Source organism: Aquimarina agarilytica ZC1 (assembly GCF_000255455.1).
In the GTDB taxonomy this organism is placed as follows: domain Bacteria; phylum Bacteroidota; class Bacteroidia; order Flavobacteriales; family Flavobacteriaceae; genus Aquimarina; species Aquimarina agarilytica.
The window spans coordinates 69498-127168 of sequence record NZ_JH621253.1; the positions used below are offsets into that span (position 1 = coordinate 69498).

At 32.0% G+C, this 57671-nt stretch carries 38 protein-coding genes and 1 pseudogene (1 of these 39 only partly in view); 32 read left to right on the forward strand and 7 right to left on the reverse strand.

Annotation, left to right across the window (positions count from 1 at the left end; translation table 11 throughout):
- The 30 genes and pseudogenes from KQA_RS20690 to KQA_RS0206325 all read left to right on the forward strand — a co-directional run.
- Positions 1–131, forward strand: a pseudogene (locus tag KQA_RS20690) (glutamate-5-semialdehyde dehydrogenase); the annotation flags it as partial.
- Positions 109–894 (forward strand): glutamate 5-kinase, encoded by a 786-nt coding sequence (gene proB, locus KQA_RS0206180; RefSeq protein WP_010179169.1) that lies wholly within the window; start codon positions 109–111, stop codon positions 892–894. The pseudogene KQA_RS20690 and the gene proB, both read left to right, overlap by 23 nt.
- A gap of 282 nt (positions 895–1176) precedes the next feature.
- Positions 1177–2571 (forward strand): UDP-glucose 6-dehydrogenase, encoded by a 1395-nt coding sequence (locus KQA_RS0206185; RefSeq protein ID WP_010179172.1) that lies wholly within the window; start codon positions 1177–1179, stop codon positions 2569–2571.
- Positions 2572–2581: 10 nt separating this feature from the next.
- A complete protein-coding gene (locus tag KQA_RS0206190; protein ID WP_010179174.1) occupies positions 2582–3589 on the forward strand; it encodes a mannose-1-phosphate guanylyltransferase in 1008 nt (335 codons plus the stop codon).
- 6 nt (positions 3590–3595) lie between these two features.
- Complete coding sequence (locus tag KQA_RS0206195; protein WP_029209484.1) at positions 3596–4546, forward strand: GDP-L-fucose synthase family protein; 951 nt, start codon at positions 3596–3598, stop codon at positions 4544–4546.
- A 47-nt stretch (positions 4547–4593) separates the two neighbouring features.
- Positions 4594–5706, forward strand: coding sequence for a GDP-mannose 4,6-dehydratase (gene gmd / locus KQA_RS0206200; protein ID WP_010179178.1), 1113 nt, complete (start codon positions 4594–4596; stop codon positions 5704–5706).
- A 53-nt stretch (positions 5707–5759) separates the two neighbouring features.
- Complete coding sequence (locus KQA_RS0206205; protein WP_010179180.1) at positions 5760–7232, forward strand: MATE family efflux transporter; 1473 nt, start codon at positions 5760–5762, stop codon at positions 7230–7232.
- Complete coding sequence (locus tag KQA_RS20960; RefSeq protein WP_010179182.1) at positions 7183–7734, forward strand: acyltransferase; 552 nt, start codon at positions 7183–7185, stop codon at positions 7732–7734. The genes KQA_RS0206205 and KQA_RS20960 overlap by 50 nt, the downstream gene beginning before the upstream one ends.
- 357 nt (positions 7735–8091) lie before the next feature.
- On the forward strand, positions 8092–9081 hold the full coding sequence (locus tag KQA_RS0206215) for a hypothetical protein (RefSeq protein WP_157366608.1): 990 nt from the start codon (positions 8092–8094) through the stop codon (positions 9079–9081).
- Positions 9071–10219 carry a glycosyltransferase gene (locus tag KQA_RS0206220; protein WP_010179186.1) on the forward strand — a complete coding sequence of 383 codons (1149 nt, stop codon included), beginning with the start codon at positions 9071–9073 and terminating at the stop codon, positions 10217–10219. The genes KQA_RS0206215 and KQA_RS0206220 overlap by 11 nt, the downstream gene beginning before the upstream one ends.
- The gene (locus KQA_RS0206225; protein ID WP_010179190.1) at positions 10220–10771 is read left to right on the forward strand and encodes an LbetaH domain-containing protein; all 552 of its coding nucleotides are present in this window, start codon (positions 10220–10222) and stop codon (positions 10769–10771) included.
- Entirely contained in the window at positions 10764–11678 is a 915-nt protein-coding gene (locus KQA_RS0206230) for a glycosyltransferase family 2 protein (protein ID WP_010179192.1), read from the forward strand. The genes KQA_RS0206225 and KQA_RS0206230 overlap by 8 nt, the downstream gene beginning before the upstream one ends.
- 56 nt (positions 11679–11734) lie before the next feature.
- A complete protein-coding gene (locus KQA_RS0206235; protein WP_010179194.1) occupies positions 11735–12493 on the forward strand; it encodes a glycosyltransferase family 2 protein in 759 nt (252 codons plus the stop codon).
- A gap of 68 nt (positions 12494–12561) precedes the next feature.
- Positions 12562–13695, forward strand: coding sequence for a glycosyltransferase family 4 protein (locus KQA_RS0206240; RefSeq protein WP_010179195.1), 1134 nt, complete (start codon positions 12562–12564; stop codon positions 13693–13695).
- A complete protein-coding gene (locus KQA_RS0206245) occupies positions 13696–14463 on the forward strand; it encodes a polysaccharide biosynthesis/export family protein (protein WP_010179197.1) in 768 nt (255 codons plus the stop codon).
- A gap of 1 nt (position 14464) precedes the next feature.
- Positions 14465–16819, forward strand: a complete 2355-nt coding sequence (locus KQA_RS0206250) for a GumC family protein (protein ID WP_010179199.1) — start codon at positions 14465–14467, stop codon at positions 16817–16819.
- 95 nt (positions 16820–16914) lie between these two features.
- Positions 16915–17871: an N-acetylornithine carbamoyltransferase gene (locus KQA_RS0206260; protein WP_010179201.1), complete on the forward strand. Its 957-nt coding sequence runs from the start codon at positions 16915–16917 to the stop codon at positions 17869–17871.
- Positions 17872–17953: 82 nt separating this feature from the next.
- Complete coding sequence (gene argB, locus KQA_RS0206265; RefSeq protein ID WP_029209487.1) at positions 17954–18733, forward strand: acetylglutamate kinase; 780 nt, start codon at positions 17954–17956, stop codon at positions 18731–18733.
- Between the two features lie 25 nt (positions 18734–18758).
- Complete coding sequence (locus tag KQA_RS0206270) at positions 18759–19829, forward strand: M20 family metallo-hydrolase (RefSeq protein WP_010179206.1); 1071 nt, start codon at positions 18759–18761, stop codon at positions 19827–19829.
- 99 nt (positions 19830–19928) lie between these two features.
- Positions 19929–21209 carry an argininosuccinate lyase gene (gene argH, locus KQA_RS0206275; protein WP_010179208.1) on the forward strand — a complete coding sequence of 427 codons (1281 nt, stop codon included), beginning with the start codon at positions 19929–19931 and terminating at the stop codon, positions 21207–21209.
- A gap of 72 nt (positions 21210–21281) precedes the next feature.
- Positions 21282–22460, forward strand: coding sequence for a tetratricopeptide repeat protein (locus KQA_RS0206280; RefSeq protein WP_010179210.1), 1179 nt, complete (start codon positions 21282–21284; stop codon positions 22458–22460).
- A 728-nt stretch (positions 22461–23188) separates the two neighbouring features.
- Positions 23189–26440, forward strand: coding sequence for a SusC/RagA family TonB-linked outer membrane protein (locus KQA_RS0206285; protein WP_010179212.1), 3252 nt, complete (start codon positions 23189–23191; stop codon positions 26438–26440).
- A gap of 9 nt (positions 26441–26449) precedes the next feature.
- A complete protein-coding gene (locus KQA_RS0206290; protein ID WP_010179214.1) occupies positions 26450–28234 on the forward strand; it encodes a RagB/SusD family nutrient uptake outer membrane protein in 1785 nt (594 codons plus the stop codon).
- Positions 28235–28383: 149 nt separating this feature from the next.
- A complete protein-coding gene (locus tag KQA_RS0206295) occupies positions 28384–31632 on the forward strand; it encodes an FG-GAP-like repeat-containing protein (protein WP_010179217.1) in 3249 nt (1082 codons plus the stop codon).
- Positions 31633–31724: 92 nt separating this feature from the next.
- On the forward strand, positions 31725–32741 hold the full coding sequence (locus tag KQA_RS0206300) for a GntR family transcriptional regulator (RefSeq protein ID WP_010179219.1): 1017 nt from the start codon (positions 31725–31727) through the stop codon (positions 32739–32741).
- Between the two features lie 318 nt (positions 32742–33059).
- Positions 33060–36107, forward strand: coding sequence for a SusC/RagA family TonB-linked outer membrane protein (locus KQA_RS0206305; protein ID WP_029209488.1), 3048 nt, complete (start codon positions 33060–33062; stop codon positions 36105–36107).
- Positions 36108–36118: 11 nt separating this feature from the next.
- Positions 36119–37711, forward strand: a complete 1593-nt coding sequence (locus KQA_RS0206310) for a RagB/SusD family nutrient uptake outer membrane protein (RefSeq protein ID WP_040396145.1) — start codon at positions 36119–36121, stop codon at positions 37709–37711.
- A gap of 417 nt (positions 37712–38128) precedes the next feature.
- Positions 38129–39892, forward strand: coding sequence for a glycoside hydrolase family 36 protein (locus tag KQA_RS0206315; protein WP_010179227.1), 1764 nt, complete (start codon positions 38129–38131; stop codon positions 39890–39892).
- A 6-nt stretch (positions 39893–39898) separates the two neighbouring features.
- Positions 39899–43078 carry a glycerol kinase GlpK gene (glpK, locus tag KQA_RS0206320; RefSeq protein WP_010179228.1) on the forward strand — a complete coding sequence of 1060 codons (3180 nt, stop codon included), beginning with the start codon at positions 39899–39901 and terminating at the stop codon, positions 43076–43078.
- Positions 43079–43107: 29 nt separating this feature from the next.
- Positions 43108–44754 carry a solute:sodium symporter family transporter gene (locus tag KQA_RS0206325; RefSeq protein WP_010179230.1) on the forward strand — a complete coding sequence of 549 codons (1647 nt, stop codon included), beginning with the start codon at positions 43108–43110 and terminating at the stop codon, positions 44752–44754.
- Between the two features lie 90 nt (positions 44755–44844).
- Here the strand turns inward: KQA_RS0206325 and KQA_RS0206330 are convergent, their stop codons facing one another.
- Positions 44845–47001, reverse strand: coding sequence for a M14 family zinc carboxypeptidase (locus KQA_RS0206330; protein ID WP_010179232.1), 2157 nt, complete (start codon positions 46999–47001; stop codon positions 44845–44847).
- Positions 47002–47425: 424 nt separating this feature from the next.
- On the opposite strand from KQA_RS0206330, the gene KQA_RS0206335 reads away from it, so the two are divergent.
- Complete coding sequence (locus KQA_RS0206335; protein WP_010179234.1) at positions 47426–48466, forward strand: trypsin-like serine protease; 1041 nt, start codon at positions 47426–47428, stop codon at positions 48464–48466.
- An 81-nt stretch (positions 48467–48547) separates the two neighbouring features.
- Here the strand turns inward: KQA_RS0206335 and KQA_RS0206340 are convergent, their stop codons facing one another.
- From KQA_RS0206340 to KQA_RS0206365, 6 genes are all read right to left on the reverse strand, one after another.
- The gene (locus tag KQA_RS0206340; RefSeq protein WP_010179236.1) at positions 48548–50350 is read right to left on the reverse strand and encodes an acyl-CoA dehydrogenase family protein; all 1803 of its coding nucleotides are present in this window, start codon (positions 50348–50350) and stop codon (positions 48548–48550) included.
- Between the two features lie 53 nt (positions 50351–50403).
- The gene (locus tag KQA_RS0206345) at positions 50404–50757 is read right to left on the reverse strand and encodes a four helix bundle protein (protein ID WP_010179239.1); all 354 of its coding nucleotides are present in this window, start codon (positions 50755–50757) and stop codon (positions 50404–50406) included.
- Between the two features lie 48 nt (positions 50758–50805).
- Positions 50806–51996: an acetyl-CoA C-acyltransferase gene (locus KQA_RS0206350; protein WP_010179241.1), complete on the reverse strand. Its 1191-nt coding sequence runs from the start codon at positions 51994–51996 to the stop codon at positions 50806–50808.
- A 105-nt stretch (positions 51997–52101) separates the two neighbouring features.
- Positions 52102–54507 (reverse strand): 3-hydroxyacyl-CoA dehydrogenase/enoyl-CoA hydratase family protein, encoded by a 2406-nt coding sequence (locus KQA_RS0206355; RefSeq protein WP_010179243.1) that lies wholly within the window; start codon positions 54505–54507, stop codon positions 52102–52104.
- Between the two features lie 116 nt (positions 54508–54623).
- Positions 54624–55064 (reverse strand): MarR family winged helix-turn-helix transcriptional regulator, encoded by a 441-nt coding sequence (locus KQA_RS0206360; protein ID WP_010179245.1) that lies wholly within the window; start codon positions 55062–55064, stop codon positions 54624–54626.
- Between the two features lie 280 nt (positions 55065–55344).
- Positions 55345–57117 carry an AMP-dependent synthetase/ligase gene (locus KQA_RS0206365; RefSeq protein WP_010179247.1) on the reverse strand — a complete coding sequence of 591 codons (1773 nt, stop codon included), beginning with the start codon at positions 57115–57117 and terminating at the stop codon, positions 55345–55347.
- Positions 57118–57536: 419 nt separating this feature from the next.
- Between KQA_RS0206365 and KQA_RS0206370 the strand changes: the two genes are divergently transcribed.
- Positions 57537–57671 carry the start of a BspA family leucine-rich repeat surface protein gene (locus tag KQA_RS0206370; RefSeq protein WP_010179249.1) on the forward strand. The gene runs 1527 nt beyond the window's last position, so only the first 135 of its 1662 coding nucleotides appear in the window; it begins with the start codon at positions 57537–57539; its stop codon lies off the right edge, out of view.

Here is a 57671-nt window from a genome sequence, read left to right on the forward strand (position 1 = left end):
ACGGTTTTGAGTTTGGTTTAGGTGGTGAATTAGCTATTGGAACAGATAAATTACATCAGCGTGGCCCAATAGGATTGCAGCATTTAGTAACCAATAAATGGTATGTACATGGCGAAGGACAAATCCGTTAAAAAGCGTTTATTGCTTAAAATAGGGAGTAATACGCTTACGCAGGAAACTGATGCCATTTCCAGAGAGAAGTTAGCTGATATAGCTAGTCAGGTAAAACAATTACAAGATGAATATGATTTTATTATTGTAAGTTCTGGGGCAATAGCAGCAGCAAAAGAGTTTGTAAAATTACAAACAAAAGATACCGATATTCAAGTAAAACAGGCCTTAGCTAGTATTGGTCAACCTTATTTGATGCGGTTATTTCAAGATGCTTTTGCTAAAGAAGCTTTGTTGACATCACAGTGTTTACTCTCTTATGCCGATTTTGAAAATGAAGCGACACAGAAAAATATATCGAATACCATATCCGTATTACTAGCCAATGGTTATATCCCTATTATAAATGAAAATGACACCGTTTCAACTGAAGAAATTAAGTTTGGAGATAATGATAAGTTAGCCGCCTTAACAGCCTCATTATTACAAGTTGATTTGTGTGTAATTGCGACAAATACCAATGGGATTTATACTAAAGCTTCAATGAAATCGGGTGTTCCTGAAACGATTCAAGAAGTAACAGATTTAGAAGCCTTAAAAACTGAAGTCTCTGAAAGTAAATCCTCACACGGAACAGGAGGAATGACCTCAAAAATCCAAGCAGCCGAAATTTTACAAAAAAATAAGATTGAATTGTGGATTGTGAATGGGTTGGTTGACGGGTTTTTAGTAGATTCGCATCAAGGTAAGAATACGTTTACAAAAATTGATGTAAAAAGATAAAGGAGTAAGATTTTAATATTTAGTGATTTAAAATTAAAATATTTGAGAAAATTAGAAGCTAAATTATAATCATTTAAAATGTGTTTTCTAAATTAAATAAAAAGGGCTTGATTTAAATCGAGTCCTTTTGTGTTTTGTAGGGGTAATTAGTTGAGTAAAACGATGTAGTGAACTTTGTTGTTCTTTTTTTTGTAAGTAAATTATTTCAAATGCTTACAAGGATTAGGTAAAATATTTGAAAACTACTACATTCGTGCGTATTAAATTTTGCTAAAATAAATTATGATAAAAAATATTTGTTGTATTGGAGCTGGTTATGTTGGAGGCCCAACAATGGCAGTAATAGCGAATAAATGTCCAGATATAAAGGTTCATGTAGTTGATTTAAATGAGCAGCGAATTGCAGATTGGAACGCTGATGATTTTTCAAAATTACCTGTATATGAACCGGGATTGGATGAGGTAGTAAAAGAAGCAAGAGGAAGAAATTTGTTTTTCTCGACAAAAGTAGATGAAGCCATACAGGAAGCTGATGCTATTTTTATTTCAGTGAATACTCCAACCAAAACTTACGGAGTAGGCAAGGGAATGGCGGCCGATTTGAAGTATATAGAATTATGTGCTCGCCAAATAGCTTCGGTAGCTACGACCGATAAAATAGTTATCGAAAAATCAACCTTACCTGTACGTACAGCAGAAGCCATTCAAAATATTCTTAAAAATACTGGTAATGGCGTTAATTTTGAAGTATTATCAAACCCAGAGTTTTTAGCCGAAGGTACTGCAGTTAATGATTTAATGAAACCAGATAGAGTATTAATTGGAGGAAGTGAAACGCCGGAAGGTCAAAAAGCCATTGAAGCTTTAGTAGCTGTATATGCTAATTGGGTGCCTAAGGAAAATATATTAACGACCAATGTGTGGTCTTCAGAATTATCAAAATTAACTGCTAATGCATTTTTAGCACAGCGTGTATCATCAGTAAATGCGTTGTCAGAATTGTGTGAACATACAGGAGCAGATATTAATGAGGTGTCTAGAGCTATAGGAACAGATTCTAGAATAGGACCGAAGTTCTTAAAAGCCTCGGTAGGTTTTGGGGGGTCCTGTTTTCAGAAGGATATATTGAATTTAGTGTATATTTCTAAGTCATATGGGCTTACAGAAGTAGCAGATTATTGGGAGCAAGTGATTATAATGAATGATCATCAAAAGCGTCGTTTTGCAGCTAATATTGTAAAGACACTTTATAATACGGTATCGGGTAAAGAGATTAGTTTATTAGGATGGGCGTTTAAAAAGGATACCAATGATACTCGTGAGTCAGCAGCTATTTATGTATGTGATGAATTATTGAATGAAAGAGCAAACATTAGAGTATACGATCCAAAAGTATCGGCATCAAAAGTGTATACAGATTTAGATTATTTAGACACACGATCCTCAGAAGAAAATGAATCATTGGTAAGTGTAGTTAATGATCCGTATGAATCCTGCAAAGGAGCCCATGCGATAGCTATAATGACAGAATGGGATGAATTTAAAACTTATGATTGGCAAAAAATATATGAACAAATGCAAAAACCAGCCTTTATATTTGATGGTAGGAATTTGTTAGATGTTCCCAAATTAGAGGCTATAGGTTTTAAGGTATACAGTATAGGAATCGGTAAATAATCATAATCAAGTGAGTTCAAGCAAAACAGTAAAACACGTAATTCTTACCGGAGGAGTAGGAAGTAGACTTTGGCCTTTATCAAGGAAAAGTACTCCAAAACAATATATTAAGTTATTTAAAGGGAAGTCACTTTTTGAAATGACTATTAAACGAAATTTGCAAATAGCTAATGATGTAGTCGTAGTAGGTAATATAGATAATTATCATTTGAGTAATGAGGTGGTTAATTCTTTGGGAGTTAGTCCGTTAAATATAATAGAGGCGACTCCACGTAATACAGCAGCAGCTATTGCTTTTGCTGCTTTTGCGACATCAAAAGATGCGGTATTAGTGGTGACACCTTCGGATCATATTATTCAGAATGATGAATTGTATGAATTAGCTATGAAAAATGCGATTCAATTAGCTGAACAAGGGAACATAGTTACCTTTGGGATTAATCCAACAAAACCAGAAACAGGTTATGGGTACATAGAGTTTGAGGGTAATGATGTGCTTTCATTTCGAGAAAAACCAAACAAAGAAACAGCAGAATATTTTATAGAACAAGGTAATTTTTTATGGAATAGTGGGATGTTTTGTTTTAAAGCTTCTGTATTATTAGAAGAGTTAAAGAAATTTGAGCCAGAAGTATATGAAGCTTCAAAAAAAGCATGGGAGCATTCAATAGATGGGAAGCTAAGTATAGAAGATTCAAAAAAGATTCCTTCCATTAGTATTGATTATGCTGTGATGGAGCGTAGTAAAAAGATAAAAGTAGTACCTGGAGCTTTTGAATGGTCAGATTTAGGTTCCTTTGAGTCGATTTATGATTATTTAAAATCGATAGGACATTCTATAGATGAAAATGGGAATATGGTCATAGGGAGTGATGTATATACTGCTTTTTTAGGCTTAGAAGATACTATTTTTGTGCATACTAAGGATGCGAATTTAATTTTACAAAAAGAAAAGGCGCAGCAGGTTAAAAAATTATATAATGCATTGGATCGTGTAGATTCAAGATTATTGGATTAATATATGATATCAAAGGATTCAAAAATATATATAGCAGGTCATCGCGGTATGGTTGGGAGTGCCATATGGCGTCAATTAAAAGCCATTGGTTATACTAATCTTGTAGGTAAAACGAGTAAAGAACTTGATTTGCGAAGCCAAGCAGAAGTTATCTCTTTTTTTAAAGAAGAAAAACCAGAGGTAGTCATTGATGCAGCAGCTAGGGTAGGAGGTATATTGGCTAATAATGATTTTCCATACCAGTTTTTAATGGAAAATATGCAAATACAGAATAATTTAATAGACACCGCATTACAAGCTGGAGTCGAAAAATTTATTTTTTTAGGAAGTTCCTGTATTTATCCCAAGTTAGCCCCACAGCCATTAAAAGAGGATTGTTTGTTAACAGATTCATTAGAGCCAACCAATGAGTGGTATGCTATAGCAAAAATATCAGGAGTGAAATCATGTGAAGCTATCCGTAAGCAGTTTGATAAAGATTATGTTAGTTTAATGCCTACAAATTTATATGGTACCCATGATAATTTTGATCTAAAAACTTCACATGTATTACCGGCTATGATACGTAAGTTTCATGAGGCTAAATTAAACAACCATGCGCCTGTTAATTTATGGGGCAGTGGTACACCAATGCGTGAGTTTTTATTTGTAGATGATATGGCCGCAGCAGTGGTATTTGCCTTGGAAAATAAATTGCCAGAGCATTTATATAATATTGGTACAGGCGAAGATTTGACCATAAAGGCATTAGCAGAAACGATCCAAGAAGTGGTTGGTCATACAGGAGCTATAGTTTGGGATAGTTCAAAACCGGATGGTACTCCACGGAAATTGATGGATATATCAAAAATGCATGAATTAGGTTGGAAGCACCAAGTAGACTTAACTACAGGAATAAGAAAAACCTACAATTGGTTTTTAGAGAATATAGAAGAGATAAAAGAAGTTAAAATGTAGATTTTATTTAGAATATAAAATAAAAATACAACGAAACAAAAAAGTAAATGAAAGTAGCATTAATAACGGGAGTAACTGGCCAAGATGGCGCTTATTTAAGTGAGTTTTTATTAAAAAAAGGGTATCAAGTACATGGGATGAAGCGTAGGACTTCATTATTTAATACAGACCGTATCGATCATTTGTATCAAGACCCTCATGTAGATAATCAAAATTTCTTTTTGCATTATGGTGATATGACCGATAGTACGAATATTACGCGTTTAATTAAAGAAATTCAGCCAGATGAGATTTACAATTTGGCAGCGATGAGCCATGTACATGTGTCGTTTGAAACACCAGAATATACAGGTAACGCAGATGGATTAGGAACGCTTCGTATTTTAGATGCGGTTCGTTTATTAGGATTAGAAAAAAAGACACGTATTTATCAAGCATCCACTTCTGAGTTGTATGGAAAAGTACAAGAGGTGCCTCAGTCTGAAACCACACCATTTTACCCACGTTCACCATACGCAGTAGCAAAAATGTATGCGTATTGGATTACAGTAAATTACAGAGAGGCTTATGGAATGTATACCTGTAATGGTATTTTATTTAATCATGAGTCACCATTACGAGGAGAAACCTTTGTAACTCGAAAAATAACCAGAGCAACCTCACGCATAGCTTTAGGATTGCAGGATAAGTTCTATTTAGGGAACTTAGATGCCAAACGCGATTGGGGACATGCCAAGGATTATGTGCGCATGATGTGGATGATCTTACAAGCAGAAGAGGCCGAAGATTGGGTAATTGCAACAGGAAAAACGACTACAGTCCGTGATTTTGTAAAAATGAGCTTTGCAGAAGTTGGAATTGAATTAGAATTCAAAGGAGAAGGAGTAGATGAAAAGGCTTATGTAAAAGCATGTACTAATCCTGAATACCAATTAGAAATAGGAAAAGAAGTATTAGCTGTAGATCCAAAATATTTTAGACCAACCGAGGTTGATTTGTTAATAGGCGATCCTACAAAGGCTAATAAAAAATTAGGATGGATTCCAGAGCATGATTTACCATCTTTAGTAAAGGATATGATGCAGAGTGACCTAAAGTTGATGAAAAAAGATCAGTATTTGAAAGATGGAGGGTATGTTACTTTGAATTATTTTGAGTAGTAAATTAAAATTAAAAAAAAAATGAATATAATAAAAGAATAATACTGTTAGCTATGCTAAAAAAAATTGAATCTAAAATAAGACATTTTGATTCATTTAAATGGGGTTTTGTTCTAGTGTTTGTTAATATCATCAAACAAATAGTTTTGGTTCCTTTTTTTTTAAGTGGAGTAGGAAAAGAACAATATTCGCTTTGGTTAATATTTGCTTCTGTAATTTTTTTAATTAGAGCTATAAATTTAGGGCAACTTAATTATAGTTCTAATGTTATAAATATAAATTATCATTCAAAATCAGATTTACGGGATGAGATTGGTGCGTCATTAGGGTCTAATTTTATTTTAATAGGATTACAGCTTTTAGTAGGATGTGTAATTAGTATGCCCTTTTTTTTGACAAAAATAACGGGTTTTAATTTAGATAAAATTTTAGAGCTTAATAGTTCTTTAGTTTTTATGTTATTATTATTTACTAGAATAGCTCATCAATTTTTTTCGTTGTTTTATTTGAGGCTTTTAGAACCTCTGGGTAAAATCTCTAAAAAAATTAAATATGATGCTATAGGTGAATTTATAGATATATTAGCAACAATGATTTTGATTTTTTTAACTAAAAACCTATTATTTGTATCTTTAGGTATTTTAGTTTTTAATTTCATATATTTTTTAATTTCATATAATATTTTGAAAAATCAATTAAAATTATTTTTTGTAGGAGTGAAAATTAATTTTAATAAGTCAATTGAGGTTATAGTAAATTCAACATCTTTATTAATTAGTTTTATAATAGAAAAGCTATATGAAAATGGCTTAAATATTTTTATAACATCGTTTTATTCCCCTTTGAAAGTTCCATTATTTTCAACAACTAGAACTGTTTCAAATTTATCGATAAGATGTTCTTTGGTTATTTCTGAACCTTTAATGCCTAATCTTCAAAAGAATTTTTCAAATAAAGATTTTGAAGGAATATTTGAAAATTTTATTTATTATTGGAAAATTACTTTTTTCCCTATACTTGTTGTCTTTTCGTTATTGTTACCCTTTATTGAAGATTTATATGTTTTTTGGACACTTGGTGAAATAAATTTTAATTATGAGCTATTTGTATGGGTTTTCTTATCAGTTTTTTTTCTTAATTACTCATCAGTAATTTCCCAATTCTTTAGAAGAACAAATTATGCTAAGCAATTAATCTTTTTTAATTTGGTAAAAACGGTTGTCACTTTAGCTGTATTATATTTTTATGGAATAACAGATAATATTACAGGAGCAGGAATTGCTGTTTTTATTGGAGAGTTTTTAAGTTCATGTATTATTATTTCTTTAATTTATCGAATTTATGGAAGAATATTTTTTCTTAAGATTTTCAAGTATTTTTTAATGTGTATAGCATTTTCAATTAATTCTATTTTATTTTTAGAATTAAAGAATTATGTTTTGTTTATTGCTTTAAATTTCTTAATAATATTATATAATGTTAAAGGTTATTTTTTTAATACAAAAAATAGTTCCAGCAATAGTTAGAAGAATTCGTAATATAATAAGTTTATTTTGGTGGAAATTATACTTAAAATCGGTTGGAAAAAAGAGTAAAATTTATAGAAATGTAAAATTTTTAATTCCTAGTAATGTTAGTATTGGTAGGAATTGTTTAATTGATACAGGAGTTAATTTTTCAAGTGAAATTGAAACAGGGACTTTGGAGATAAAGAACAACGTAAAGATTAATATAAATGTATTTCTTGATTACTCGGGAGGTGTAATTGTCTCTGATAATGTAGTGATATCAAGAGATACTTATATTGTTTCTCATTCACATGGTTATGATCCTTTATCTATACCTAAACCTAAACCACTAATAATAGAGGAAGGTGTATGGATTGGGGCTAAGGTTACAATTTGTGAAAATGTAACAATAATTGGGAAAAATTCTTTGATTGCAGCTGGCGCAGTTGTGACAAAAGATGTAAAGCCTAATACAATAGTGGGGGGGAATCCTGCAAAACTTATAAAAGTGAAGAGTTAAGTGAGTCTAACAATATTTTTTATTGGTATTTGGTTTTTGGTTTTATATTTGAGCGTGAACCGTTTGAATAAGAATATTGATATTTTTTCTCCAGTGAAATTATTGTCATTTTTATACCTAATTAGAAATGTCCCATACATTTTTTTTACTGCATTAGATATAAATTTTTTTAATGAAAGGGTTTTAAGATATTTTAATCTATATAATGAAATAACTTTAGATGAAGCTTTTGTAAACTACAGTATTATTCAAACGATTGCTTTTGTTTTTTTGATTTTGGGTATAAAAAGTGTTTATGTTAAATCAAATGAAGTTACATTAGAGCCATTAATATTTTTTAATAAAAAAGTAATAACTATGACAATTTATATAGCTTTTTTTATTGGTTTTGGTGGTTTCTTGATTTTTTTAAAAAATGTTGGAGGAATTAATTTTTTATTATCAAACTTAGATGATAGGGTAAATCTACAAAGTGGTAAGCACACGCTTAAGCTTGCGCCTTTAATGGGTATTTCTACGATATTTTCTATATTACTTATAAAATTGAATGGTTTTAAAAGAATTGACTACGTACGTTTTTTTATTTTTTTAATCATTTCTATTATTTGTTTTTCTTCTACAGGAGGAAGAAAGTCTACTTTATATTTGTTAGTGTTATCATTTGCCTGTTATTCTTACTACATAAAAAGATTTTCTTTGAAAAAGATAAAGAAGAGTAGATTAGTATTTATTTCATCATTGATGTTTTTTTATGTTTTTTTAATGCCAGTTCTACGTTCCAAAGGAGGTTTTAATAATTTATTAAATGGAGAAGTTAGTTTGGTTGAAACAATAGGCTTAGATAAGTTCTTTTCTACATTATCGTACACATATATTGATGTTTTTGCGGTTAATCATTTTAATAAAACAAATCTTTGGAATTTTAGTTCATTATTAACTATTCCATCAAATTTGCTAGATAGAAAAGCAGCTCAAGATAGACCGCCAATGGATGAAGGTACATATTTTGTTACATCAATAGTAAGGGGTGGAGATTATAAACCCTTAATTGCAAGAAAAGAATTGAGAGAATTTTCTTTTCCTATTGAAAATATGGGGTTTGCGTATGCAAATGCTTTATTGGTTGGAGTAATTATTTTTTTCTTTCTACAAGGCAAAATATTAGCATTACTATACAGGAAGTTCATTCATTCACATTTGAATCCATTTTGGTTTTACATCTATGTATTCTGTGTTTTTAATTTTAATTTTAGCAGTCTTAGGATAATGAATTTGTTAACAACGTCATTTTTGTTAATGGTATTTTTTATTTTGTATAAATATATGGAATCAGTTTATGAAAATTAGTCAAGTAGTTACTTCGATAGATATTTCAACAGGTGGACCAGCACGAAGTGTAACCCATTTAATAAGTAATCTATGTGAGAATTTTAACGATAAAACTGTAACTCTAGATACTTTAAAGTCAGATAATCCTATTATTGAAGACTTTAGATTATCAAATGCAAAAGTTAGGTTTAATGATCAAATACGTTTAGGCTATTCTAAAGAATTAAAAAATAATTTAAAAAATTCTGATCAAGATTTATTTCATGGTCAAGGAATATGGCAAATGCCTGTGCATCAAATGGCTAAAACAGCCAGAAAAAAAGGAGTTCCCTACATCATTACTCCTAGGGGAATGCTTGAACCATGGTCATTGGAACAAAGTAAATTGAAAAAAAAGCTAGCATTTTTTTTATTTCAACATAAAGATTTGAAAAAAGCAGCTTGTTTGCACGCCACAGCGGAATCAGAAGCTATAAGTATTAGAAAATTAGGATATGAAAACCCCATAGCTGTAATACCTAATGGAATTAATTTAGATGAATTTCCTTTATATAATAAAATTAATAAGGAGAAAAAAAAGATTTTATTTTTATCAAGAATCCACCCTAAAAAAGGTATAGAGTTACTTTTTGAAGCATGGGAGCAATTATCAAAAGATCAAAAAAATAATTGGATCGTAGAAATTATTGGTAATGGAGAAAAAACATACATAAATGAATTAAAAGAATTAGTAAAAGCTAAAAATTTAGATAATGAAATAAGCATTAAAAATCCTGTATTTGGAAAAGATAAAGTTACCGCCTATCAAAGTGCTGATTTATTTGTATTACCTACCTACAGTGAAAATTTTGGAATTGTAATAGCCGAAGCATTAGCTTGTAATATTCCTGTGATTACAACAAAGGGAACACCCTGGGAAGATTTACAAACCAACAATTGTGGTAAGTGGATTGACATTGGTACGGAACCTTTACGTTTATCTATGATTGAAATGATGAGTAAACCTGCCGAAGAATTAAGAATAATGGGTAAAAACGGAAGGGAACTGATTGAAAAGAAATACAGTATGTTAAGTGTAGCTAAACAAATGGAAGAACTGTATACTTGGATTGTAAAAAGTGATGTTTCTAAACCTAATTTTGTAAAATTAGATTAAATGCCAGAAGTAGATTTATCAAATTATAATAATGTAATCACCAAAAAACAACAAATAGGACGTTTATTGTTTAAGTTGGTATGGTTTTGTTTAGCTAGACCAATCCCTAGGCGAATGTTAAATCCATGGAAATTATTTTTATTACGTTTATTTGGAGCAAAATTACACAGAAAAGCTGTGGTCTATTCCTCTGCTAAAATATATATGCCATGGAATTTAGAAATGGATGAATATGCTTGTTTAGCACCAGAAGTAGATTGTTATAATGTGGCAAAAATAAGTATTGGTGCACATACTACAGTATCTCAAAAAACGTATTTATGTTCAGCATCTCATGATATTACAAAATCAAATAATCCCTTAATTATAGCTCCCATACTAATTAAAGATCAAGTATGGATAGGTGCTTCAGTTTTTATAGGTATGGGTGTAGAAATTGGACAGGGAGCTGTTGTTGGTGCAACAGCATCTGTTTATAAAAATGTAGAAGATTGGGTAATAGTAGGAGGAAACCCAGCTAAATTTATTAAAAAGAGAGAAATAAATGCATAATTTATCTTTAACAGCAATCATTTTAACCTATAATGAAGAATTGCATTTGGGGAGGTGTTTAAATTCACTTTCAAAATTGTGTGAGGAGATAATTATTGTAGATTCTTATTCTAATGATAAAACAGAAGAAATTGCAAGAAAATTTGAAACACGTTTTTATCAACATGAATTTAAAAGTCAGGCAAATCAATTGAATTGGGCAAATGAAAATATTCCCATTAATACAGAATGGGTGATTCGCGTAGATGCAGATGAGTATGTGACAAAGACTTTGCAGAATAAACTTACTAAGTTAAGTGAAGTATCAAATGATGTTAATGGAATTCGAGTTAATAGACTGATGTATTTTATGGATAAACCTCTAAGGAAAGGAGGGATGTATCCCATAAAACACCTTAGAATATGGAGAAATGGGAAAGCTTTTTGTGAACAACGTTGGATGGATGAGCGTATGGTGTTAACTGAAGGGGAAACAATTGAATTAGAAGGAGATTTAATAGACCATAATTTAAATGGGCTAACTTGGTGGACTCAAAAGCATAATAAGTATGCAACTCGTGAGGCAATTGATATTTTAGATAAGTTGTACAATTTTACAAATTCAAAAGTGTTAAAATCTAATTTTTTCGGAACATCAGAAGAAAGAAGAAGGTGGTTGAAAGAACGTTATTTGAAGTTACCTTTATTTGTTAGACCTTTTGTTTTTTGGAATATCCGTTATTTTATACAAGGAGGTTTTTTAGAAGGAAAAAGAGGTTTTATTTGGAATATATTGCAATGTTTTTGGTATCGCTATTTGGTGGATGCAAAAATATATGAGGCCTATTTTAAAGCAGGAAGAGAAAAAGAGGCATTGATAAAATATTTTAAAGATGAGTTTGGTTATGATGTAACTAAAATTAGTTAATATATAATGACAAAATTAAAAGTCAATTACTTAATATTGTATTAAAATAAATTTATATGAGGCTAAAATTAACAATAATAACAGCAACTTATAACAGTAGTCGTTTTATTGAAGATTGTATGAATTCTGTATTGTCGCAAGATTATGAGAATATCGAATACCTTATTATTGATGGTGCATCTACAGATGACACTTTATCTAAAGTGAAACTAGCTGCAGCATTTAATCCTAAAATAAAAATTATTTCTGAAAAGGATAACGGAATTTATGATGCTCTAAATAAAGGAGTTCGTCATGCAACTGGAGATATCGTAGGTTTTGTACATTCTGACGATTTTTTAGCATCAAAAAATATTTTTTCAAATATTATTGATGTATTTGAAAAGAAAGATGTTGATGGCGTTTATGGTGATTTAGACTATGTAGATAAGGATAATGTTGATTCTGTAGTTAGGGTTTGGAAAAGTTGTGATTTTTACCCTTCATTACTTAAAAAAGGTTGGATGCCTGCGCACCCTACATTATTTTTAAAAAAGCAAGTATATCGTAAACATGGTTCTTTTAATTTAAAATACAAAATAGCAGCAGATTATGATTTTATGGTACGTATTTTTAAAGATGAAACTTTAAAGTTTAAGTATGTGAATAAAGTGTTCACTAAAATGAGAATTGGTGGGGCATCAAATAGGAGCATAAAAAATATTATACACAAGACTAAAGAAGATTACTCTGTTATAAAAAGTAACAAAGCTGGAGGTTTGGATGGGATATTAAATAAAAATGTCTCTAAAATCAAACAATTTTTTATTAGATAGTCTACTTTGTTTTATTTTATTATATGTATTCTTTAAATCAGTTTATATTTGTCCAAAAATTATTTATTTTGAGTGACCATTACCTCTCGTTATTATTGCTTTTAATTGCTTCGTTTTTTGGGGTGATCTTTGTTATACCTGAAATTATAAGAGTTGTTTTAGGAAAAAAAATTTTTGATTCCCCAGGAGGGAGGAAAATACATGTAAATCAAACCCCTAGTATGGGGGGTATAGGTGTTTTTTTTAGCTTTATATTATTAGCATTGTTTTGTGTAGATACCTCTGAAATAGAAGGTGTCAATTATTTTTATGTTTCAATTACCTTACTTTTTTTTACAGGTTTAAGGGACGATTTATTACCTATAGATTCTCTCAAAAAATTAGTATTGCAAATAGCAGCAGTTTTATTAGTGGTTAGTTTATGCGATATCAAAATTGAATCTATGTATTCATTAGATTTTTTTGCATTGGGAAAGTTTTCTGAATGGTTTTCATATCCTTTAACAGTATTTGTTATTGTAATTTTGATAAATGCATTTAATTTGATTGATGGTATTGATGGTCTTGCAGGTTCCATCGCTACATTATTGTCTTTAGTTTTGGGAATATGGTTTAGTATAAATGGTTTTTGGAGTTATGCTTCCTTATGCTTTATTATGTTAGGAGCACTTTTAGGTTTTTTATATTACAATTGGTCCCCTGCAAAAATATTTATGGGAGATACAGGTTCACTTATTATTGGTTTTTTCTGTACGGTAATGCTTATTGTTTTTTTGCAGTTAAATGCTGAAGCTCAATACCAAATAAATAACTCAATTTCATTTACTACACTTTTGTTCATATACCCTATTTTTGATACAATTCGAGTAATAATTTTAAGAATGCGAAGAAAAAAATCACCTTTTTCTCCCGATAAAAGACATATTCACCTTTCGTTAAAACGTTTAGGTTTATCTCATAGACAAATTACACAATCAATTGTTTTAACTAGTCTTTTTTTATTGATAGGGCATTATATGTTAAGTACTATATTTAAAGTCAATGAAATAATATTAATAATATTAATTGTTTTAGTTTGTTTGTTGATTCATTTTGGATTAATGCAACGCATACTAAAATACAAGAAGGATAAAAAGCAAATTGATATCAGTAAATTGTCAATAAGTAAAGTTCAAGTTGTATTAAAAAAGAGAGATAATTAAATGAAAAAAATTAATATAACTATTGTTTTTGTGTTGTTATTATGTTCTTGTGCATCCAAAAAAGATATTCTTTATTTTCAGAATCTTTCCGATTATTCAAGTAAACCGGATACTTCAAAAAATGTAGTAATTATAAAAAAAAATGATAAGTTAGCTATATTGGTTTCATCAGAAGATGAAAGAGCAGTTATCCCATTTAATGGAGTGGCTAACAATAAAACGAGCAGTTTAGAGGTGAGAAGTAATCAGATAATAGAGCCAGAATATATTGTAAATGAAGAAGGATTTATTGTTTTTCCTATTTTAGGCAAGTTAAAAGTAGCTAACAAAACAAAGTCAGAAGTGGTTGATTTATTGGAAAGTAAATTATCAGCTTATATAAAACAACCCGAAGTTAGTTTAAGAATAAGTAATTTTAAAATTTCTGTACTAGGTGAGGTAAACCAACCTGGCTTGTATCCAATTGATGGAAATCGTTTAACAATTTTAGAGGCTCTAAGTTTAGCAGGTGACATGACTATAAAAGGTAAGCGAGATGATGTGTTGTTGATTAGAGAAGAAAATGGTAAAACTATTTATAATTCGATTGATTTCACAAAAGGGGATTTGTTTTATTCTCCTTATTACTACCTGCAACAGAATGATGTGATAGTAGTATCGCCCAATAATGCACAAATTCAGCAATCAAAAAATACGATAAAGAATATTTCTTCGATTAGTGGGATATTGAGTTTGATTGTTTCAGTTGCAGCTATATTAACAAGATAAGATGGAAGGTAATTATATAGAAAAGCAGAATAGCGCTCTATTGTTTAAAAAGAAAATTGATTTGTATTTTTCAAAATGGAAATGGTTCTTTCTATCTTTAATCATAGCTTTGTTTTGTTCGTTTTTATATTTAAAATGTGCTACTTTAGTTTATAAAACTAATGCTAAAATCTTAATTAAAGATCCTAGTAGTTCTGGGAGTTTGTCCGAATTTGCTGCGTTTTCAGATATTTCACCACTACCAATTTCTAATAATGTAATAGCAGATGAATTAGATATATTTAAATCAAAAAAATTAATATCTGAAGTTGTTAAAAAATATAACCTTAATGTAGAGCAATTTAAAGAAGAAAAATTTAGGGCAATTGATATTTATGGCAATAGCCCATATTATTTTAGTTTTCTTAAAGAAAAGAAAGCTCAAGGTGTACAAGTAACGTTTAATATAGTATCGCCTACATCTTATGAATTAATTACGGAAAAAGGCAAAATATTCAAAGGAGCTTTTGGAATCCCTATGCAGTTTAATAATGGAGAGTTATTAATTGATAAAAATAAAAATTATAAAGGAGAAAGTAATAATGAGTCTATTTTCTTAAAAATTCATTCTATTCCAAATTATGCTTCTAAAATTCAAAAAGATGTTACGGTAAATTTAAAAGATAAGGGAAGTAGTGTTGTGGTTTTATCTATGCGAAATACTAATGGTAAAAAAGCAGAAGATATATTAAATGGATTAATTAAAGAGTATAATTTTCAGGCTATTGAAGAGCAAAATTTGGTAGCCAAAAACACATCAGATTTTATAGCAGAAAGGCTTCAAATTATAAAAAACGAATTAGATGTCGTTGAGGTCAATAAAGTTTCATTCAAAAAAGGGAATAATTTAACCGATATAGCTTCTGAAGCAAAGCTATTTATAGATCAGTCTGGAGAATCGCAAGGCAAACTTTTTAATGTTGAAATTCAGCTAGAATTGATTGAAGCTATGATAGTCTACTTGAAGGACAAAAATCGAGATTCAGATTTATTACCAGCAAATATAGGTATTGAAAATTCAGAGTTAAATGAATTAATGGGGAAGTATAATCAAATGATTTTTGAAAAAAACTCCATGCTTAAGTCATCAACAGAATTAAATCCATATGTTGTAAAATTGAGTAACGAAATTGAAAATCAAAAGAAAATTTTATTGGAATCTTTGAGAAGCCAAAAAAATAATCAATTGATTGTAAAAAAAGATATTAAAAAGCTGAATAATAAAATTAAGGGTAAAATTGCATCAATTCCTCAACAAGAGAAAGATTACAGGGTAATTGAAAGGCAGCAAAATGTAAAAGAAGCGTTATATTTATTTTTATTACAAAAAAGGGAAGAAACATCGCTTTCTATGGCGCGAACACTTCCTAAAGCTAAAATTATAGAAGCTGCAGATACTTCAACAATACCAGTGGCCCCAAGTAAAAAAAATATTATTTTGTTAGGATTAATTTTAGGTTTATTTATTCCCTATGGAATTATATATGCTAAGAATTTCTTTGATACTAAAATTGAAGATAAACTTGAATTGGAAACCGCATTAAAAAATATTCCAATATTAGGAGAATTACCTCGTATTAAAAATGATGGGTTAGGAGTAATAACAAAGAATGATCGTTCTATTCTGGGGGAATCATTTAGAGTTTTACGCTCAAACTTGAATTATTTTTTAAAAATAAAAAAGAAGGATAACAAAGCATTAAAAATCTTTATTACTTCAACAATTAAAGGAGAAGGAAAAACATTTGTAGCGTACAACACTGCATTATCTATTATAGAGGCTTCAAAAAAAGTATTAGTGATAGGAGCAGATATAAGAAACCCTCAAATGCATAGGTATTTAGATGTTAATCGAAAGATTTCGGGATTATCCGAATTTTTATATGATGATGAAGTTGAAATTGAAGACATCTTAAATTCAGTACAAATTAACGAAAGTAATATTGATTTTATTTTATCCGGGAGTATACCTCCAAACCCATCAGAATTACTAATGAATGGTAGATTTGAAAAGTTAGTAAATGAATTAGAAAGTGTGTATGATTATATTTTAATTGATACAGCACCTACCATGTTGGTAGCAGATACCTTATCAATATGTGAATTAGCAGATGTGATGATGTACGTAGTGAGAGCTGGTTTTACCGATAAAAACCTTATAGGTTATATAAATAAACTAAATACAGAAGGAAAAATAAATAATGTAGCTTTAGTGTTGAATGATGTAAAAGAAAGTAACATCGGTTATGGCTACAGTTATGGTTATGGGGAATCATCAAAAAAATCAATTTTTCATAAAATTATAAATAAAGCTTAATTTTATTTAGGCATTTAAAAAAGGCTTTTGGAAAATGATTCAAAAGCCTTTTTTTGTTATGCTAATTCGTATTTTTGAATTTCAAAAAAAGAAAAATGAATTATTTCGATATAAATGATATTGATAATTTATCAACTTGGATAAATGAAGCGATAGCATTAAAAGCAAAGCCGCTAGCTCATAAATTATTAGGTCAAGATAAAACGATTTGTTTGTTGTTTTTTAATAATAGTTTACGAACACGCCTTAGTACACAAAAAGCGGCCATGAATTTAGGAATGAATGTAATGGTCATGAATTTTGGTGCCGAAGGATGGCAATTAGAATATGGTGATGGAGAAGTTATGGACCAAGGGAAATCGGAACATGTTATTGAGGCTGCTCAAGTAGTTTCTCAATATTGTGATATAGTTGCTATACGTGCCTTTGCAAAGTTTGAAAATAAAAAAGATGACTATCAAGAACAAGTATTGAATGCATTTATGAAATATGCTTCGGTACCCGTATTAAATATGGAAAGTGCTATTGGTCATCCATTACAAGCCTTGACTGATATGATTACCATAACAGAACATAATAATAAAACAAAACCGAAAGTGGTATTAAGTTGGGCACCACACCCCAGAGCTTTACCACAAGCTGTAGCAAATAGTTTTGCACAATATGCTAATGCTTCTGATTTTGATTTTGTGATTACTCATCCAGAAGGTTATGAACTAGATCCTCAATTTGTAGGGAAAGCTACGGTGACCAATAATCAAGAAGAAGCATTTAAAGATGCCGATTTTATTTATGTAAAAAATTGGAGCCCATTTTCTGATGAAAACTATGGAAAGGTAATTAACACTGATCCTAATTGGCGAATTACATCAGAAAAAATGGCAATGACTAATAATGCAAAATTTATGCATTGTTTGCCTGTGCGGAGGAACGTTATAGTCGATGATGCTGTTATTGATAGTGAGCATTCATTAGTTATTAAACAAGCTAATAATAGAACATTTGCGGCTCAAATTGCCATTAAAAAAATATTAGAATCGATTGATAATTAATTTGCAATCAAATCATAATTTTTTATTATTAGCCAAAAGCCAAAAGCCAAAAGCCAAAAGCCAACAACCAACAACTAAAAAAATGGAAAAGCTATTAGTAGCCAAAATAGGAGGGAACATAGTTGATAATGAAGATGCATTGCAAAATTTTTTAAAAGATTTTGCGGCTATAGATCAACCAAAAATTTTAGTACACGGTGGAGGGAAAATAGCAACACGTATTGCCGAAAAATTAGGAGTACAAACTCAGATGATTAATGGTAGGCGTATCACTTCTAAAGAAAATTTGGATATTGTTGTACAGCTCTATGCTGGCTTAATAAATAAAAATATAGTGGCAGCATTACAGGCTACAGCATATTGTAATGCCATTGGATTTACTGGAGCAGATGCAAATGTTATAAAAGCAGTAAAACGCCCCGTTAAAGATATTGATTATGGTTTTGTAGGTGACGTAACCGAGGTAAATGAAGATCGTATACATCAATTTATAGCTAATGGGCTAACACCAGTTTTTTGCGCGATTACTCATGATGCAAATGGACAGTTATTTAATACTAATGCCGATACCATAGCCTCTCAGATAGCAGTGGCTTTAAGTAGTTATTATGAGGTGTCATTGTATTATTGCTTTGAATTAAAAGGAGTGTTGACAGATATAAAGGATAAAGATTCGGTAATAGAAAAAATAGATACAGAGGAATATTCCAAATTAAAAGCACAAGGTGTTATAGCAGATGGCATGCTTCCTAAAATGAAAAATTGTTTTGATGCATTGGAAAAAGGAGTAGCAGAGGTACACATTGCAAATGCAGAATTTGTAAACAATCAAGATGTAGTACATACCACATTAGTGCTGTAATAAGTATAGAATAAGGAATCAAGTAATGACAATAGCCGAATTAACAACAGAAGCCATTGAGTTTCTAAAGACATTAATACAAACACAATCTTTTTCTAAAGAAGAACAATTAACCGCAGTATTAATTGAGGATTGGTTTAATAAGAAAGGGATTCCATTTCATAGACATGGGAATAATATTTGGGCCTATAATAAGTTTTTTGATCAAGACAAGCCAACAGTTTTATTGAATTCTCACCATGATACAGTAAAACCAAACAAGAACTATACCCGAGATCCTTTTGAAGCTAAAGTCGAAGGCGATCAATTATTTGGATTAGGAAGTAATGATGCGGGAGGTTGTTTGGTATCACTTATGGCTACTTTTGCTTATTTTTATGAGCAAGCTGATATGGCATATAATTTTATTATTGCGCCTACAGCAGAAGAAGAAATTTCGGGATTAAATGGAATTAAAAGTATTGTAGATCAGTTTAAAAATGTAGAATTTGCTATTGTTGGTGAACCTACATTATTGGATTTAGCTATAGCCGAAAAAGGTCTTTTAGTGCTTGATATCTCAATAAAAGGAACAGCGGGTCATGCCGCACATCGTTACGAAGATCAACCTGTTTTTAATGCACTACCTGTGTTGGAATGGTTCAAAAATTATGAATTTCCAAAAGTTTCTGAACAGTTAGGTAAAGTTAAAATGACGGTCACACAAATTAATGCAGGTTCTCAACATAATGTAGTTCCTGGCGAGTTAAATTTAGTAGTAGATTGTAGGGTTACTGATCAATATCAAAATAAGGAAATCTTTGAAATTATTAATGAAGCTATAGGTTCGGATAAAGTAGTAGTTAAAGCGCGTTCATTTCGTTTAAATAGTTCATCCATTTCACCAGAACATCCAGTGGTTAAAGCTGGTATAGCTATGGGTAAAAATACCTACGGGTCACCAACATTATCCGATCAAACTAATTTAACTTGTCCCTCATTAAAAATGGGACCAGGTGATAGTACACGTTCGCATTCTGCGGATGAGTTTATTTACATTAGTGAAATTAAAGAAGGAATTAAAACATATATTGAGTTATTAGAAAAAATTCTTTAATTTTTTTAATGATACGCTTTTAGCAATTGGCTATTAGCAATTTTAAATAAAAATATTGAAAAGCTAAAAGCAAATTGCTTATAGCCTAAAGCATAAAATATGAAACTTTGGAGTAAAGGATTACCAACAGATCAAAAAATAGATTTTTTTACCGTAGGTAATGATCGTGTGTTGGATTTAGTAATCGCAAAATATGATGTAAAAGCGACATTGGCGCATGGGAAAATGTTGCATAAAGTAGGTTTATTATCAGATAATGATATTCAAGGAATCGAAAAAGGCTTAAATGAACTTGCGCAAGAAATAGAGGCAGGGGAGTTTAGTATTGGTGAAGAGTTTGAAGATGTGCATTCTAAGATAGAATTTGAATTAACGCAACGAATTGGCGATGCTGGAAAGCGAATTCACACGGCACGTTCTCGTAATGATCAGGTGTTAACGGCAATGCATTTGTATTTAAAAGATGAACTTTCAGATATTAAATCAAGTGTAAAAGAATTAGGAGCGGTACTTCTGGCAGCAGCCGAAAAGCATAAGGAAGTTTTACTACCCGGTTACACACATTTACAAATAGCTATGCCAAGTTCATTTGGCTTATGGTTTTCTGCTTATGCAGAAAGTTTTGTTGATGATTTGTATTTTGTTAATGCAGCATATAAAGTGGTTGATCAAAATCCTTTAGGTAGTGCCGCAGGTTACGGGAGTTCATTTCCAATAGATAGAGCATATACTACCGAACAATTAGGTTTTGATACATTGAAATATAATGTAGTCGCTGCTCAAATGAGTAGGGGGAAAGCAGAAAAATCAACAGCTTTTGCAATGAGTACGGTGGCAGGTACTTTATCAAAGCTGGCCATGGATGTATGTTTGTATATGAGTCAGAATTTTGGTTTTATGAGCATTCCTAGTGAATTTACTACGGGATCGAGTATTATGCCTCATAAAAAAAACCCAGATGTTTTTGAATTAATTCGTGGAAAATGTAACCGCATTCAAGCCTTGCCTTATGAGTTAAGTTTATTGACAAATAATTTACCAAGTGGATACCATAGGGATTTACAATTATTAAAAGAAGGTATTGTACCTGCAATTCAAGATCTAAAAGCCTCATTGGAGTTAGCGATATATGCACTAAAAAATGTAGAAGTAAATAATAATATTCTTGATGATGATAAATATGATTATTTATTTAGTGTGGATACGTTAAATGAATTAGTACAACAAGGAATGACATTTAGGGATGCCTATGTTAAAATAGGTTTGGATATTGAAAATGGAAATTATAAACCAATAAAAAATACCAAACACAGTCATATTGGAAGTATCAATAATATAGGTCTGCAAGAAATTAAAGCAAAATTGGATCAAATAAAGTAATAAAAGAGTTAGTCTAAAGTTTTTAAGTAAAGATTATACTACTTTAAAAACCACTTTATAAAAAATTCACACATGAAAATAGGTGTTACAGTAGCTTTGTTATTAGCTACATTATCTGCTTTAGCGCAGAAAAAGGAATTAAAAGAAGCTGAAAAATTAGTAAATACTTCTCAATTCGAAGCAGCAAAACCTTTACTAACAATTGCAGAATCTAAATTAGAAGCATTAAAACCTGTAGATAAATCTAAATTATATAGGTTAAAAGCATTAGCTTTTTCTGGGAATGCTAAAAAAGCCTCATTAGATGATTTTAAAACAGCCATAGCGGCATACAATAAAATACTTTCTATCGAAAAAGCATCAAAGAGTATCAAGTATACAGGTGAGGCATTGGATGGCTTGAATAAAATAAATTATGATATTGAAACCAAAGCACAAAACTCAATAAGTAATGGAGCGTTTATTGATGCCGCTAGGACCTATGAGTATTTATATGCGAAAGATTCAAAAGATACTATTTATTTGTACAATACAGCAATTAGTTATGTTAAGGCAAAGGAATATGATAAATCATTAGAAGCTTATCAAAAATTATTGAACTTAGGATATACAGGTAAGGGAACAAGTTATGTGGCTACGCATGTAGCATCTGGTCAAGATCATGAAATTCAGTCTAAAGCTGATATGGATGCTTTGGTAGCTAAAGGAGAGTATACAGATCCTAGAGAAGTAAAACTGGAATCAAAAAGAGGAATTATAGCCAAGGATATAGCTTTAATACATATAGCCAAAGGCGATGAAGCTAAAGCTGTAGAAGCTTTTAAAGTTGCCAAACAAGAAAACCCAGATGATAAAAGTGTACTAGATGCCGAAGTAAATATGTATTTAGTAAAAGCTGTTGAATATTCTAAAACTAAGGATATTGAAAATGCCTTAAAATACTATAAAAAGGTTTTAAGCATAAATCCTTCTCATTCGGATGCTAATTATAATATTTCGGCAATTTTACTACAAAAAGACGGGCCAATAGTGGATAAAATTAATGCGCTTGCAAAAACTAAAGCTGCGGACAATGAATACAAAACATTGAGAAAAGCACGCGAAAATAATTTTAATGAGGCTATTCCATTTATGGAGAAATATTTAGAAAAAAATCCAGATGATAAAGCTTTTGCAGGAAATTTGTTATCGATATACAAAGCTGTTAAAAGTCCTAAAACTGAAAGTTTTAAAACCAAACATGGTTTGTAGGAATTTATAAAATAATTTAGACTAAAATCTAAATTGTTAATCAACAAAAGTAATTGAAACCATCTGTTTAGGATGGTTTTTTTTTGTCAACTTATCAAAATTACAAATATTAATTTTGTGTGAAAAAATCATTTTTATATTACAAAAACTTAATAATTGACGTTTTGAGTAATTTTTGGACAGTCTTTTTTGTGGTATTTGAGTTGTTTTAGTGTCATTTTTAATGTTTTTTCTACTATAATTTAATTTTTGAGAAGATTTTTTAATTTTTTTTTAAACCCGAATAAGTAGGGGGTTGTAAATCAACAATATAGATCAATTGACAAAAAAAAGGGATCAAAGGAATTGGTTAATTACTAAGAGGTTAATGTTTTTGGATGTTTAGTTTTCTTGTTTGTATATAATGTAGAACACAAGTAAAAATCGCTTAAATACCATTAAATAAGGAAAGTCTTCTAATTAGATAAGAGATTGTGTTTAGTTGTAGTTTGGTAAAAGTCAAATTTTAGAACAATTTCATTGTTTTTTAAATGTAGGATAATACTGTATTTTATTTTTTTGATTTAATAATGTAATCCATTTTTTATTATCATATAGTTATTTTTCCGAAAACATTATAGTTAAATATTCAATAAATTTTTTAATTTTTTAAGGTATTGATAATTTTTAGTTTTTAATATATTGCACATACAACGATATAGTGCAACTAACTTTTAACTATAATAACTATGATTAAAAAAACTAACAAAAACTATTATTTTGTGAAAAAACCTACAATTTTTTTGCTGACTATGTTAGGATCATCAATGGCTTTTGGGAATAATTCGATGAATGATGAGTTATTAAACAACAGATTGACATCAAGAATAGTCGTAAAAGAAGTAACAGGAATAGTTACAGATGCCAATGGTCAACCACTACCAGGAGCAACGGTTTTTATTAAAGGAACAAACAGAGGGACACAAACCGATTTTGATGGTAATTTTACACTAGATGTGCAGGAAGGGGAGATTGTAGCCGTTTCTTATGTGGGATATGAAACTCAAGAAGTTTTGTATAATGGGCAACAAACTTTAAATGTGAGTTTACAAATATCAACAGATGCATTAACAGAAGTTGTTGTTGTTGGTTATTCTAGTAAATCAACAAGAGATATCACTGGATCTGTAGAAGTAGTGGATGTTGAAGAATTACAAAAAACAGCACCATTATCAATTGAGCAGGCTTTGCAAGGTCAAGCTTCGGGGGTTACAGTAGGAAATCAAGGAGGACCAGGAGGTACAGCTGCAGTTCGTATTCGAGGGTTTTCTTCATTAAATGGTGCAGATCCATTATATGTTATTGATGGTACACCAACTGGTAGTGGGATTAATGAAATTAATCCATCAGATATAGAATCAATACAGGTTTTGAAAGATGCATCTTCTGCGGCTATATATGGTAATAGAGCTGCAAATGGAGTAATTATAGTAACCACCAAAAAAGGAAAGAAAAATCAAAAAGCAAAATTAAGCATCACTAGTTGGTCTGGTGTTGATTACATTCCAAATGGTGTGCTACCTGATTTGGCCTCACCACAACAATTAGCGGATATTGAATTTACAAGACAAAGAACAATAAATAGAAATGACCCAAGTTTGAGTCCTTCGCATCCTCAATATGGAGGTGGAGCACAAGCAGTGCTACCAAATTTTATAATTCCATCAGGTGCCAGTACAGCGGATTTATCAAATTATAGTTTGGAAAATCCGATATCACGAGCAAATAAAAGTGGTACAGATTGGTTCGATAATTATTTTAATTCAGCGCTTGTTCATAATACCAATATTGGTGTGTCTGGTGGATCTAAAGATTCTAATTATTATGCAGGTTTAGGAATTTTAGATCAAGATGGAGTTGGTTTGGAAACTTACTACAGAAGGTATAATGCCAGATTAAATTCTGAATATTCAATAACTGACAAATTAAAAATAGGTCAAAATATAAATTTTACATATGCTCAATCAGTTCAATTTGAAGGAGAAGGAGATGACAGAAGTTTGGACAACGCTATAATAAATTTGTACAGAATTCATCCACTTATACCTGTTAGAGATGTTTTTGGAGGTTTTTCGGGAACAAAAGCTAGTAATCTAGGAACTGGTAAAAACCCAATAGCCACAGCAATAAATAATAGAGATAATAAAGATAACAGATTTAGAACTACAGGTAACTTTTTTGCTTCATATGAACTAGTCGATGGACTTACTGCAAAAACAAATTTGGGTATCGATTATTTAACTTCCGAAAAAAGAATCTTTAAACCAAGACGATTATTTGATGAAACAGTCAAAGCGGGTAATGATTTGACAGAAAGATTTTTCGGTAACACAAACTTAACTTGGTTTAATACATTGACTTATGATAAATTACTTGCAGAGAAACATAAAGTGACTGCACTGATAGGTAGTGAGCTTGTTAAAATAAGAAATAAAAATTTACAAGTTGTAGGTCAAAATTTACTCTCAGATGACGATGTTGATTCTCAGTTTATTGATACCGCGGATACAACGAATGGTTCTGGTGGAGGACTGCGGTCTGCATTGTTTTCAGTTTTTGGAAAAATAGATTATAAATTTGATGATAGGTATTTGTTATCGGCTACAATTAGACGGGATGCTTCTAGTAAATTTGGAGCGAACAATAATGATTTGAGAGTAGGTTACTTTCCTTCTTTTAGTGCGGGTTGGCGTGTGTCCAGTGAAAGCTTTTTGGCAGATTCAAATATAGTTACTAATTTATTGCTAAAAGTTGGTTATGGAGAAATAGGAAATGATGGAATACCAGATGGTTTAGATCAAAATAGAAGCGGATTGAGTCCTGAATTTGATTTTTATCCTGTTGCGGGAACTTCAACAAGAGGATTTTCTTTAATAAGTAAAGGGAATTCTGATATCACTTGGGAAACTAAAAAAACAACAAATGTCGGTTTTGACTTAACGTTATTAAATAAGATTGATATAGGGTTTGAGTATTATGCCTCGACAACTGAAGATGTTTTGGCAATTTTCCAGCTTGATGCAACTGTCTTTGGTCAAAATAATAGAATTGCTGCTAATTCTGGAGAAGTAACAAACAGGGGATTTGATTTAAATTTAGGCTTTAATCATACTACAAATGTCGGTTTTTCGTATAGAATTGGAGCGAATATTTCTGCATATAAAAATGAAGTTGAATTTATTGACCCAAATAATGATGAGGCACAAATTTTTGGAACAGATTATGCATTTTCTATTGGACAAATTAATAATACAAAAAAAGGAGAACCTATTGGTTCCTTTTTTGGATTTGGATTTGAAGGAGTAGATGATGAAGGTAATCCAATTTTTGAAAATTTTAATGGAGATGTCGATGATGAGGGAAATCCAATTATTGACGGAGATGACCGTCAATTTATAGGAAATCCCCACCCAGATTTTACATATGGCATTAACTTTAGTGCGGATTATAAAAACTTTGATTTATCATTATTCTTGCAAGGATCGCAAGGAAATGAAATTTACAATTTGACAAAAGTGTTTACTGATACAGGAATTTTCGATGGCTCTAAGAGCAGGGACTATGTTAGCGCTTGGACACCTAATGCAGCTGGAATAAGTACACAAGGCCTTGGTATTAGTAGGTTGGGTACACAGGCATCATCTTTTTTTGTAGAAGACGGATCTTATTTAAGATTAAAAAACGTCCAATTGGGTTATACTTTACCGACAGCTTTTACGGATAACCTTAAGCTTGAAAGATTAAGAATTTATGTACAAGCTAAAAATTTGTTAACATTTACTGATTATTCAGGTTTAGATCCTGAAGTTTCAGTGAAAAACTTTAATAATTCTGCTGATTTTAGAAACACAACTAGTAATAATTTAAGGTCTTTAGGTGTAGATAGTGGTACATACCCAATTTCTAGATCACTGATATTTGGAATTAATCTAACTCTTTAAAAAATTATTATGAAAAAAATAGGAATAATATTATTGATGGTCAGTCTACTTTATGGCTGTGAAAATGAATTAAACATCAAGCCTCAAGGTTCAATAACTGATGATTTATTAGAAAGTGATTCAAGTGTCTTGGAAGGTTTTGTTATCGCTGCTTATGCAGTTTTAGATGGAAACTTGGATAATGCAGATGTTTGGAGAGCATCAGCATCCAATTGGGTTTATGGAGAAGTTACCAGTGATAATGCATACAAAGGAAGTGAGCCTAATGATGCTCAGGAGATTAATCAATTTGAATCTTATGAGCCATTAGCCACCAATTCATTTTTAAATGTAAAGTGGCGTGCTGTTTATGAAGGTGTATTTAGAGCTAATCAAGCAATCCTAAGGGTGAATAGTTCATTTAGTAATGGAAATATTGATAGTAATACAAATGATAACTTAACAGGTGAAGCGTTATTCTTAAGGGGACATTATCATTTTGAAGCGAAAAAGATGTGGAATAAAATCCCCTATATTGATGAGAATGCAGCAGAAAGTGTTCCAAACAGAGTTGATGTTTGGGATGACATCGAGGGAGATTTTGAAAGAGCTATTGAGCTTTTACCAGAATCAAGCAAGGTGGGAAGAGCTAATAGTTGGATGGCCAAAACTTATTTAGCAAAAGCACATATGTATCAATTGGATTACGATGCAGCAAAACCAATTTTGGATGATATCATTAATAATGGCCCGTATGAATTAACGGCACTCTTTAGTGATAATTTTAATGCTGAAAAAAATAATAATTCTGAAAGTATTTTTGCAGTTCAATTCAGTGTAAATGATAATTCTGAAAATGATAGTAATGGTCGCTGGGGTGATATTTTAAATTTCCCACAAACAGGCGAAGCCGGAGGGGGGTGCTGTGGTTTTTTTCAGCCTTCTCAAAATTTGGTGAATGCGTTCAAGACAGATGCTAATGGGCTACCTTTATTGGATGATTTCAATGAAGTTGATGTAACAAGTGAAGAACAGCAATTTAATAAATTCCGATCTGAAAACCCAAATTTTGAAGATAGCGATAGCGATAGTGAAAGTTATGATGTAACCTTTCTTCCTGAACAAGGAACCGTTGATCCTCGATTAGATCGAACTGTAGGTAGAAGAGGAATTGACTATCAGGGATTTGGGATTCATAAAGGTAGAAGTTGGATTAGAGATATGTCAAATGGAGGGTCTTTTTTGCCTCGTAAAAATGTACACATGCAAAGCCAACTTAAGACACAATCTACAACTGGAGGTGCCTGGGCGCCAAACTTAAATCAATTAAATTATGTTGTTATTCGCTATGCGGAGGTGTTGTTATGGAGAGCAGAAATTGCTGCTGCGGAAGCTGATTTAGCAACAGCAGTTGAATTAGTTGATATGGTGAGAGCGAGAGCTTCAAATGAAGAGGATTTCATAACTCAAGTAGATAGTGAAACTGAAGTAGCTGCTCCTGCAGCAAACTATTTAATTTCAGGATATGGATCTTTCGAAAACCAAGAGCAAGCCATGAAAGCCGTAGCCCATGAACAACGTATTGAATTGGCTATGGAAGGACATCGCTTTTTTGAATTAGTACGTCAAAATAAAATGATTGAAATTTTAGGAAAGTATTTAAATGATGAACAATCGAAATTTTCTGATACAGGATTGAAGTCTTTTGTTAGAAGACAGCATTTAAATAATGTGGAAATTTCTATTGATGATGAATATTTTCCAATACCTCAAAGAGTTATAGATGAATCTAATGGTGTTGTAACTCAAAATTAATTCAATTACATATTTTATAATCAATAAAGAGTCTCTAGTAATTATTTGCTAGAGGCTTTTGATTTATATATTTTTAAGAAAATAAATTGACTCATACTTTGAAATCCATAATAGACATATATAAATTCTTCTGTATTATTTCATTTGCAATGTTTTTTTCTTGTAAAAATGTTACAAATGGGGAAAGGCAATTCAATCAATTGTCTCACAAAAAAACAGCGATTGAATTTAAAAATAAGCTTACTGAAACAGATTCATTAAATTATTTTACCTATTCGTATTTGTATATGGGTGGAGGAGTAGCAGTGGGAGATATTAATAATGATGGTTTAGATGACTTATTTTTTACAGGAAATCAAGTTTCTAATAAGCTATATATCAATAAAGGGAATTTAGAATTTGAAGATATTACTGATAAAGCAGGAGTTAATGGGAGTGATAAATGGTATACCGGTGTTACAATAGCAGATGTTAATAATGATGGTTTTTTAGATATTTATACTTGTGTAGCTGGTAAAAGTGGAAATAAAAAAAATGAACTTTATATAAATAATAAGAATAATACATTTACTGAAAGTGCCGAAAAATATGGATTGGCAAATGTAGGTAACAGTGTTCAAGCTACTTTTTTTGATTATGATAAAGATGGTGATTTAGATGTGTATGTAGCTAACTATCCACCAACTTCATTTAATGCATCTAACACCTATTATCGTTTTAAAATGAGAGATGTTAGTGATGTAGATTCGGATAAGCTTTATCGCAATGACGGAGGTAAATTTGTAGATGTAAGTGTACAAGCTGGTGTAGCTTCGTTTGGGTTAAGTTTAAGTGCAACAGTTGCAGACTTAAATAATGATAATTGGCCCGATATATATGTTTCTAATGATTTTTCTACTCCCGATTATCTATATATGAATAACCAGGACGGAACATTTACCGAGCAAATAAAAAAAGCAACTAAACAGACTTCATTTTATGGTATGGGGGTAGATATTGCCGATTACAATAATGATGGCCTTTTGGATATTTTGCAAGTAGACATGTCTGCTCAAAACAATAGACGTTCCAAGGCGAATATGGCTAGTATGAATCCCGCTTTATTTTGGGGTACAGTTAATGCAGGTTTTGGATACCAGTACATGCAAAATAGTTTGCAATTAAATAGAGGTAATGTTCAAAAAGATACGGCTATTCCTCATTTTAGTAATACGTCTCGTTTAGCAGGAATTTCGTCAACAGATTGGAGTTGGGGGCCTTTGTTTGCCGATTTTGATAATGATGGGTGGAAAGATATTTTTATTTCTAATGGAACAAGACGCGAAATTAACAATAGAGATTATTTTGCAAAATTATCAAAATCAAAAAATAAGAAAGATAGCTTGTTACAAAAAGCAATGGCTATTCCATCGGAAAAAATTGAAAACTTTATTTTAAAAAACAATACAGATTTATCATTCAGTAAAATGAATAAGGAGTGGGGCGTAACCTATTCTGGTTTTTCAAATGGTTGTGCTTACAGTGATCTGGATAACGATGGTGATTTAGATATTGTAGTTAACAATATTGATGATTATGCCTCTGTTTTTGAAAATAAAAATAAAGAACAGAATAATTTCTTATCTATAAGTTTTAAAGGAATAGTAAAAAATGAATATGGGATAGGTACACGTGTAACTATAGTCACAGATTCAATTAAACAAGTAGGAGAATTAACCCAAACTAGAGGTTTTCAATCAGCAGTAGCACCAAAACTTCATTTTGGAGTAGCAAAAGCAGAGCGTATTGATTCATTAGTAATTGATTGGCCTAATGGAAAACAAGAAATACGCACGCATTTAAAAATAAATCAACACCTTCAAATTAGCTATAGTGAAAGTAATACTTCAGATAAAAAAGAAATCACAAGTAATTCCTTAAGTAAAGCTTTTACAAGCTTTTCAAAAGATACAATCTTAATACATAAGCACACAGAAAATAGATTTAATGATTTTAAATTTCAAGTTTTATTACCTCATAAATTATCAAATTTAGGTCCAGCACTTGCTGTTGCAGATGTTAATGGAGATGGAAAAGATGATTTATTTGTTGGAGGAGCTAAAGATTTTTCAGGAAGTTTATATATACAAGGAGTAAAAGGGTTTAAAAAAAATCAAGAATCGTTGTGGGAAAAAGAAAAAAAGTATGAAGACATAAAAGCAACATTTACAGATTTTGATAATGATGGAGATCAAGATTTATATGTAGTTAGTGGTGGTTATGAATTTTCTCCAAAAAGTGAATTTTTAAAAGATCGAATTTATAGAAATGATGGAGGAGGAAGTTTTACTAAGCTAACAGAAGCGTTACCCGATTTTTTAATTAGTGGAGGAGCAGTAGCTGTGGCAGATTATGATAAGGATAATGATGTTGATGTTTTTGTTGGGGGTAGATTAATTCCGGGTAATTATCCAACGGCTGCCAGTAGCTTTTTATTAAAAAACGAGAGCTCTTCCAATAAAATTGGTTTTGAAAAAGATAAAAAATCCATATTTAATGATATAGGGATGGTTACAGGAGCCGAATGGTTCGATTACAATAATGATACATGGTTGGATTTAGTGGTCGTAGGTGAATGGATGACTCCTCAGATTTTTAAAAATAATCATGGGAAATTGGAAAACGTTACTAATGATTTGGGACTTGATAATTTTCATGGTTGGTGGAATACAGTAAAAGCAGCCGACTTTGATAATGATGGAGATTTAGACTTTGTTGTGGGTAATCTGGGGTTAAATTATAAATATAAAGCATCAGAAGAAAAAACATTCGACATGTATGTGAATGATTTTGATAAAAATAAACAGAACGATATTGTACTAAGTTATTATAACGAAGGTAAGCAATATCCAGTTAGAGGTAGAGAATGTTCCAGTCAACAGATACCAACAATTAAACGAAAATTCAAAAACTATGATTCATTTTCCAAAGCGACTGTATTAGATGTTTATGGGGAAAAGAATATTGAAAATTCTACACATTATAAAGCAGAAACTTTTGCCCATACTTATTTTGAAAATGTTTCAGGAAAATTTAAACCGCATCTGTTACCTAAGCTTTCTCAATTATCATCTATCAATCAAATATTAATTGATGATTATACAAATGATGGTTTTTTAGATATTTTAACTGTAGGTAATTTACATGAAGCTGAAGTTGAAACACCGAGAAATGATGCCAGTATTGGTTTATTATTAGCTAATAATAAAAAAGGAAATTTTGATGTAGTAAACTCGAGACAAAGTGGTTTTTATGCTTCGGGAAATATAAAAGGAGCAACTGAAATTAAAATTAAAGGGGAAAAATATATAATAGTGGCAAAAAACAACGATTATTTACAATTCATAAAACGTAATTGATCTTGTCAAATTTTTTAAACTAGCTTTTATAGTCTAAATTCGTCATATATGAATATTCAGCTTTACAAAGAATATTAGTTATTATTTTGTTTATGTCTTCTCTATTAAAAAAAATATACGATTTACAAAATGTGCCTTCTATTTCTAAACATGAACAAATTGTTTTAGGAATAATAGCTGCTATAGACTCAGATGATCTAAAAATTGGCGACAAATTACCATCAATTAATGAAATGGTAGCAGAAGTAGGCTATGCTCGAAAAACGTTTGTTAAAGCATACAATGATTTAAAAGAACGAGGACTAGTAGAGTCCAAAAGTATGAAAGGATACTTTGTAATAAGTAATAAAACAAATGTGAAGCTTAGAGTAGCCTTGGTTTTATTTGCTTTTCATAGTTTTCAAGAAGATTTTTATAATACCTTCAGAAAAGAATTAGGAGAGAAATATCATATTGATATTTTTTTTCATCATAATAATGTTTCTTTATTAAAAACAGTTTTAGAAAATATATCACGAAAATACGGGATGTATGTAGTAGCTCCTATCCAAAAAGAGGAAGTGAGTGAAATGCTAATGCAGTTTGAATCGGATAAATTATTAGTCATTGACCGGCATTTAAAAATGCCTAAAGAGTACTCTTATATTACCCAAGAGTTTGAAAATGTTACCTATCAAAAATTAGTAGAATTAAGTTCCAGTATAAAAAAGCACGAACGTTTTGTGTTATTTTATAAAGATAATTCCGATTACCCACCAGATATTTTAAAGGCCTTTAATCGATTTGTTGAAGAGTATGATGTTGATGGAACGGTACTTGATAGTTATGAGCCCAATACGTTAAAACGGAACACGGTCTATTTTTCAATAAGTGATACCCAATTATGGAAAGTGTTGAAAGATGCCCGGAATATGGAATATCGATTGGGTAAAGATATTGGTATACTGGCTCATGATGATAATATTATTAAAGAGATCGCTTTCGGAGGGATATCAACAATATCAACCGATTTTACTTACATGGCTAAAAAAGCTGCTTTTTTTGTAAAAGAAGGAAATCCAATTCAAGAAACCGTACCTACTTATTTAAGACAACGCAATTCTTTATAATTTTTTAGTCAATTATTTTAAGGCTATCTCACAGACTTTTAATTCTTTAGTACTAAGTAGTTTATCTTATATTTGAGCATTTTTTATTAAAATTTTAGCATATCAATTTATGTTTTAACAATTTATTTGTGGGATTTTTCTTGTTGTGTAAAATGAATTATTATTAATTTTATCGGTTTATAATTTGTAATAATTAAATATTAAGGCTTTTTTTTTGATTATATGTCATTTTTTTTATTACTTTTGAAAAGTAGCATAGTGTATCATAGCATACTTTGTTTTGGTTATGATTAAGTACCAACTAAAAAATTAACAGCAATGAATCTAAAATTATACACGAAATTAATAATGCTTTTTATAATGGGAATTACTTCCATAAAAGCGCAACAATCAGTTTCTGGTGTGGTCAGTGATAAAAACTTTCCGCTTCCACAGGTAAACATTTCAATTGAAGGAACAACAAAAGGAACTACAACTGATTTTGATGGTAACTATACATTGAATAGTATAGAAACTGGACAGACTATTGTTTACAGTTATATAGGTTACACAACAAAAAAAGTTCTATTTAACGGACAGAAAAAAATTGATGTAGTCCTTGATGAGGATACGGCATCATTGAGTGAGGTGGTTATTGTAGGTTATGGTTCGCAGATTAAAAAGGATTTAACTTCGGCAATATCTACCTTAAAAGCAAAGGAAATAACCCAAACAGCAGTAGCTAGTAATCCTGTTACTGCATTACAAGGGAGGGCGCCAGGAATTCAAGTGGAAAGTTTTGGTGGTCAGCCTGGGGGGAAAGCAAATGTTTTTATCCGAGGTGTAAATTCATTGAGTAATGCATCTCCACTTTTTTTAGTTGATGGTTTATTTGTCGATGACATGCAGTTTGTAAATCCGAATGATATAAAAAATATATCAATTCTTAAGGATGCAGCGGCTGCGGCTATTTATGGGTCAAGAGCTGCCAATGGAGTAATACTTATTGAGACAAATCATGGTAGATATAATGACAAAATTGAAGTAAAGTTTACATCCAAAATAGGGGTCGATACCCCAAGTAAAAAATTAGATTTTATCAATGGGCAACAATATACAGCATATTTAAATCAACGTTTTAGGAATGATCAAGATCCAACTTCAACAGAACCAGTGCCGCAAGTTACATGGAATGGTGTAGATACAGATTGGCAAGATGAAAATATATCACCGGCTTTAGTTCAGGATTACGGATTAACCGTATCAGGCGGGGGAGCAAATTCATCTCAATTTTTTTCGTTCAATTATTTTGATCAGGATGGGATATTAGTTGGATCTGGTTTCGAACGTATTAATCTTAGATTTAATAGTAAATATGATAAAAATAAATTTCATGTTACTCAATCTGTAGGTGTAGCCCAAGGTAAATTACAAGAAAATAACTGGTATGGATTTGATGGTACTACTGCTCCAACGGTGGCGTTGCGAAACCCAAATAATGAAGGAGGTTTTGAAGCTCCATCAACCCAAGTTCAAGGTCCAGGAGGAGTAAATCAGTTTGCTTTAGCTTCGTTGGAAGAAAATGAAACCACTACCAGAACAATTTTTGGTAATGTTAAACTTGAATATGATCTTACGGATTACTTAACAGCGGGAGTGACTTTTGGTGTGGATTATAGAAATATCAGAAACTTTCAATTTACTCCTACTTTTGTACAAAGTAGAGATGTGGATCCAGTTCGGAATCTAAATGAACAAAATGATCTCACCGATTTTAGAACAGAAGAATTAAATTTTCAAGTAGAACCAACACTTAATTTTAATAAGGATTTTGGAAGGCATAAACTAGGAGCAGTTTTAGGATATACCTATTTTGAAGAAAATTCAAGTAGCGGTGGATTATATGGTCAGAATACGCCAGCAAATTCTGTACAGGTAGTTAGCGCTTTGCCACCGTCTGACCAAATAATACTTCTAGGCGAAGAAAGTGAAGCGGCTTTAATCTCATATTTTGGTAGAATTAATTATAATTACGACAGTAAGTATTTATTTTCAGCAACAATGAGAAGAGATGCCTCATCACGTTTTGCTGAAGAAAATAGAGTAGGTTATTTTCCTTCTTTTTCTGCAGGTTGGAATATTAGTAATGAAGGTTTTTGGAAATCGGAAGTTGTCAATTATTTAAAATTACGAGCATCCTATGGTGAGTTAGGATCATATTCAGATGTGGCCTTTCCTTTTAGTGACGTATTTACACCAAATCAATCAAATACTTCTTTTGGTGGTCAACAAGCTAATGGTTTAGTAAAAACAACGGTATCAGACCCAGATATTAAATGGGAGACAACCAAAACATTTGACATAGGTGTTGATGCTTCTTTCTTTGATAATGCGGTTAACTTTTCGGCAGATTATTATGCGAAAGATATTGAGGATGTTTTAGTCGAAATAGCAATTCCATCAACAGCAGGGACAGATATTGCTACTACTAGAAATGCAGGAAATTTAATAAATAAAGGGATAGAGTTTAGTTTAGATTATAAAAAGCGCAATGGTGATTTTACGTTTAAAGTTGGAACTAATTTTTCTTTTAATATTGAAAGCCAAGCGGGTAATATACCTAATCCTATTTTAGGCCCCACAATTGATGAGGATTTAAGAATAGTAAATAGAACTGACTCCAACCAACCCATAGGAGCTTTTTATGGATTTATCGTTGAGGACAGCGTAAATCCTACTACTGGTGATTTTGTTCGAAAAAATTTAAATGGCGATTTGGATGCAGACGGTAATGATATTATTGATGAAGATGATTTAACTGTTATTGGAGATCCAGTTCCCGATTTTACCTATGGTTTTACTTTTGATGCCGAATACAAAAATTTTGATTTAGGATTGAATTTTGTAGGTGTTCAAGGAAATGAAATTTACAATCTAAGTAGGTATTACAATATTTTATGGCAAGATGGAGGAAAATTAACCGATGTGCTCAATGCGTGGACTCCTAGTAATACGAATACTAATATACCCAGAGCTAGTGTAAGTGATGGAGCAGATAATAAAGCACCTTCGTCATTTTTTGTAGAAGATGGTTCGTATTTTAGGTTGAAAACCTTAGAAATTGGATACAATTTTAAAGATGGAATTTTAGGGAATGATTTGATAAAAGATCTTCGATTATCATTTAATATCCAGAATGTATTTGTACTTACTGATTATTCAGGTTATGATCCCGATGTTTCTTCAACAGATGGAGGAAGGGCGAGTTTAAATTCTGGTGTTCCAGGAGTTAGGGACGAAGTGAATCCATTACTGGGAAGAGGCTTAGACGCCAGAGCATATCCCAATGCACGTACTTTTACACTAGGTATTCAAGCTACATTTTAAAAAAAAGAATCATGAAATTATCATTTAAAAATAACAAGAGAATAAAAATTATACTGTTATCGACAATTATGTTTTTAGGTTGTTCTGAAGACTTATTGGATAAAGAAAATAATAATGGGACTTCAACGGATAATTTTGGAACAAATATTACGCAAATTGAATCAGCCATAAATGGTGCTTTTCATCCATTAACTACGGCATTTTGTTGGGGTAGAGTATTACATACAGGTGCATTTCTAAGGTCTGATGAATTTAATGTATTTGAATTTGGGAGAAACACGGCCATGGCAGGTTTAAAAGCATCACCAACAGATCGTTGGGCATTAGAACCTTGGCAACAAATGTATAAGTCTATAGGGAGGTGTAATACAGTAATTGATAGAATTCAAACAAATTCAGAGGATAATCTTGAAAAACTTGTAGGTCAAGCTCATTTTTTAAGAGCCTTTAATTATTGGTATTTATTGCATTTGTATGGCAATGTTCCTCTCGTACTGGGAGAACCAAACCTTGATGCGTTACAACCAGAACAAGCAGATCCGAATATAGTAAGGCAAGCTATTATTGACGATTTAAGAAAGGCTTCGGAAATGCTTCCAAATCAATGGTCGGGTGATGATGCCGGGAGACCAACGGAATGGTCGTCAATTGGATTATTAGGAAAAACGTATTTGTACAATAAAGAATGGGATAAAGCACGAATTGAATTTCAACGCATAGTTGACGAAGGAGACTTTTCGTTATTACCCACAGAAATGTATGGAGAAAATTTTGGTATAACCAATGAAAATAATCAAGAGTCCTTATTTGAATTACAATTTTTAGCAGTAGAGTCTTTTGTATGGGGAGTGGATATTCCGGGTACAGGGACTCAAGGGAATTATCATATAGATTATGCATTACCAACAAAATCACCAGACAGAGGACATGTAATCAACCCCTGGTTAAGGGATTTATTTGAGAGTAACAATGATGTGGTTAGAAGAAATGAAACCTTACTTTATGACTACCCAGGAGCAACAAGTTATGGTGGGTTATCCTTTACAGAAGATTTAAATACTGTCCGTAATGACGCAGATGGACAACCTATTCAAACGGATGTCCAAATAGCAGAAGCAGCAGGAGTGGAACCTATTTTTTCAAAAAAGTATGCAGGTATGGATTTAGGAGCAAGAGCTGATGTTAATTTTTTGGGTGCAAATGTTGGAAATAATTGGCGTGTTATAAGGTATTCAGATATATTATTAATGCTTGCCGAGTCCTTAAATGAATTGAATAGAACAGGTGAGGCAGAAGTATTAGTTAATCAGGTTCGAGAAAGAGCAGACATAGATTTATTGAGTGGATTAAATAAAGAAGAAATGACCCAAGCTATTATCGATGAGCGTGCTATGGAGTTGGCAGGTGAAGGTCATCGCTTTCTTGATTTAGTACGCTGGGGATTAGCCGATGAATTTTTAGGAACTCCCTCATTACATGGAGGAGCATATCACCCAAAATCATTAGTAGGAGGAGCATTTCAATCTAATAGGGATGAACTAATTTGGATTCCTCTTGGTGAAATATCAACTAACCCCAATTTAAAACCCAATCCAGGATATTAGTTGTTTATCGACATTATATCATAGTTTAGTTAGTTTGTGAACTAGGCAAACAAAAATAAAGTTTGCCTAGTTCTTTTTTAATTTCTTAAAATCGAATTATACATTAGAACTTAGTTAATAGACTTTTTAATACATAATTCGGGTTTAAACTTCTTTTAATTTTTTAACCCGAATTATGCATTGAAACTTTGTCATGAGGCTGTGATATACAATAAATACTAGTGTTTTCTTAATTTTAGCATAGCACCGTTATGGTTAAATTAAAAAATATAGTTTACGATAGTATTTGAAGTAGATCACAGACGTAATAGATTTTTTAATACATAATTCGGGTATAAGTCATAGCTTAAAAATAAAAGCAGGTTAATATCACTCAATGCACATTTTATAAATTGATTTTTAATACGAAGAGAACGTATGAAAAAAAATAAGCCATATCAAATTGAAATTTTTAAAAATACCGATGATTTTAAGGTAACAAGCAATTTGATAAAACAATATGGAAAGGTGGCTATTTATGAGCTTCATTTTTTTTCTGATATTGAATTTGAACCGCAAAAAACTACTTTTAAATGGAAATATCCCGCCATCAACGTAAAAGGGGTCTGGAAACCAACCTCCGATTTTTCAAAACGTATTATGGACGATTGGGAGTTGGATCATATGCAAGCTAGGATAGCAGTGGATTCACCAGTAATATCAGTTTTTGGGCATAATGATGCTAATAGCATGACTTTTGCTTGCTCGGATGCTATTAATACCACAGCATTAAACGTGTTGTATAGAGAAGAAGATAATTATATGTATTGTCATGTTTCTTTTTTTACAGAAAAACACCATAAAATAAAGAACTATAAGGCACAATTAATTATTGATACTACAGATTATCATTTTTCAAATGCATTAGATAAAGTAAGTCAATGGTGGAGTTCTTTTGATCAATTGTCACCTATAATGCCAGTAAGTGAAGCCGCAAAACTACCAGTATACTCTACTTGGTATCAATTTCATCAAAATTTGGATACAACCACGCTAATCGAAGAATGTAACAAGGCAAATAAATTAGGCTTTGGATTGATTATTATTGATGATGGTTGGCAGACTAATGATGACAATAGAGGTTATGATTTTACAGGAGATTGGGAATCCGATCGTATACCAGAAATGAAAAGTTTTGTAGCGCAAGTACATCAAACAGGAATGAAATTAGCACTATGGTATTCAGTACCATTTTGTGGTAAAAAATCAAAGGCATATCAAAAGTTTAAAAATATGCTTTTAGTCGATGAACATCGATGGGCACCTGTTTTTGACCCTAGATATCCAGAGGTTCGAGATCATTTAATTACTATTTATGCCAATGCGTTAAAAGAATGGAATTTAGATGGATTTAAATTAGATTTTATTGATGAATTTAGGGTATATCCCAATACGATATTAACTATGGAAAATGGTAGAGATTATGCCTCTGTCAATTTAGCAGTAGATCGTTTAATGACAGATATAACAAAGACATTAAAAGGAATAAAATCAGATTTAGTTATTGAATTTAGACAAAAATATACGGGGCCTGCTATGCGAAAATATGGAAACATGTTTAGGGCATTTGACTGTCCAGGAGATTCAGTAATGAATAGGGTACGCATTGCCGATTTAAGAATGTTAAGTGGTGAAACTGCTGTTCATAGTGATATGTTTACTTATCACCCAAATGAATCTACTGAAATTAAAGCATTACAAGTAGTAAATACACTATTTGGAGTTCCTCAATTATCAATTTTACTAAAAAATGCTTCTGAAAATGAGTTAAAAATGATTGCCTTTTATACTAATTACTGGAATAAAAATAAAGCAATTTTGCTCCAAGGGAAATTTACTCCGTTAAAACCATTAGCTAATTATCCTATTATAAAGGCAGCGACTAATGCCCATTCAATAATAGGAGTTTATGATGATTATATGTTGGATATTGATATGAATGTTGATCGAATTGATATTATAAATGCTAAAATATCCGAAGAAATAGTCTTAAATTATAACACAATTCATAGCGCTTATACATGTATTGTTTATGACTGTATGGGGAATGAAGTAAATCAATTTTCTATGCAAATGAATGAGGCTTTTAAACCTATTAAAGTCCCTCCATGTGGACTAGTTGTTTGTTCAAAAAATAAGTAAAAAATAATGAGTGAAAAATATATAATTGCTTTTGATCAAGGAACAACAAGTACCCGAGCGATCATTTTTGATACTAAAGCTCAAATTTGTGGCATTGCCCAAAAAGAGTTAACTCAAATATACCCTAAATCCAGCTGGGTAGAGCATGACCCACTTGAAATATATACCCATCAACGTGAAGTTTTTGAAGAGGTATTAGCAAATTCTAAAATTTCGGCAACTCAAGTGGCAGGAATAGGAATTACAAATCAACGAGAAACCACAGTTGTTTGGGATAAAAATACAGGAGAGCCTATTTATAATGCTATAGTATGGTTAGATAAACGGACGTCAGAGATTTGTAAAAAACTAAAAAAGGAAGGTTTACAAGACTATGTTTCAAAAAATACAGGACTTATTATTGATTCTTATTTTTCGGGAACCAAATTAAAATGGATTTTAGATCATGTTGAAGGAGCAAGGGAAAAGGCCGAAAAAGGAACCTTGTTATTTGGAACCATTGATACTTGGCTTATTTGGAAATTTACTAACGGAAAGCACCATGCCACCGATCATACCAACGCCTCTCGCACCATGTTATTTAATATTCATGATTTGGATTGGGATACTCATTTATTAAAAAAATTAGGTATTCCTAAATCGATGATGCCTAAGGTGCAATATTCTTCATCGGACTATGGGACTATTGATTATAATAACGTACAAATTCCTATTTATGGAGTAGCTGGTGATCAACAAGCCTCCTTGTTCGGGCAAGGTGGTTTTAAATCTGGTATTGCTAAAAATACGTATGGTACAGGGTGTTTCCTGTTATTAAATACAGGAAAAAAAGCCTATCAGTCCAAAAATGGATTGCTTACTACTTTATGTTGTAGTTTGCCCGATAAAAAAATAAAATATGCCTTAGAGGGTAGTGTTTTTGTTGCAGGAGCATCAGTAAAATGGTTGAGAGATGAATTGCAAGTAATTTCAAAAGCATCAGAAACTGCACAGATTTGCGAAAACACACCTTCATCAAAAGGGCTATATGTCGTTCCTGCATTTGCGGGACTAGGTGCACCATATTGGGATATGAATGCGAAAGGAGCCATTTATGGTTTAGGTTTAGAAACTGGAAAGAATGAAATTATAAAAGCCACAATTGATGCCATAGCATACCAATCTAGAGATGTGTTAGAAGCTATGATTGAAGATAGCGGTAAATTAATGAGTGAATTGCGAGTCGATGGTGGCGCATCTGCAAACAATTATTTGATGCAGTTTCAATCGGATATTTTAAATATTCGTGTCAATAGGCCAAAAATGTTGGAAGTTACTGCTTTAGGAGCCGCTTTTTTAGCAGGAATAAAAGCTAATATATGGTCTACAAAAGATATAAAAGCACTAAATAAGATAGATAAAAAATTTACTCCCAAAATCACAGAATATGAACGCACAGAAAAATATACAGGTTGGAAACAAGCTGTAGAGCGTACTAAAACAGAAAATATAAAAATGCTTGCCGTACAAGGAAATGAACCTATTCGATTTTCTGTATTAGATAGGTCACGACAGTTGAAGCAAGCGGAGCATACCAAATATGATCTGGTAATTATTGGAGGAGGAGTCACAGGAGCAGGCATAGCTTTGGATGCAGCTTCACGTGGTATGAAAGTATGTTTAATCGAAAAAAACGATTTTGCATCTGGGACCAGCAATAAATCAACCAAATTGATTCATGGGGGGCTACGTTATTTAAAGCAAATGGAAATTGGATTAGTAAAAGAATCTGGGAGTGAACGTGCCATTGTACATAAGTTAGCACCACATTTAGTAGTACCCGAAAAAATGTTATTACCTTTAATAGAAGGGGGAACCTATGGTAAAATGATGACAGCCATTGGATTAAAAGTCTATGATTTTTTAGCCAATGTAGAGGATATTGATAAGCGTAAAATGCTTAGCGCAGAAGAAACATCTCAAAAGGAACCTTTACTAAATGCGAACATCCTTACTGGAGGTGGTTATTATGCGGAATATCGAACCGATGATGCCCGGTTAACAGTTGAACTATTAAAAAAAGCAAGTTATTACGGAGCAAGTAGTATTAACTATTGCGAAATGACTTCGTTTGACTATGATGATGAAGGGAAAATAAAAAGTGTTGAATGTTTTGATTATAACTCAAAAGAAGCTTTTAAAATAAAAGCACATAACTATGTGTCTGCAGCAGGTCCTTGGGTCGATTTATTACGCGAAAAAGATCACTCAATGAATAATAAGCATTTGCACTTGACTAAGGGAGTGCATATTGTTTTTTCTAGAGAAAAATTTCCATTAACACAATCCATTTATTTTGATGTTCCCGATGGGAGAATGATTTTTGCCATTCCAAGAGGGAGAGCAGTATACGTAGGAACAACGGATACTAATTACAATGCAAGCTTAAATAGAGTAGTAGCGACCTTGGATGATGCGAACTATTTATTGGATGCAACAAACAATATGTTTCCAAATGTAAATTTGGTATTAGAAGATATTGAATCTAATTGGGCAGGTTTACGACCTTTAATTCATGAAGATGGTAAAGATCCATCTGAACTTTCTCGTAAAGATGAAATTTTTCAATCCCAAACAGGCTTAATATCCATAGCAGGGGGGAAGTTAACGGGGTATCGAAGAATGGCACAACGTGTTATTGATACGGTACTAAAAACCATGAGTGCCAAAAAGCAAGAAAGTTTTACAAAGTCTTTCACTAAAAAGATTTCATTAACCAGTGCGCCTTTAAAAGATACAGATGAAGTAGAAAAGTATACAGAGGAAATAAGTATTAAACTTAAAGAATTAGGGAATCAAGATCCGTATTACGGCTGGTATTTATCAACAAATTATGGGAAACAATCGGACATAATTATTAATAAAATTAATTACTTTTTAAATGATGCGATTGAGGAACGATTGATTAGAGCTGAGGTTTGGTATGGAGTTCATTTTGAAATGATAAATAGTTTAGCTGACTTTTTTGTAAGAAGAACAGGTAGGCTTTATTTTGATATAGATAGTGTGCGTCAATTTAGATCTATTGTACAAGAAGATTTAGTGAAATATTTAGGTTGGAATATAAAACGAGTGGAGGAGGAAAATAATTATTTAGACCTTTTGCTACAAGATGCTTCTACATTTTATGAAAAAGAAGTAATTTAATTTGTTTTTAAAATTAATTAAGCACATTTATGGGACTCATTTCATTTATTGGATTTACACTTTTAGTAGCAATAGTAGCATGGTGGGCTACCCGAGGAACTGATGAAAAATCAGCCAAGGGATATTATTTAGGAGGCCGTAGTTTAGGAGCAATAACTATTGCAGGTTCGTTACTATTGACTAATCTTTCTGCAGAACAAATAGTGGGCTTAAATGGACAAGCTTTTACAGAGGGAGTATTAGTAATGGCGTGGGAAACCCTAGCAGCTATTGCTATGATTATTACAGCTGTTTTTCTGCTACCGAGTTATATGAAAGGCGGTATTACCACAATTCCGGAATATGTGGAGAATCGTTTTGATCACCAAACTAAAGCCATACTTACGGTATTATTTTTAAGTGGTTATGTTATTGTTATTATCCCATCAGTATTATATTCAGGATCATTAGCCTTTAGTACCATGTTCGATATTCCTGAAATGTTAGGAGTTTCACAAATAAATGCCATTCGCATTTGTTCATTAACTATTGGAGCTATTGGTATCGTTTATGCTATTTTTGGAGGATTAAAGGCAGTAGCAGTTTCCGATTTGATCAATGCAATAGGTTTGTTAATTGGCGGGATGTTAATTCCAGTTTTTGGATTATTATTAATAGGTGACGGCAGTATTGTTAATGGGATGGATATGCTATGGGAATCGAATCCCGAAAAATTTGTAGCCGCTGGAGCCGCAGATGCTTCAATTCCTTTTGGAACAATTTTTACAGGAATGATGTTAGTTCAAATGTTTTATTGGGGAACTAATCAAGCTATTTTACAACGAGTATTTGGCGCAAAAAGTTTAAAAGAAGGTCAAAAAGGGATGATTTTGGCAGCATTAATAAAATTTTTAATTCCAATAATCGTAGTCCTTCCAGGGATTATTGCATGGCATGTTTTTGATGGCGATTTAAGTAATCCCGATCAAGCTTATCCATCATTGGTTAAAAAAGTATTACCTGCGGGATTAGTTGGTTTTTATGCGGCAGTGTTATTTGGAGCTGTATTAAGTTCTTTTAACAGTTTATTAAATAGTAGTGCAACCTTGTTTGGTTTTGACTTGTATAAACAATACTTCAAAAAAGAAGCAACAGAACATCAAACGGTTAGAGCAGGGAAAATGTTTGGTCTAATTTTAGGAATAGTAGGTATGATGGTAGCTCCATTAATTGCAAATGCTCCTAAAGGTTTGTTTGCTTGGTTGCAAGAAGCAAATGGGTGTTATAGTATTCCAATATTAACAGTAGTAGTTATTGGATTTTTTACAAAAAGAGTTCCTGCCATTGCTGCCAAAGTGGGCGTTATTTCGGGAGTGGTTTTATATTCGATAAGTCAGTTTATAATAAAACCTAAAATGATAGCCAGTGCTCTTGAAAAAGCGAAAGCTTCGGGAATAACAGATACTTCATCATTAAGCTTAATAGAAGCAGATGCTTATCCACACTTTTTACATGTAATGGCAATTTTATTTGTATTGAATATTAGCATTATGCTAGTTATAGGAAAACTATATCCAATGGAAGAAGCCTATATTGGGCAAGAGACTAAAGAAGTTGATATTACTCCTTGGAAATATGCCTTACTTTCCGGTGGAATTATTACTGTTTTGGTACTGAGCACTTACCTAATTTTTTAATTCAGTTATGTAAAGCTATTGTAGCATTCTATAATTTAAAAAAAGGGCATTTAGAAATTACTACTAAATACCCATTATTAAAATTAGCAGTTAGTGTTTTAAAAATTTGATTTTTTTATTGGTTTCTCCATTAATAACGATTAAAAAATACAATTCAGGAGATAGGTTACTAACATCGATAGTTCCATTAGAATTTATAATGCCTGTCTGAACTTGTTTTCCTTGCGTGTCAAAAATTTCATAGTAAGTTAGTTTTGTTTTATCTTCTTTATTTAATTCAATAAATAAGATATCTTTTACAGGGTTTGGGAAAAAGTAAAAAACACTTGCTTCTTGATTAAAATTAGGAACACTTAAGGTATCATCTTTATTAGTTTTAAAAATTAAAGAGTCACTATAATTGGAACAGTTATTAGCTATTTGCACTTCGTATGTAGTGTTAGCTTCTAATTTATTAATAGTTGTAGTCGTTGTATTTGGTGTTTGTACCGTAATCCAGTTACTAGTTCCTTGTACTTTGTAGCGTAATTTATAGGCATCATTATCGGTGCTGTTCCATTCTAAAGTAGTAGTTGTATCTGTTATGCTTACAGTTTTTAAGGCTTTTGGGCTAGCACAAGCAGTTGTAGTATTGCCTTCAAAGCTTAGATTAACAGTTCTAGTATAATCCCATATTCCATTAGTTACTTTTATTTTTATTGGGATTATTTCATTTTTAGGGGTGTTTGCGTTTAATTCAAAACTAATGCTACCATTAGTTTTTTCGAACATTTTTAATGTATTAAAACTAACAGGTGTTCCTAAGGTTTTAACGTACGGGGAGTCAGATGTAAGGCTAACAGTCCAGTTTGCATTTTTTAAGCTAAAGCGCTCAATATCAAAATTAATAACTCCTGTGATATCTTTGGTAGTTTCATTTTGAGAAGTTACTTTAGCATATAGAGCAGCCATGCGTATTAGCTTAGCGTTTAAATAAAAAGATGCTTCACATAAAGGAATAATTCGGCTAGAGGCAGGCCAAAACCCATCATCTCTAGATCCAATTTCAGGCGTCATTGCTAAAATTTTTGGTTTCTCAGTTTCTTCTCCATACATCCAATCATCACTTGCGCCAAAATCAAATACTCCAAGTGTTTGGTGGGGCGTTCCGTATGTATACTTGTTTTCCGCAGTCATGTATTTTGCCATGGTTACAAATATATCATTGTCTGGAGTGAAACTATTTGGAGCATAGCCCCAAGGGTGAATTAACAAATTACTAAATGAATGGTAATTTAAGGCTACAGAAAATTTACGCGAGTTTACAAACTTTTTAATAGCAGTGGTTTCTGGTTCCGAAAAAGCTTTAGTTCCTCTATAGGCTTGCGAATTGGTATTTAAAGGATTATTTGGTTCCCATAAATAGCCATAATTTCTATTTAAATCAACGTCAAAAGTACCATTACCGTTATCACGTCTGTTTTTTCGCCAAAAACCGCCGCCGTTTGGGTTAGTAGATTCATTATGCACATATCCATCGGGGTTTATAACAGGAACAAAATACAAAGCAGTATTATTGACTAATGTTTTAATTTCATCATCAGTTTCATAATTTTCTAATAAATGCCACATGTAAAAAATCATTTGAGACAATCCAATAGGTTCTCTAGCATGGTGTATTGCAGTAAATAATACTTCTTCTTCATTAGCCTCTTCTACAGTAGGGTTATCACTAATTTTTACCATATATATCGGTCTATTTTCGATAGAGTTCCCCAATGAAGATTTTAGGGTAATTAGGTTTGGATATTTTTGCTGCATTTGATCTAAAATAGCTAAAGCCTCATCAAGTGTAAAAAAGCCTCCCATACTTCCAAGTTCAAAATTATTAGGAGTTTTAATACTTTTATAATTACTTTGTTTTACTATTTTTTTGGATGATTTTCTTAAGGCTTTTCTATCCGTTCGTTTATTTCTTTTAGGAAGTCTTTTTCCTAAATTTCTAATTTTTATTTTAAGTTTTACATTATTCGCTTTAAGTAAATCGAGATCACTTTTTGAAATTTCAGCAGTAATTATTCCATTTTCAGAATGAAAATGATCTATTTCTAAGCCTTTTTGCTTAAGTTTTTTTACTTGCTCTGTTGTTAATTGAGCTTCTATTCGATAAAATTTTTCGATGTTTTTATGTTGCGCTTTAGAGGCAATGGAAACAATTAAAAAAATCCAAAAGACTATTGGTTTTATGTATAAGTTTAATGATTTCATAGAGATAATGATTTGTGAGTTTTGTGAGTTATTGATTTGTGTTTTGTATATTAATAACCATCATTTTGGTAACAGTTATCGTTTTATCGTATAACATGCTTAAAAAAAAGTTATTGTGTTTTTGTAAGAATTAATGGGTATCACAAAAAAAATGTATTTTTTTTCTTATCCCGTAATTTTAAAATGAAAAGCAGGTATAAATACCTAAAATACGGTTAAGCTTGATTATGTGTTTTTTTTCGTTTTAATAATGAAGTTTTTATCGTACGATTGTTATTGTTTATAGAATTTTTTCTAGGTACTAATTAGGCTTTTTGAGACGTTTACTACTGAATTAAACAAAAATTAATCCCACTTTTGGCTTAAGCTTTATAAAATTCCATAAAGATAAAGTGGGGAATAAACACAATTCAAAAACAACATTATGAAAGCAGGAAACTTTATTTCAGTAGGTTTATCCGTTACAATAGGTCTTTTAAGTACACTATCGGGAAATGCTCAAACACAAACCAAATTTAAAAATCAAACTTCAAAAAGAATAGTTAACGGAAGTGATGTATTCATAGAAGATCATCCATATCAAGTTGATCTAGGAGGTTGTGGAGGTGCTATTTTAGGTGCTAGATGGATAATAACCGCAGAACACTGTATTAAAGGAGATGGCTCGAATATCACAGTTAGAGCTGGTATAACCAAAAAGAGTGAGTTTTATACGGGGCAAACAGTAAAGGTGAAAAGAGCAATTTTAAACCCTAATTCCAATAGTGATATGGCGCTTTTGGAATTAGAAACTCCTTTAGATTTATCTGGCGATTTTGCTAAGGCTATTACTTATGCATCACCATTAGTTTTTAATGAAGGATTAGTTGCAAAAGATAAACTATGTACATCTACAGGTTGGGGAATGACAGACCCAAATATAAGTAATTCTTCACCAGATCACTTGCAAGGGGCTGTTTTAAAGTTTGGAAATGTAGCCTTATCTGATGATCGTATACGAGTGGAAGAATATCAAGAAAGAATGGCATGTAGAGGTGATAGTGGAGGGCCATTAGTTGTAGATTCTGTTGATAAATCTAAGTTTATATTAGTTGGAACTGTTAGTGGAGGTGAAGGTGACCCTTGTAGCGATTATGGTTTTTGGGGAAATGTAGCTAAAGCTTCGAGTTGGATTGAATCCCAAACAGGAATAAAGCCTTATAATGGAAATACAGTTTTAAGTAGTAATGATTATACAACAAAGGAAGGTGCTACATTTAATATTTGGCCTAATCCAGCAACAGGTGTTATAAATATTGATTCTGGGGAACCTATTAATGAGATAAAAATTTATTCTATTTTAGGTGAAGAAGTACTTAGTACAGAAGGATCAAATAAAATAGACATTAGTCAGTTGACTAGTGGAACTTATATCATTCAAGATACAGATTCATTAAAAAGTGGTTTGTTTATTATTGAAAAATAATTCGCTTGATATAAAAGGGTTAAAATAAAAATCGAGTAAGCGTAATGCTTACTCGATTAATAAACTAAATTTAAAAAAGTACTAAAAACAGTATTTATTTTCTGCAGTAACCTTATCGGCAATAATATTACGCAAGGCCACTACATTAGGCATATTTTGATATTTGGTAAAACGCTTTAATCCCATAAGCATCATACGTTGTTCATCGCCTTCAGCAAAACTAGCAATACCTTCTTTAGCTTTACTAGTAATGTCTTCAATGGCATTAAATAAATATAATTGAGTCATAGCAATTTGTGCTTTTTGAGACTCTTCACCAAAACGTTTTATATTTTTTTCAGTTCTTAAAATAGTAGATTCTGTCATGTATATTTCGATCAGAATATCACTTGCTGCTAAAAGTAATTGTTGATGTTCTTCTAATTGAGGGCCAAATTTTTGTACGGCACTACCAGCAACCATTAAGAATACCTTTTTAAGTTTAGCCAAAATAGCTTTTTCTTCAGAAAGTACTTCAGAATAATCAGGCGTGTCAAATGAAGGAATACCCGTTAATTCATCGGCTACTGCCATAGCAGGACCTAATAAATCTACATGTCCTTTCATTGCTTTTTTAACTAACATTCCTACACAAAGCATACGGTTAATTTCGTTAGTACCTTCGTAAATACGAGATATACGAGCATCTCTCCAAGCAGACTCCATTGGAGTATCGGCAGAGAACCCCATACCTCCATATATTTGAATTCCTTCGTCGGAACAGTTTTGAACATCTTCAGAAACAGCCACTTTTAGTATAGAACATTCTATAGCATATTCTTCAACGCCTTTTAATTCGGCTTCTTGATGCGAATTTCCAGAAGCTTCACGAATAGCTATACGATCTTCGATATTTTTGGCAGCACGGTATGATGCGGATTCACCAGCATAACAATTAGTAGCCATTTCAGCTATTTTTTTACGAATAGCACCAAATTGAACAATAGGTGTTTTAAACTGAATACGTTCGGCAGCATAATTTACACCACTAGTAATTACCCTACGTTGTGCATCTAAACAAGCAGCGGCTAATTTTATACGACCAACATTTAAGGCATTCATGGCAATTTTAAACCCATTCCCTCTTTCCGAAAGCATATTTTCGGCAGGGACCCTGGTATCACTAAAAAATACCTGTCGGGTAGAGGAAGAATGAATTCCTAATTTATGCTCTTCTTCACCCATGGTAATACCATTACTAGGATCATTTTCAACAATAAATCCAGTAATGTTTTTATCATCTTCAATACGTGCAAAAACTATGAATACATTACAAAATCCTGCGTTTGAAATCCACATTTTTTGTCCCGAGATACTATATGATTTTCCATCATCACTTAACACCGCTTTTGTTTTACCACTATTGGCATCAGATCCAGCACCTGGTTCGGTTAAACAATAAGCACCAAACCATTCACCAGTAGCTAGTTTTGGAACATATTTTTTACGTTGTTCTTCGGTTCCATATAAGGTAATTGGCATAGTACCAATACCTGTATGTGCACCAAAGGCAGTACCTATTGATCCTGTAGCTCCAGAGATATAATCACATACCAACATGGTAGAAACAAATCCCATTCCAAGACCATCATATTTTTCTGGTACAGCAACCCCTAAAAATCCAAGTTCTCCTGCTTTACGCATAACTTCTTCGGTAAGGGCATAGTCTTTCTTTTCAAAACGATCTTTATGCGGCCAGACTTCACGGTCAACAAATTCAGTAACCGCTTCTTTCATCATTTTTTGTTCCTCCGAAAAATCTTCAGGAGTAAACACATCTTCACATTTTGTTTCTTTAACAAGGAATTGTCCTCCTCGTAATATGTCTTTTTCTGTTGTTTCCATTTTATTTTAGATTTTAAAAAAAGAAGAGAGAAAATAGAGGATAGAAAATAGATTTATTTAAGTCTATTTTGAAAACCCATAGCCATTCGCTGGAATTCTTCTATTTTTTCTTCAAGTATTGTTAAATTTTCTTTGTTTATATATTTTCTATGCAACGCGATTAATAATTGAGTACTCAATTCAAAAGAAGAGCCTAACGAAATGTCTAAAAAATGGCTGAATGATTTGTCTGTTCTAGAAGATCCTTCAGCAATATTACTTGGTATGGAAATAGAGCACCTACTTATTTGTGAGCTTAAATCATATCTTTCGTGTTTTGGAAAATTTTGAATTAAGTCAGAAATACTATTTGCGATCTCCAAACTAAGTTGCCATATTTTTAGATTTTTATAATTATGTCTCTTCATTATGATTTTTAAAGTCTATTCTCTTTCTTCTATAGTCTTTTTTCTTAATTAAGAAAGAAACTCAAATATCCCACAAGCACCTTGTCCAGTACCTACGCACATGGTTACTGCACCGTATTTACCTTGCATGTTTTGTTTACGCATTTCATCAAATAACTGTACCGAAAGTTTTGCTCCTGTACAACCTAGCGGGTGACCCAATGCTATGGCTCCACCATTTACGTTTACAATGTCTTTATTAAGCCCAAGCTCTCTAACTACAGCTAAGGATTGCGAGGCAAAGGCTTCGTTTAACTCAATTAATGATAAATCATCTTGCTTTAAACCGGCTTGTTTTAATGCTTTTGGAATTGCTTTAACTGGTCCAATTCCCATAATTCGGGGTTCAACTCCTGCAGCTGCATAGTTCACTAAACGAGCTATTGGCTCTAGGTTAAGTTCCTTAACCATGTCCTCACTCATTACCATTACAAATGCAGCACCATCACTCATTTGTGATGAGTTACCAGCAGTAACACTTCCGCCTTGAGCAAAAACAGGACGCAATTTAGCCAGGACTTCCAGACTAGTTCCTTTACGGGGACCTTCGTCTTTAGTAACCGTATAGGATTTGGTAGCTTTTTTACCATTTTCATCTACATATACTTGTTCTACATTAATAGGTACAATTTGATCTTGAAAACGATTTTCGGCTTGCGCTTTTAAGGCTTTCATGTGTGAATTATAAGCAAACTCATCTTGATCCTCACGTGATACCTTGAATTGGTTAGCTACAGCTTCGGCCGTATTTCCCATTCCCCAGTAATAGTCCTCATGGCCTGATTGCGCAATATCGTAATTCAATTCGGGTTTATTTCCTGTCATAGGAACAGAACTCATACTTTCAGCTCCACCGGCAATAATACAATCGGCCATTCCGGCCTGAATTTTTGCAGTGGCAATACCAATAGTTTCAATCCCCGAAGAACAAAAACGATTCACCGTCACCCCAGGAACATCAATAATATCTAATCCCATTAAGGAGATTAATCTGGCCATGTTTAGTCCTTGAGAACCTTCGGGCATGGCATTACCAACAATTACGTCATCAATACGTTTTTTATCTAATTGAGGTAATTCTTTCATCATGTGTTGAATGGTTTCTGCGGCCAATTCATCACTTCGCTTAAATCGGAAAACGCCTTTTGGTGCTTTTCCAACCGCTGTTCTATATGCTTTTACTATATATGCTTGTTTCATTATATTTTGCTTTTGGCTGTTAGCAATTGGCAATTGGCTTTCAGCGCACTTAATTATTAAACTTTTTAGCCAATGGCTAATAGCTAAAGGCTTATAGCATGAGATTTAATTTCTCAATGGTTTACCTCGTTTTAACATGTGTTCGATGCGTTCTAATGTTTTACGTTCGGTACATAGACTTAAAAAGGCTTCACGTTCCAAATCCAGTAAATATTGCTCAGTGACTAAGGTTGGCTCAGATAAATCACCACCAGCCATTACATAGGCTAATTTGTTAGCGATTTTTTTATCGTGTTCACTAATATAATTACTAGCTTCCATAGAGTCTGTTCCCACTAAAAACATTCCCAAAGCTTGTTTTCCAAGTACTTTTACATCTTTTCGTTTTACGGGTTGCGTGTAACCTTGTTCTGCCATTAATTTAGCATAAGATTTTGCTACTCCAATTTGACGGTCTTTATTGACTACAACTATATCTTTTCCTTTTTGAAGAATTCCTGTATCGTATGCTTCATAAGCAGAAGTAGACACTTTAGCCATTCCAATAGTTAAAAAGTGTTCTTGCAAAACGTTTAATTCAACATCTCCTTTTTGGAAATTATCGCTTGCACGAAGTGCCATTTCCTTGGAACCTCCACCACCAGGAATGACACCAACACCAAATTCAACCAGACCAATATATGTTTCTGCAGCAGCAACAACTTTATCGGCATGTAATGAAAGTTCACAACCGCCACCTAAGGCCATTCCATGTGGCGCGGCAATAGTTGGAATAGAGGAGTAGCGCATACGCATCATGGTATCTTGGAAATATTTGACAGCCATATTAAGCTCATCATATTCTTGCTCTACAGCCATCATAAATATCATTCCGATATTGGCGCCAACTGAAAAGTTTGCCGCTTGATTTCCTACAACCAATCCTTGGTAATCTTTTTCGGCTAAATCGATAGCTTTATTTAAACCAGCCAAAACATCACCACCAATGGTATTCATTTTGGATTGGAATTCTACATTTAAAATACCGTCACCTATATCTTCAACAACAACACCAGAGTTTTTAAATACTTCATTTGATTTTCGGATGTTATCCAAAATAATAAATGAATCTTGCCCCGGTTTTTTTGATTGTGTTTTAGAAGAAATATCATAAAAATAAGTAGCGCCTTCTTTTACGCTGTAAAAGGTATCACTTCCGCTAGAAATCATATCAGTAACCCAATCTGCTACCTCTAAACCTTCTGCTTTTATAAATTCAATTCCTTTTTTTACACCTACAGCATCCCATATTTGAAAAGGACCGTGTTCCCATCCGAAACCAGCTTTCATGGCATCGTCAATTTTATACAGGGCATCAGTAATTTCGGGAATACGAAAAGAAACATATGAAAACAATGCAGCAAAGCTTTTACGATAAAATTCACCAGCTTTATCTTTACCACCTACTAAAACCTTAAAACGATCGACAACTTTGTCAATTGACTTTGTCATTTCAAGCGTAGGGAAGGAAGCGCGTTTTTTAGTTCTATAATCTAATGTATCTAAGTCAAGCGAAAGGATTTCAGTTTTTCCTTCGGCATTTTTAGTCTTTTTATAGAAACCTTGTCCTGTTTTACTTCCTAACCATTTATTTTCCATCATTTTTGTAATGAAATCAGGAAGCTTGAACAAGTCATGTTGCTCATCATTAGGGCAATTGTCAAAAATACCATTAGCCACATGTACTAAAGTATCTAAACCAACAACATCAACCGTACGGAAAGTAGCTGATTTTGGACGACCAATAACAGGTCCAGTTAGTTTATCTACCTCTTCAATAGTTAGGCCTAAATCTTTAACCGCATGAAATAAACTTTGTATACTAAAAATACCAATTCTATTTCCAATAAATGCAGGAGTATCTTTGGCAACTACGGAAGTTTTTCCTAAAAATTTATCCCCATATCCATTAAGGAAATCCAATACCGATTGATCTGTTTTAGGGCCAGGAATAATTTCGAATAATTTTAAGTAACGAGCAGGGTTAAAGAAGTGAGTTCCACAAAAATGTTTTTGAAAATCATCACTACGACCTTCGCTCATAAATTTAATAGGAATTCCGGAAGTATTACTTGTAATTAAAGTTCCCGGTTTTCGATGCGCGTCTAATTTTTCAAATACGGATTTTTTAATATCCAAACGTTCCACCACCACTTCAATAATCCAATCAACTTCGCTCACCTTAGCAATATCATCTTCTAAATTACCAGTAGTAATGCGTTTAGCTAAGCTTTGGTGGTATATTGGAGATGGTTTTGATTTTAGTGAAGTAGTTAAAGCAGTGTTTACTAATCTGTTTCGAACTACTTTATCTTCTAATGTTAGGCCTTTAGCTTTTTCCTTATCATTTAATTCTCTAGGAACAATGTCCAGTAATACTACTTCCACACCAATATTAGCAAAGTGGCAAGCAATACCGGAACCCATAATTCCCGAGCCAATGACGGCTATTTTGTTTATATTTCTTTTCATGTGTAACTAATTCTATTTTAAAGCGATTGTATTAGAAATCTGACTGTTTTTTTATTCAACTTATAGCATCCTAAAAATTTGACTAAGTGTTTCATGTAAATGATTTTAATTAGTGATTATTTTGAGTTATAAATTTTTTTGTTTGATATCAAGTCATTGATTGTATGGAATACTTCTACAAACGTGTCTAATTTATCGCTTGGAATGGCATCTTTAACTGCATTATCAAATTTAAAAACAACTTCTTTTGAAAATTCTCTCATTTCTAAACCAAAATCAGTTAAACCAATAAGTACACTACGGCCATCTTCGGGATTTTTTTTTCGGGTAATTAAACCTTTTTCTTCCATTGTTTTTAGCGTTCTAGAAAGACTGGTGGCTTCCATGCCCATTTTAGGGCCTAATGAAGTAGAAGGGGTTCCTTTTTCGGGATCAATACTCAACAAAGCAAAACCTGTTGACATGGTACTCCCTTTTTTTCCAGCTTCTTCATTATACATTTTTGCCACCGCCATCCATGTGGAGCGCAATAAATAATCTATAGTGAGTTCTCTCATTTATAATTGTATAGTTTATACTCTACGTCTGGTATTTAATTAAGGCAACCACAAGTACTAGAGTTTACGTAAATATAAAAAATTTTATTATGCGTGCATAATAAAATTAATTTTATTTGTGGAAGCCTCCATCAATTTAGTTAATAAATATGAAAACAAAAAAAAACTCTCCTATTTAAGGAGAGTTTGGTAATAATTTAAGACTTATATAACAGAATAAGTAATTAAAATCAATTATTATGGTTTAAACTGTTATTCTAAATACTTAGTATTGATTTTGTTAACCGTAAATTTCGGTGTATAAATCTTTATGTATTTCTTTAATGATCTTTCTTTTTAATTTAAAAGTAGGCGTTAGATGACCAGAATCTACACTCCATTCTACAGGTGTTAATTCAAAACGTTTTACTTGTTCCCATTTTCCAAATTTAGCATTGTATTGATCAACTTCTTCTTTAATTCGTTTAATAACATCAGCATTTTGACAAATTTCGGTAAACGAATTACCAATAGTTATGTTTTTAATTTCTGCCCAATCTTTTATGTAAGAAAAATTTGGTTGTATGAATGCCGCAGGCATTTTTTCACCTTCACCTATTACCATTAATTGTTCAATAAAAGGCGATTGTTTTATAGTATTTTCAACCACTTGAGGTGCTACATATTTACCACCAGAGGTTTTAAACATTTCTTTTTTACGATCTGTGATTTTTAAGAAGCCTTCACTGTCAATTTCACCTATATCACCCGTATGAAATTTTCCATTTTGTATCTCTTCTGCTGTTTTTTCAGGGTTTTTATAGTATCCCATCATTACACTGGCTCCTTCTACAAGTATTTCTCCATCTTCGGCTATAGTAACTGTAGTTTCATCAAGTACTTTTCCAACAGTACCTATTTTAAAACCATTGTTTCGGATATCATTTACCGAAATTACAGGAGAAGTTTCTGTAAGTCCATAACCTTCCATGACATTGATTCCTGCAGCATTAAATACACGGGCTAATCGTGATTGTAATGCGGCGCTACCCGAAGCTATAATTTTTAAATTTCCACCAAGGCCTTCTTGCCATTTGCTAAAAATGAGTTTACGTGCAATTCCTAATTTAAATTCATACCAGGCTCCATTTTGTCCGTAAGGTTCATAAATTAAGCCTAAATCAATTGCCCAAAAGAAGAGTTTCTTTTTAATACCAGTCAAAGCTGTTCCTTTTGCATATATTTTATCGTACACTTTTTCTAGCAAGCGCGGTACGGCAGTCATTACATCAGGCTTCACTTCTTTTAAATTATCACTAATAGCCTCAATGGATTCGGCAAAGTAAATAGAAATTGATCTGTACTGATATAAATAAAGTAACATGCGCTCATATACATGACATACAGGTAAAAAACTTAAGGCTTTTGCATTTCCTTCATCAATATCAAAACGTTTTGAGCTGTTGATGGCATTACGAACAATATTGCGATGACTAAGCATCACTCCTTTTGGTCTTCCGGTAGTGCCAGAGGTGTATATTAAGGTAGCTAAATCATTTTCGTTAATGGAATCCATTAAATTTTGGACTTCATTCTGGTTGCTATCATCCTTTCCAAGTTCTAAAACCTCACTCCAATTTGCGCAAGCATTAATCGTATCAAATGAATATACTCCTTTTATACTGGGAACTTGATCTTTAATATTCATTACCTTGGTATATACTTCATCATCGGAAACAAACACGTACGTTGATTCGGAATGATTAAGTACATATTGGTAATCTTCTTCAGAAATTGTAGGGTAGATGGGGACATCCTGAGCTCCAATTTGTAAAACACCAATATCAACAATATTCCACTCGGTCCTATTGTTTGTGGAAATAATAGCAATTTTATCATTAGGTTTTACGCCTAAACGTAATAAACCTCTACTAATTTGATTGGCTTTATTAATATAATCTTGTGTTGATGTTTCTTCCCAAACACCATTCACTTTAGTAACTAGTGCATTGGATAAATTTCCTTTATCTAGCTGATAGTATGGAAAGTCGAATAGTCTTTTAATTTCTGTCATAGTAGTTATATGCTATATCTTAGGTGTTTATTATTAAATATAATTAAAAAGGAGCTAAAAACAGAGCTCCTTTTGGCAAAATAGTTAATTTTTTATGATTTTTTTGATTTATGGATTTAGTTTTATTTAAATGAAAGCTATTAAGTGAGCTTTTTTAAAAGAAAATAAATAGGTTATTCATGTTTAATTAATTAGTCTTTTCAGGCTTATATAAAATGAGTCGAGGGGATTGTCTAATAAACATGTGGATTATGTTTTGTTGTAATTAGCTTAAGGGTATTAAAAAAAATAAAATTTATGTAAAATATTGAATATGAGAAATATGGTGTAGTTGTACATTTTTTATCTAAAAAAAATGAAAAATAAAATAGGGATATCATAATTATAAGGGTTGTATTGTTTTACACAAAATCATGATTATGAAAAAATTTATTTTACAATTTACGCTGTTATTTACAAGCTTTATGTTTGCTCAAACGGATCCCAATGCATTTATTTTAAAGTACGAAGTTACTATGGATACAGACAATGTCCATATCGGAATAAATAAAGAT

Bases quoted from the DNA above. Each gene is read 5' to 3' on its own strand.
- KQA_RS0206315 (WP_010179227.1), top strand. From the start codon at position 38,129: ATGAAAAAAAATAAGCCATATCAAATTGAAATTTTTAAAAATACCGAT.
- KQA_RS0206220 (WP_010179186.1), top strand. From the start codon at position 9,071: ATGAAAATTAGTCAAGTAGTTACTTCGATAGATATTTCAACAGGTGGA.
- KQA_RS0206300 (WP_010179219.1), top strand. From the start codon at position 31,725: ATGTCTTCTCTATTAAAAAAAATATACGATTTACAAAATGTGCCTTCT.
- KQA_RS0206310 (WP_040396145.1), top strand. From the start codon at position 36,119: ATGAAATTATCATTTAAAAATAACAAGAGAATAAAAATTATACTGTTA.
- KQA_RS0206330 (WP_010179232.1), bottom strand. From the start codon at position 47,001: ATGAAATCATTAAACTTATACATAAAACCAATAGTCTTTTGGATTTTT.
- KQA_RS0206325 (WP_010179230.1), top strand. From the start codon at position 43,108: ATGGGACTCATTTCATTTATTGGATTTACACTTTTAGTAGCAATAGTA.
- KQA_RS0206365 (WP_010179247.1), bottom strand. From the start codon at position 57,117: ATGACAGAAATTAAAAGACTATTCGACTTTCCATACTATCAGCTAGAT.
- KQA_RS0206350 (WP_010179241.1), bottom strand. From the start codon at position 51,996: ATGAAACAAGCATATATAGTAAAAGCATATAGAACAGCGGTTGGAAAA.
- argB (WP_029209487.1), top strand. From the start codon at position 17,954: ATGGAAAAGCTATTAGTAGCCAAAATAGGAGGGAACATAGTTGATAAT.
- proB (WP_010179169.1), top strand. From the start codon at position 109: ATGGCGAAGGACAAATCCGTTAAAAAGCGTTTATTGCTTAAAATAGGG.
- glpK (WP_010179228.1), top strand. From the start codon at position 39,899: ATGAGTGAAAAATATATAATTGCTTTTGATCAAGGAACAACAAGTACC.
- KQA_RS0206345 (WP_010179239.1), bottom strand. From the start codon at position 50,757: ATGAAGAGACATAATTATAAAAATCTAAAAATATGGCAACTTAGTTTG.
- KQA_RS0206245 (WP_010179197.1), top strand. From the start codon at position 13,696: ATGAAAAAAATTAATATAACTATTGTTTTTGTGTTGTTATTATGTTCT.
- KQA_RS0206355 (WP_010179243.1), bottom strand. From the start codon at position 54,507: ATGAAAAGAAATATAAACAAAATAGCCGTCATTGGCTCGGGAATTATG.
- KQA_RS0206270 (WP_010179206.1), top strand. From the start codon at position 18,759: ATGACAATAGCCGAATTAACAACAGAAGCCATTGAGTTTCTAAAGACA.
- argH (WP_010179208.1), top strand. From the start codon at position 19,929: ATGAAACTTTGGAGTAAAGGATTACCAACAGATCAAAAAATAGATTTT.
- KQA_RS0206335 (WP_010179234.1), top strand. From the start codon at position 47,426: ATGAAAGCAGGAAACTTTATTTCAGTAGGTTTATCCGTTACAATAGGT.
- KQA_RS0206185 (WP_010179172.1), top strand. From the start codon at position 1,177: ATGATAAAAAATATTTGTTGTATTGGAGCTGGTTATGTTGGAGGCCCA.
- KQA_RS0206285 (WP_010179212.1), top strand. From the start codon at position 23,189: ATGATTAAAAAAACTAACAAAAACTATTATTTTGTGAAAAAACCTACA.
- KQA_RS0206260 (WP_010179201.1), top strand. From the start codon at position 16,915: ATGAATTATTTCGATATAAATGATATTGATAATTTATCAACTTGGATA.
- KQA_RS0206235 (WP_010179194.1), top strand. From the start codon at position 11,735: ATGAGGCTAAAATTAACAATAATAACAGCAACTTATAACAGTAGTCGT.
- KQA_RS20960 (WP_010179182.1), top strand. From the start codon at position 7,183: ATGTTAAAGGTTATTTTTTTAATACAAAAAATAGTTCCAGCAATAGTT.
- KQA_RS0206280 (WP_010179210.1), top strand. From the start codon at position 21,282: ATGAAAATAGGTGTTACAGTAGCTTTGTTATTAGCTACATTATCTGCT.
- KQA_RS0206295 (WP_010179217.1), top strand. From the start codon at position 28,384: ATGTTTTTTTCTTGTAAAAATGTTACAAATGGGGAAAGGCAATTCAAT.
- gmd (WP_010179178.1), top strand. From the start codon at position 4,594: ATGAAAGTAGCATTAATAACGGGAGTAACTGGCCAAGATGGCGCTTAT.
- KQA_RS0206215 (WP_157366608.1), top strand. From the start codon at position 8,092: ATGACAATTTATATAGCTTTTTTTATTGGTTTTGGTGGTTTCTTGATT.
- KQA_RS0206290 (WP_010179214.1), top strand. From the start codon at position 26,450: ATGAAAAAAATAGGAATAATATTATTGATGGTCAGTCTACTTTATGGC.
- KQA_RS0206205 (WP_010179180.1), top strand. From the start codon at position 5,760: ATGCTAAAAAAAATTGAATCTAAAATAAGACATTTTGATTCATTTAAA.
- KQA_RS0206360 (WP_010179245.1), bottom strand. From the start codon at position 55,064: ATGAGAGAACTCACTATAGATTATTTATTGCGCTCCACATGGATGGCG.
- KQA_RS0206250 (WP_010179199.1), top strand. From the start codon at position 14,465: ATGGAAGGTAATTATATAGAAAAGCAGAATAGCGCTCTATTGTTTAAA.
- KQA_RS0206225 (WP_010179190.1), top strand. From the start codon at position 10,220: ATGCCAGAAGTAGATTTATCAAATTATAATAATGTAATCACCAAAAAA.
- KQA_RS0206230 (WP_010179192.1), top strand. From the start codon at position 10,764: ATGCATAATTTATCTTTAACAGCAATCATTTTAACCTATAATGAAGAA.
- KQA_RS0206340 (WP_010179236.1), bottom strand. From the start codon at position 50,350: ATGGAAACAACAGAAAAAGACATATTACGAGGAGGACAATTCCTTGTT.
- KQA_RS0206305 (WP_029209488.1), top strand. From the start codon at position 33,060: ATGAATCTAAAATTATACACGAAATTAATAATGCTTTTTATAATGGGA.